Annotated in this window: 55 protein-coding genes and 3 tRNA genes (2 of these 58 cut by a window edge); 31 read left to right on the top strand and 27 right to left on the bottom strand. The window is 67.6% G+C overall.

The window, feature by feature from the left end; genetic code table 11:
- The 5 genes from ACT3UE_RS05025 to ACT3UE_RS05005 all read left to right on the top strand — a co-directional run.
- Nucleotides 1-642: the 3' portion of a PspC domain-containing protein gene (locus ACT3UE_RS05025; RefSeq protein ID WP_444553311.1), read on the top strand. It extends 633 nt beyond the left edge of the window; only the last 642 of its 1,275 coding nucleotides appear in the window; the start codon falls outside the window, past its left edge; the stop codon is at nt 640-642.
- Complete coding sequence (locus ACT3UE_RS05020) at nt 639-1,091, top strand: hypothetical protein (protein ID WP_444553312.1); 453 nt, start codon at nt 639-641, stop codon at nt 1,089-1,091. Before ACT3UE_RS05025 ends, ACT3UE_RS05020 begins: the two co-directional genes overlap by 4 nt.
- 40 nt (nt 1,092-1,131) lie before the next feature.
- The gene (locus ACT3UE_RS05015) at nt 1,132-1,380 is read left to right on the top strand and encodes a PspC domain-containing protein (RefSeq protein ID WP_444553313.1); all 249 of its coding nucleotides are present in this window, start codon (nt 1,132-1,134) and stop codon (nt 1,378-1,380) included.
- A 171-nt stretch (nt 1,381-1,551) separates the two neighbouring features.
- Nucleotides 1,552-2,580 carry a 6-phosphofructokinase gene (locus ACT3UE_RS05010; protein ID WP_444553314.1) on the top strand — a complete coding sequence of 343 codons (1,029 nt, stop codon included), beginning with the start codon at nt 1,552-1,554 and terminating at the stop codon, nt 2,578-2,580.
- Nucleotides 2,581-2,623: 43 nt separating this feature from the next.
- Nucleotides 2,624-3,358: a GNAT family N-acetyltransferase gene (locus tag ACT3UE_RS05005; RefSeq protein ID WP_444553315.1), complete on the top strand. Its 735-nt coding sequence runs from the start codon at nt 2,624-2,626 to the stop codon at nt 3,356-3,358.
- Nucleotides 3,359-3,392: 34 nt separating this feature from the next.
- Here the strand turns inward: ACT3UE_RS05005 and ygfZ are convergent, their stop codons facing one another.
- The 3 genes from ygfZ to ACT3UE_RS04990 all read right to left on the bottom strand — a co-directional run bounded on the left by ygfZ (nt 3,393) and on the right by ACT3UE_RS04990 (nt 6,157).
- Nucleotides 3,393-4,466 (bottom strand): CAF17-like 4Fe-4S cluster assembly/insertion protein YgfZ, encoded by a 1,074-nt coding sequence (gene ygfZ / locus ACT3UE_RS05000; protein ID WP_444553316.1) that lies wholly within the window; start codon nt 4,464-4,466, stop codon nt 3,393-3,395.
- Nucleotide 4,467: 1 nt separating this feature from the next.
- A complete protein-coding gene (locus ACT3UE_RS04995) occupies nt 4,468-5,067 on the bottom strand; it encodes an FABP family protein (RefSeq protein ID WP_444561065.1) in 600 nt (199 codons plus the stop codon).
- A gap of 196 nt (nt 5,068-5,263) precedes the next feature.
- Nucleotides 5,264-6,157, bottom strand: a complete 894-nt coding sequence (locus tag ACT3UE_RS04990) for a permease (RefSeq protein ID WP_444553318.1) — start codon at nt 6,155-6,157, stop codon at nt 5,264-5,266.
- A 135-nt stretch (nt 6,158-6,292) separates the two neighbouring features.
- Between ACT3UE_RS04990 and mshD the strand changes: the two genes are divergently transcribed.
- The 10 genes from mshD to ACT3UE_RS04940 all read left to right on the top strand — a co-directional run bounded on the left by mshD (nt 6,293) and on the right by ACT3UE_RS04940 (nt 15,709).
- The gene (gene mshD / locus ACT3UE_RS04985) at nt 6,293-7,276 is read left to right on the top strand and encodes a mycothiol synthase (protein ID WP_444561066.1); all 984 of its coding nucleotides are present in this window, start codon (nt 6,293-6,295) and stop codon (nt 7,274-7,276) included.
- 94 nt (nt 7,277-7,370) lie between these two features.
- On the top strand, nt 7,371-9,581 hold the full coding sequence (locus ACT3UE_RS04980; protein ID WP_444553320.1) for an RNA degradosome polyphosphate kinase: 2,211 nt from the start codon (nt 7,371-7,373) through the stop codon (nt 9,579-9,581).
- On the top strand, nt 9,581-10,549 hold the full coding sequence (locus tag ACT3UE_RS04975; protein WP_444566314.1) for an NUDIX hydrolase: 969 nt from the start codon (nt 9,581-9,583) through the stop codon (nt 10,547-10,549). Before ACT3UE_RS04980 ends, ACT3UE_RS04975 begins: the two co-directional genes overlap by 1 nt.
- An 82-nt stretch (nt 10,550-10,631) precedes the next feature.
- The gene (locus ACT3UE_RS04970) at nt 10,632-10,979 is read left to right on the top strand and encodes a GNAT family N-acetyltransferase (RefSeq protein ID WP_444553322.1); all 348 of its coding nucleotides are present in this window, start codon (nt 10,632-10,634) and stop codon (nt 10,977-10,979) included.
- A 63-nt stretch (nt 10,980-11,042) separates the two neighbouring features.
- Complete coding sequence (locus ACT3UE_RS04965; RefSeq protein WP_444553323.1) at nt 11,043-11,807, top strand: DUF1648 domain-containing protein; 765 nt, start codon at nt 11,043-11,045, stop codon at nt 11,805-11,807.
- A gap of 27 nt (nt 11,808-11,834) precedes the next feature.
- Nucleotides 11,835-12,638, top strand: a complete 804-nt coding sequence (locus tag ACT3UE_RS04960; protein WP_444553324.1) for a thymidylate synthase — start codon at nt 11,835-11,837, stop codon at nt 12,636-12,638.
- The gene (locus ACT3UE_RS04955) at nt 12,635-13,216 is read left to right on the top strand and encodes a dihydrofolate reductase (protein ID WP_444553325.1); all 582 of its coding nucleotides are present in this window, start codon (nt 12,635-12,637) and stop codon (nt 13,214-13,216) included. The genes ACT3UE_RS04960 and ACT3UE_RS04955 overlap by 4 nt, the downstream gene beginning before the upstream one ends.
- Nucleotides 13,217-13,444, top strand: a complete 228-nt coding sequence (locus tag ACT3UE_RS04950) for an NF038396 family protein (RefSeq protein WP_444553326.1) — start codon at nt 13,217-13,219, stop codon at nt 13,442-13,444. It begins immediately after the preceding gene.
- 109 nt (nt 13,445-13,553) lie between these two features.
- The gene (gene asd / locus ACT3UE_RS04945; protein WP_444553327.1) at nt 13,554-14,672 is read left to right on the top strand and encodes an aspartate-semialdehyde dehydrogenase; all 1,119 of its coding nucleotides are present in this window, start codon (nt 13,554-13,556) and stop codon (nt 14,670-14,672) included.
- 155 nt (nt 14,673-14,827) lie between these two features.
- On the top strand, nt 14,828-15,709 hold the full coding sequence (locus tag ACT3UE_RS04940) for a class II glutamine amidotransferase (protein ID WP_444561068.1): 882 nt from the start codon (nt 14,828-14,830) through the stop codon (nt 15,707-15,709).
- 111 nt (nt 15,710-15,820) lie between these two features.
- On the opposite strand, the gene ACT3UE_RS04935 is transcribed toward ACT3UE_RS04940, so the two are convergent.
- Complete coding sequence (locus tag ACT3UE_RS04935; RefSeq protein WP_444553329.1) at nt 15,821-16,012, bottom strand: hypothetical protein; 192 nt, start codon at nt 16,010-16,012, stop codon at nt 15,821-15,823.
- 119 nt (nt 16,013-16,131) lie between these two features.
- Between ACT3UE_RS04935 and ACT3UE_RS04930 the strand changes: the two genes are divergently transcribed.
- Complete coding sequence (locus ACT3UE_RS04930; RefSeq protein WP_444553330.1) at nt 16,132-16,752, top strand: hypothetical protein; 621 nt, start codon at nt 16,132-16,134, stop codon at nt 16,750-16,752.
- A gap of 68 nt (nt 16,753-16,820) precedes the next feature.
- Here the strand turns inward: ACT3UE_RS04930 and ACT3UE_RS04925 are convergent, their stop codons facing one another.
- Genes ACT3UE_RS04925 through ACT3UE_RS04915 form a run of 3 tightly spaced genes read right to left on the bottom strand, consistent with a single transcriptional unit; the run spans nt 16,821 to nt 18,777 of the window.
- Nucleotides 16,821-17,882 carry a UDP-N-acetylmuramate dehydrogenase gene (locus ACT3UE_RS04925; RefSeq protein ID WP_444553331.1) on the bottom strand — a complete coding sequence of 354 codons (1,062 nt, stop codon included), beginning with the start codon at nt 17,880-17,882 and terminating at the stop codon, nt 16,821-16,823.
- Complete coding sequence (locus ACT3UE_RS04920; RefSeq protein WP_444561069.1) at nt 17,882-18,328, bottom strand: MaoC family dehydratase; 447 nt, start codon at nt 18,326-18,328, stop codon at nt 17,882-17,884. The genes ACT3UE_RS04925 and ACT3UE_RS04920 overlap by 1 nt, the downstream gene beginning before the upstream one ends.
- Nucleotides 18,325-18,777, bottom strand: coding sequence for an FAS1-like dehydratase domain-containing protein (locus ACT3UE_RS04915; protein ID WP_444553333.1), 453 nt, complete (start codon nt 18,775-18,777; stop codon nt 18,325-18,327). Before ACT3UE_RS04915 ends, ACT3UE_RS04920 begins: the two co-directional genes overlap by 4 nt.
- A 163-nt stretch (nt 18,778-18,940) precedes the next feature.
- On the opposite strand from ACT3UE_RS04915, the gene ACT3UE_RS04910 reads away from it, so the two are divergent.
- Both ACT3UE_RS04910 and ACT3UE_RS04905 read left to right on the top strand, forming a co-directional pair.
- On the top strand, nt 18,941-19,267 hold the full coding sequence (locus ACT3UE_RS04910) for an ArsR/SmtB family transcription factor (RefSeq protein ID WP_444566313.1): 327 nt from the start codon (nt 18,941-18,943) through the stop codon (nt 19,265-19,267).
- Nucleotides 19,264-20,928 (top strand): SulP family inorganic anion transporter, encoded by a 1,665-nt coding sequence (locus ACT3UE_RS04905; protein WP_444561071.1) that lies wholly within the window; start codon nt 19,264-19,266, stop codon nt 20,926-20,928. The genes ACT3UE_RS04910 and ACT3UE_RS04905 overlap by 4 nt, the downstream gene beginning before the upstream one ends.
- A 7-nt stretch (nt 20,929-20,935) precedes the next feature.
- Here ACT3UE_RS04905 and ACT3UE_RS04900 read toward each other — a convergent pair whose 3' ends face one another.
- The 5 genes from ACT3UE_RS04900 to ACT3UE_RS04880 all read right to left on the bottom strand — a co-directional run bounded on the left by ACT3UE_RS04900 (nt 20,936) and on the right by ACT3UE_RS04880 (nt 24,513).
- Nucleotides 20,936-21,193, bottom strand: coding sequence for a hypothetical protein (locus tag ACT3UE_RS04900; protein WP_444561072.1), 258 nt, complete (start codon nt 21,191-21,193; stop codon nt 20,936-20,938).
- Nucleotides 21,194-21,212: 19 nt separating this feature from the next.
- Nucleotides 21,213-22,175 carry a DUF2797 domain-containing protein gene (locus tag ACT3UE_RS04895; RefSeq protein WP_444553337.1) on the bottom strand — a complete coding sequence of 321 codons (963 nt, stop codon included), beginning with the start codon at nt 22,173-22,175 and terminating at the stop codon, nt 21,213-21,215.
- An 85-nt stretch (nt 22,176-22,260) separates the two neighbouring features.
- Nucleotides 22,261-22,334 (bottom strand) — tRNA-Met (locus tag ACT3UE_RS04890).
- Nucleotides 22,335-22,404: 70 nt separating this feature from the next.
- Nucleotides 22,405-22,476 (bottom strand) — tRNA-Thr (locus tag ACT3UE_RS04885).
- Nucleotides 22,477-22,650: 174 nt separating this feature from the next.
- Entirely contained in the window at nt 22,651-24,513 is a 1,863-nt protein-coding gene (locus ACT3UE_RS04880; RefSeq protein WP_444553338.1) for a DEAD/DEAH box helicase, read from the bottom strand.
- Nucleotides 24,514-24,796: 283 nt separating this feature from the next.
- Here ACT3UE_RS04880 and ACT3UE_RS04875 point away from each other — a divergent pair, with 283 nt between their 5' ends.
- The 3 genes from ACT3UE_RS04875 (at nt 24,797) to ACT3UE_RS04865 (ending at nt 27,747) form a co-directional block, all read left to right on the top strand.
- Nucleotides 24,797-25,222 (top strand): hypothetical protein, encoded by a 426-nt coding sequence (locus ACT3UE_RS04875; RefSeq protein ID WP_443384145.1) that lies wholly within the window; start codon nt 24,797-24,799, stop codon nt 25,220-25,222.
- 78 nt (nt 25,223-25,300) lie between these two features.
- On the top strand, nt 25,301-26,488 hold the full coding sequence (locus ACT3UE_RS04870) for an amidohydrolase (RefSeq protein ID WP_443384146.1): 1,188 nt from the start codon (nt 25,301-25,303) through the stop codon (nt 26,486-26,488).
- A 29-nt stretch (nt 26,489-26,517) separates the two neighbouring features.
- Nucleotides 26,518-27,747: a CaiB/BaiF CoA transferase family protein gene (locus ACT3UE_RS04865; RefSeq protein ID WP_443384147.1), complete on the top strand. Its 1,230-nt coding sequence runs from the start codon at nt 26,518-26,520 to the stop codon at nt 27,745-27,747.
- A 55-nt stretch (nt 27,748-27,802) separates the two neighbouring features.
- Here ACT3UE_RS04865 and ACT3UE_RS04860 read toward each other — a convergent pair whose 3' ends face one another.
- A complete protein-coding gene (locus tag ACT3UE_RS04860; protein WP_444561073.1) occupies nt 27,803-28,960 on the bottom strand; it encodes a cystathionine gamma-synthase in 1,158 nt (385 codons plus the stop codon).
- Nucleotides 28,961-28,992: 32 nt separating this feature from the next.
- Nucleotides 28,993-30,369 (bottom strand): cystathionine beta-synthase, encoded by a 1,377-nt coding sequence (locus ACT3UE_RS04855; protein ID WP_443384149.1) that lies wholly within the window; start codon nt 30,367-30,369, stop codon nt 28,993-28,995.
- 115 nt (nt 30,370-30,484) lie between these two features.
- On the opposite strand from ACT3UE_RS04855, the gene ACT3UE_RS04850 reads away from it, so the two are divergent.
- Complete coding sequence (locus ACT3UE_RS04850; RefSeq protein WP_444553340.1) at nt 30,485-31,513, top strand: DNA-3-methyladenine glycosylase family protein; 1,029 nt, start codon at nt 30,485-30,487, stop codon at nt 31,511-31,513.
- Nucleotides 31,514-31,528: 15 nt separating this feature from the next.
- On the opposite strand, the gene ACT3UE_RS04845 is transcribed toward ACT3UE_RS04850, so the two are convergent.
- A complete protein-coding gene (locus ACT3UE_RS04845; protein WP_444566328.1) occupies nt 31,529-33,235 on the bottom strand; it encodes an AMP-binding protein in 1,707 nt (568 codons plus the stop codon).
- Nucleotides 33,236-33,336: 101 nt separating this feature from the next.
- Nucleotides 33,337-33,705 (bottom strand): thioredoxin, encoded by a 369-nt coding sequence (gene trxA, locus ACT3UE_RS04840; RefSeq protein ID WP_443384152.1) that lies wholly within the window; start codon nt 33,703-33,705, stop codon nt 33,337-33,339.
- 150 nt (nt 33,706-33,855) lie between these two features.
- On the opposite strand from trxA, the gene ACT3UE_RS04835 reads away from it, so the two are divergent.
- Nucleotides 33,856-34,269, top strand: coding sequence for a hypothetical protein (locus ACT3UE_RS04835; protein ID WP_443384153.1), 414 nt, complete (start codon nt 33,856-33,858; stop codon nt 34,267-34,269).
- Between the two features lie 103 nt (nt 34,270-34,372).
- Here ACT3UE_RS04835 and ACT3UE_RS04830 read toward each other — a convergent pair.
- Nucleotides 34,373-34,454: transfer RNA gene (locus ACT3UE_RS04830), tRNA-Tyr, on the bottom strand.
- A gap of 180 nt (nt 34,455-34,634) precedes the next feature.
- Here ACT3UE_RS04830 and ACT3UE_RS04825 point away from each other — a divergent pair.
- A complete protein-coding gene (locus ACT3UE_RS04825; protein ID WP_443384154.1) occupies nt 34,635-35,123 on the top strand; it encodes a YajQ family cyclic di-GMP-binding protein in 489 nt (162 codons plus the stop codon).
- Between the two features lie 72 nt (nt 35,124-35,195).
- On the opposite strand, the gene efeB is transcribed toward ACT3UE_RS04825, so the two are convergent.
- The 4 genes from efeB to htpX form a co-directional block, all read right to left on the bottom strand.
- On the bottom strand, nt 35,196-36,509 hold the full coding sequence (gene efeB, locus ACT3UE_RS04820; protein WP_443382573.1) for an iron uptake transporter deferrochelatase/peroxidase subunit: 1,314 nt from the start codon (nt 36,507-36,509) through the stop codon (nt 35,196-35,198).
- Between the two features lie 2 nt (nt 36,510-36,511).
- Nucleotides 36,512-37,675: an iron uptake system protein EfeO gene (efeO, locus tag ACT3UE_RS04815; RefSeq protein ID WP_443382571.1), complete on the bottom strand. Its 1,164-nt coding sequence runs from the start codon at nt 37,673-37,675 to the stop codon at nt 36,512-36,514.
- A 47-nt stretch (nt 37,676-37,722) separates the two neighbouring features.
- On the bottom strand, nt 37,723-38,580 hold the full coding sequence (gene efeU / locus ACT3UE_RS04810) for an iron uptake transporter permease EfeU (RefSeq protein WP_443382569.1): 858 nt from the start codon (nt 38,578-38,580) through the stop codon (nt 37,723-37,725).
- Nucleotides 38,581-38,686: 106 nt separating this feature from the next.
- A complete protein-coding gene (htpX, locus tag ACT3UE_RS04805; RefSeq protein WP_444553342.1) occupies nt 38,687-39,553 on the bottom strand; it encodes a zinc metalloprotease HtpX in 867 nt (288 codons plus the stop codon).
- A 243-nt stretch (nt 39,554-39,796) separates the two neighbouring features.
- On the opposite strand from htpX, the gene ACT3UE_RS04800 reads away from it, so the two are divergent.
- Both ACT3UE_RS04800 and ACT3UE_RS04795 read left to right on the top strand, forming a co-directional pair.
- Nucleotides 39,797-40,261 (top strand): Fur family transcriptional regulator, encoded by a 465-nt coding sequence (locus tag ACT3UE_RS04800; RefSeq protein ID WP_443382563.1) that lies wholly within the window; start codon nt 39,797-39,799, stop codon nt 40,259-40,261.
- A gap of 47 nt (nt 40,262-40,308) precedes the next feature.
- Nucleotides 40,309-41,805 (top strand): catalase, encoded by a 1,497-nt coding sequence (locus ACT3UE_RS04795; protein WP_443382560.1) that lies wholly within the window; start codon nt 40,309-40,311, stop codon nt 41,803-41,805.
- Nucleotides 41,806-41,895: 90 nt separating this feature from the next.
- Here ACT3UE_RS04795 and ACT3UE_RS04790 read toward each other — a convergent pair whose 3' ends face one another.
- The 3 genes from ACT3UE_RS04790 to ACT3UE_RS04780 form a co-directional block, all read right to left on the bottom strand.
- Nucleotides 41,896-43,329 carry an FAD-dependent oxidoreductase gene (locus ACT3UE_RS04790; protein WP_443382557.1) on the bottom strand — a complete coding sequence of 478 codons (1,434 nt, stop codon included), beginning with the start codon at nt 43,327-43,329 and terminating at the stop codon, nt 41,896-41,898.
- A 197-nt stretch (nt 43,330-43,526) separates the two neighbouring features.
- Complete coding sequence (locus tag ACT3UE_RS04785; RefSeq protein ID WP_443382555.1) at nt 43,527-43,823, bottom strand: hypothetical protein; 297 nt, start codon at nt 43,821-43,823, stop codon at nt 43,527-43,529.
- A 99-nt stretch (nt 43,824-43,922) separates the two neighbouring features.
- Complete coding sequence (locus tag ACT3UE_RS04780) at nt 43,923-44,267, bottom strand: WXG100 family type VII secretion target (RefSeq protein WP_443382552.1); 345 nt, start codon at nt 44,265-44,267, stop codon at nt 43,923-43,925.
- Between the two features lie 200 nt (nt 44,268-44,467).
- On the opposite strand from ACT3UE_RS04780, the gene ACT3UE_RS04775 reads away from it, so the two are divergent.
- Genes ACT3UE_RS04775 through rarD form a run of 5 tightly spaced genes read left to right on the top strand, consistent with a single transcriptional unit; the run spans nt 44,468 to nt 52,263 of the window.
- A complete protein-coding gene (locus ACT3UE_RS04775; protein WP_443382549.1) occupies nt 44,468-44,797 on the top strand; it encodes a hypothetical protein in 330 nt (109 codons plus the stop codon).
- A 27-nt stretch (nt 44,798-44,824) separates the two neighbouring features.
- Complete coding sequence (eccD, locus tag ACT3UE_RS04770; RefSeq protein ID WP_444566312.1) at nt 44,825-46,150, top strand: type VII secretion integral membrane protein EccD; 1,326 nt, start codon at nt 44,825-44,827, stop codon at nt 46,148-46,150.
- 15 nt (nt 46,151-46,165) lie between these two features.
- Nucleotides 46,166-47,227: a nucleotide-binding protein gene (locus ACT3UE_RS04765; protein ID WP_443382543.1), complete on the top strand. Its 1,062-nt coding sequence runs from the start codon at nt 46,166-46,168 to the stop codon at nt 47,225-47,227.
- A 3-nt stretch (nt 47,228-47,230) separates the two neighbouring features.
- On the top strand, nt 47,231-51,208 hold the full coding sequence (eccCa, locus tag ACT3UE_RS04760) for a type VII secretion protein EccCa (RefSeq protein ID WP_444566311.1): 3,978 nt from the start codon (nt 47,231-47,233) through the stop codon (nt 51,206-51,208).
- Between the two features lie 47 nt (nt 51,209-51,255).
- Complete coding sequence (gene rarD / locus ACT3UE_RS04755; RefSeq protein WP_443382538.1) at nt 51,256-52,263, top strand: EamA family transporter RarD; 1,008 nt, start codon at nt 51,256-51,258, stop codon at nt 52,261-52,263.
- A 27-nt stretch (nt 52,264-52,290) separates the two neighbouring features.
- Here the strand turns inward: rarD and gabT are convergent, their stop codons facing one another.
- The 3 genes from gabT to ACT3UE_RS04740 form a co-directional block, all read right to left on the bottom strand.
- A complete protein-coding gene (gene gabT / locus ACT3UE_RS04750; protein WP_444561077.1) occupies nt 52,291-53,679 on the bottom strand; it encodes a 4-aminobutyrate--2-oxoglutarate transaminase in 1,389 nt (462 codons plus the stop codon).
- A gap of 143 nt (nt 53,680-53,822) precedes the next feature.
- Nucleotides 53,823-53,963, bottom strand: a complete 141-nt coding sequence (locus ACT3UE_RS04745; RefSeq protein ID WP_443382533.1) for a methionine/alanine import family NSS transporter small subunit — start codon at nt 53,961-53,963, stop codon at nt 53,823-53,825.
- Nucleotides 53,960-55,000, bottom strand: partial view of a sodium-dependent transporter gene (locus tag ACT3UE_RS04740; RefSeq protein WP_443382530.1) — the 3' portion only. The gene runs 561 nt beyond the window's last position; only the last 1,041 of its 1,602 coding nucleotides appear in the window; its start codon lies beyond the right edge, outside the window; its stop codon occupies nt 53,960-53,962. Before ACT3UE_RS04740 ends, ACT3UE_RS04745 begins: the two co-directional genes overlap by 4 nt.

The following is a 55,000-nucleotide window of genomic DNA, read 5'->3' as shown; positions in this document are numbered from 1 at the left end:
CGGGCCCGCCCGGCCCTTCCCGGCCACACCGTCGCGATCCTGCTGGGCGTGGCCGTGCTGGTCGCCGGGTCCGTCATCCTCACCGCGATGAACGGGATCCTGGACTACGGGGGGCGCGAGGTCACCGTGGCCCTGGCCGCCGCATTGACCGTGTTGGGCGCCGGCCTGGTTGGCGCCGCCCTGCGCTCGCTACGCGGAGGGGCGCTGACCGGATTCACGATCGCGTTGCTCGTCCCCACCCTGCTGGTCAGCGGACTCGGGGCCCAATATGCTCCGAGCGTCAACTGGCCCGGGCCGGTCGTGCAACGGTCGGGCCAGGAGTACACCTACGTCTTCAACAACGGGACCCTTGACCTGACTCCGTACGGGAACGACATGAAGGAGGACACCAAGCTGTCGGTGACCAACGTCTTCAGCAACCTGAAGATCGTCATCCCGGAGGACGTCCCGGTGAAGATCACCGCCGACTCGGCCTTCTATTCGCTCCAGGTGCCCGACGACGACGGCGTGCGCAAATACTCGGGCATCGCCAGCGGGGACACCATCAACCTCAACGCCGACGCCGATGGTCCGGTCCTGCACCTAGACATCGACGGGGCCTTCAATTCCATCGACATCACCTCCAAGGAGGTCACACCATGAGCACCCCCCACCCCGAACACCAGCCCGACCAGGGTCCGGACGAAACGCAGCCCGACCAGCCGAGCGGGCCCATCGAACCCTCCGGGGACCCGACGACGCCGATCGGCACCACCGGGCCCGCCCCCTCCACGGAGTCCCCCGCCTCGGACCCCTGGCCGACGACGGCACCCACCGAAACCGGCCCCCGCTCCCCGGGCCCGGCGGCAGCCCCCGGTGAAGAGGCTCCGCTGGTGGCCGAGGAACCCCAGGGGATGCCGTTGGGGACCTTCGTCTTCGGCCTCGTGGTCCTGGCCGTGGGACTACTGATCCTGGTTTCGGTCCTCTACGGCATCACCTTGTCCGGGAGCACGGTGGCCATCATCCTGTTCCTCGGGGCCGGACTCGTGTTGGTCGTCGGTGGTCTCGTGGCGGCACGCCGGGCCTCCCGGACGCACCCCTCCCGGTCCTGATAGCGTCACTGTCCAGCAGCACACCACGAAAGGAATCCCCATGGAATCCGTCTACAAGTCCCTGCGGGCCATCCCGTTCCGCCGCGGTCCGCAGCGTTTGGCCGGCGGCATCGCCGGGGGAATCGCCCGGGCCACCGGCTGGGATGTGACCATCGTCCGGATCGCCATCCTGCTCAGTTTCGTGCTCCCGTTCATCGGCGTGCCGCTGTATCTGGTGCTCTGGCTCCTCCTGCCCTTCCACGACGACACCCTCCCCCTGGAGCGCATCATCAAGACCGCCCGCCAGTAGTGGCACCGACGGTCCGGCCCCGGACGGGGCCGGGCCGTGTGACGTGTTCAGGTGTCGCTGTGGTGGCCGTCTCATGGGCCAGTTGCTAGCATCGACGTGTTGAGCTCAACGTCGCGCTCCGATCAAGGTCCCTCACCGGGACGAGAACCCGACGAAAGCACACACATCACCATGCGCATCGGAATCCTGACCAGCGGCGGAGACTGCCCGGGACTGAACGCCGTCATCCGCGGGGCGGTCCTGAACGGCATCAAGAGCCACAACCACGAATTCGTGGGCTTCCTCGACGGCTGGCGCGGAGTCGTCGAAGGCGATGTCGTCGATCTTCCCCGCGAACGCGTCCGCGGCATCTCCAAGCAGGGCGGCACCATCCTGGGCACCTCCCGCACCAACCCCTTCGACGGGGACCACGGTGGGCCGGAAAAGATCCAGCAGACCCTGGACCGGTTGGGCGTCGACGCCGTCATCGCCATCGGAGGCGAAGGAACACTGGCCGGGGCCAAACGGCTGACCGACGCCGGAGTGAACATCGTGGGGGTCCCCAAGACCATCGACAACGACCTCGACGCCACCGACTACACCTTCGGCTTCGATACCGCAGTCGCCATCGCCACGGAGGCCATCGACCGGCTGCGGACCACCGGTGAATCCCACCACCGTTGCATGGTGGCCGAGGTCATGGGCCGCCATGTCGGTTGGATCGCCCTGCACTGCGGCATGGCCGCCGGGGCCCACGCGATCCTCATCCCCGAGCAGCACACGACCATGGAACAGATCAACGCCTGGGTCCTCGAAGCCCGGGACCGCGGACGCGCCCCCCTGGTCGTCGTCGCCGAGGGGTTCGTCCCCGAAGGTGCGCAGGAAGCGTATTCGGATCGTGGCCATGATTCCGTCGGCCGCCCCCGGCTGGGCGGGATCGGGGACCAGCTGGCCTACCGCATCGAGGCCGATACCGGCATCGAAACCCGGGCCACCGTACTCGGACACATCCAGCGCGGCGGCGTTCCCAGCGCCTTCGACCGGGTGCTGGCCACCCGGCTGGGCATGGCCTCCGTGGACGCCGTGGAGGAAAAGGCCTGGGGCAACATGGTCGCCCTGCGCGGCACCAACATCCACCGGGTGCCGTTCCAGGCGGCGCTGAACAACCTCAAGCGTGTTCCCCAGCACCGGTACGACGAGGCCTCGCTGCTCTTCGGCTAGCTCCGACGGGCCTTGCGGGCCGGCGATCAGTAGTGTGGTGAGCATGGAACTGGAGACCGGAACGCTGGCCATCATCGCCTTGGCGTGGGCCCGACGATTGAACATGGAGGACTCCGCCCTCGCCTCGGTGGCGATGGGCGGGGACACCCCGCTGCGGATCAACCATTGCGATGAGGACACCTCGACGGTGACGTTCCTGCGCTTCGGTGCCGGATCGGTGCTCTGCGGCCCCGCCTGGCTGCTGCAGGCCGCCGCCGATACCGCCGATGAGGAACTGGCGGCCGAAGCGGTTCTGCTGGGCCTGCTGCGCGACCACGGCGACGGATCGGCCCGGGGGCTGGGCGAATCCCTGCTCTACCACGCCGACCAGCCTCCGGAGATCGTGGAATCGAGTACGACCCTGGTCTCCGATGAGGCCTCGACCGCCGTCGAACTCGAGGAATTGTGTCCCCGCGACGATCTGGCCGGGGTCCGGCTCTCCGCCCAGGACCGGGCCTTCACCCTCGTCGCCGAAGAGGGCCGGGCCGCCCTGGCGGGAGCCGGGTATTCGGTCTGGGAAGGGCTCATCGCCGATCTGAAGGTCCTCACGGCACCGGCGCTGCGGCGGCATGGACTCGGGACCTACATCGCCGCGGTGGCCGCCGACGACGCCCTCAGTGAAGGGTTCGTGGCCCAGTTTGCCGCCGATGTGAACCATAAGGGCGCCCAGCGTCTGGCCGATGCCCTGGGGCTCGTGCTCTCCGGATCCCTCACCCGGGCCAGCCTGGGCGGGGAATAAGGCACACGCCCACGGCACGGCCCGGGGGGCCGGCCTAGCGGCGCGGGCGGAGGAACCCGGTGGCCCGGCCGACGACCTGGCCGGCGTCCGGAGTCACGATCGTTTCCTGGTTCACCGGGTACTCCTCGTCACCATCCACCACGGTCAAGGCCGCCTCGGGATCGGTGTTGCGTCGCACGACGGCCAGCGCGATCGGCCCGGCTTCGTAATGCCAGGCGACGGAGGTGACCCTGCCGACGGTCTTCTCCCCCAGTTTCACTTCGCTGCCGGCGGCCGGATGGGAGTGCATGCTGCCATCCAGATGCAGGAAGACCACCCGACGCGGCGGACGGCCCAGGTTGTGGACCCGGGCGATCGTCTCCTGGCCCTTATAGCAGCCCTTGTCCATGTGGACGGAAGTGCGCAGCAGATCCAGTTCGTGGGGAATGGTCTTTTCATCGGCATCCACGGCCACCCGTGGACGCCATGCGGCCACGCGAAGCGCCTCGGCTGCCATGGTCCCCGCCAGCGGCAGTTGCCCGATGGCGGATTCCAGTTCGGCCCGCGGAACCAGGTATTCGATCCAGACCCGGCCCGTGCCAGCGTGCTCGGGGGCCGAATAGGCGTAGCCTCCGGTGCTGATGCCCGGCCACGGATCCCGCCAGGCGGTGAATCCGGCCAGTACTTCGAGCGGGGCTCCGGCGCCGACCACGGCCCAGTCGGCCGTGGCGTCGTGGACCTCGACACGCAGCGTGAAGCGCATGGCGTCGAGCCAGGAGGCCAGCGGGGCCGCGTCGGCGGCCTCCACGATCAGCCAGGTCGTCTCGCCATCGTCGATGACGCGGCAGGCATATTCGATGCGTCCCTGCACGGTCAGCAGCAGTGTTTCGCTGCTTTCCCCCGGAGCCAGGCCGAGCAACAGCTGGCTGGAGAGGGTGTTCAGCCAGGAGAGCCGGTCGACACCGCTGACGGTGACGACTCCCCGATGCGACAGGTCCACGACGGCTTCCCCGGCGTCGAGTCGGCGTTGTTCGGGCAGCGGCTCACCGTAATGGGCGGGGACACCGGCATCGATGCCGGTGCCTTCGATGGCCCCGTCGCGTCCGAGCAGTGGTGATTTCCACGTCATGTCATGCCTCCTTCGTCAAGGCGGCCGAGGCATGGGCCGCCAAGGCAGCGCCGCCGGCGGCGACATCCCAACGCCAGAAGAGCTGGCCGTTGACCAATCCATACATCCGCGTGGCCGCGGAGAAATCCCGGGAGTTGGACCCACGGACGACCATGTCCGTGGCCAGCTCGATGCGCGGACCGTTGATGTTGCCGTAGTAGAGCTCGCACACCCCTCGCGGGTGGGCGATGTTCACCACGATGTTGAATCCGCCTTCGGGGGCCCGCAACGCCTCGACGTCGTCGGCCGTGCGCAGGGCGGGGACGATGTCGCCGGGGATCAGGCCGGGTCCTCCATCGGCGTCCTCCAGGGGACGGTCCAGTCCCCAATAGCCCTGCTCGGTGGCCAGCGGGCGCAACTTATTGCCCTCTTCGTCACTGAGCCAGCTCTCGGCCCGGTAGGACAAGTAGGGAGTGGAGTCGTGGGTGAACTCCACCCGCTGCACGAAGTGGGCGTCGTCGCCCTCTCCTTCGCCCAGCCGTCCGGCACCTTCCCAGGTGCCGATGAGCCAGGAGAGCGGGACGAGTTCGGGGGTCAGGTCGGTGGGTAGCTCAATGGGCATGCAGTACGGTCCTGCTACTTCTGGCCCTTGAACAGGCGAGTGACGACCAGACCGGCGAAGCCGGCCATCCCCAGCCCGGCAACGACCAGCAGGGTGATGAAGAAGATCTCTAGTGCCATGTAATTCGATTCCATGGTTCCATCCTAACGCCGTGCCGCCGTGAAAGGGATTCGGTGTCCGGCAGGCGGGATCGGGCTCAGTGCAGGAGCATTCGTTCCACGTAGTAGACCAGCGCCCCCGAGGCGATCACGCAGGCCACACCGACGGCAATGGCGCCCCGGATCCCCAGCACCCCGGCGTCCTTGCCCGCGACCGTGCCCTGCTCCGCCGACGGGGAAGCCGCGATCCCGAGGACGTCGTCCCGGGGTCCGGCCGTGGCCCCGGGAGCGCCCGGTGCCACGGTGGAGAAGGATCCGCCCCGCAGCACCTGTGCCTCCGAGACCACCAGGACGTGGAAGCAGACGACGACCGACCCCACCACGGCCCCCACCACGACGGCCGGGATCACGGAGACATCGACGACCAGGACGCTGGCGACCCCACCCACCAGGATGGCGGCGAGCCAGCCCAGCGGGGCCGTCAGGCGTTCGGGCCAGGGGATGGCGCTGACCAGGACGGCGGCGGCGATGCTCAGTCCCGACAGCAGCATCATCGACCCGTTGCCGGCGTTGGGGGCCAGCCGGTCGGCGGCGACCCACCCGCTGCCGAACACCACGACCAGCACGCCGGCGCACCCACCCAGGGTCGATTCGAGTCGTTGCCGCTGGCCGGTCCCGCGCAGCAGTTGGGTCACGAAGACCAGGATCACTCCCAGGGCACCGAAGGCGCCCATCCACTGCAGCGGGGACGGCATCGGGGCCACGGTCGCCGCCGTCGACGCCCCGAGGCCGGCGAGCGCGATCACCGCGCTGAGGGGCCAGGGGGCGGGCAGGCCCACCAGGCGGGGGTAGCCCCAGGCAAACACCAGGACGCTGACGCAGACCACCGCCCAGATGGCCCAGCTTCCGGCTTCTGCCGGACCGACGTAACTTGCGGCGACGAGTGCGGCGACCGCCACGAGCGAGGCCGTGGCAAAGGTTTTGGTTCTCACGCCTTACATCCTGCCTCATCGGCCCGGTCGAGGGCAGCACGGGGACCCTGTCCATCGGGCGACTTCGGAGCACGACGCGCCCCGACGGGGAGTCGCGGACTGCACAAGCGGGCCCACCGGGGATAGGTTGGGTGCATGAGCGCGACCCAGAACACCGATTGGACCATCACCCTTGCCAACGGCAGGCCGGATCAGGACCTATTGCGTCGGATCACCCACCTGTCGGCGGAGGCCGAGGACAGTGACGGCAACCCGCCGCTGAGCGACCAGACCATCGTGGAACTGCGTACCGGGGAGGCCTCCGAGGGCCTCATGGTCGTCACCGCCTGGCTCTGCGACGACGACGGGGCGGTCTCCGGCGAGCTGGTCGGGGTCGCCGTGGCGGTCTCCACTGCCGACTCCGCCTCCGGGACCCTCGAACTGGTCGTCCACCCCGAATACCGCAACGACGGGATCGGCGCCGCCCTGCTGGCCGCTCTCGATGCCAGATCCCCGCTGGAGGCGATGCAGGCGTGGTCCCACGGCAACCATGCCGCGGCGTCCCGGTTGGCCCAACGCCACGGGTTCGTGCCCGTCCGCGAACTATGGCGCATGCGTTTGATGCACGATGCCGGTCTTCCCGCCGCCGAGATGCCTGCCGGATATCGGCTGCGCCGTTTCGTCCCCGGGCAGGACGAGGACGCCTGGCTGGCCGCCAATGCCGCCGCGTTCGTCGACCATGCCGAGCAGGGGTCGATGACCAAGGCCGATCTGTTGGCCCGGATGGAGGAGGACTGGTTCGATCCCGAGGGCTTCCTGATCGCCGAGGCCGGGGACGGTTCGATCGCCGGTTTCCATTGGACGAAGGTCCACCCACCGCTGAAGGACAGTGCCACCGGTGCCCATCAGAGCCTCGGGGAGGTCTACGTGGTCGGGGTGGTCCCCGCGGCCCAGGGCACGGGACTGGGCCGGGCCCTGACCATTGCCGGCATCGAGCATCTGCGCTCCCGCGGGCTGCAGGCCGTCATGCTTTATGTCGACGCCGACAACACCGCCGCCGTCGGGCTCTACAACAAGCTCGGTTTCACCCGCTGGGACGTGGACGTGATGTACGCGCACGGTACGGCGGCCGCCGGGTAAAGTAAGGCAGGCATGCACCGTCGCCCCCGCGCCGGAATCGTGGGCGCCACGGAGCATGCCCCACTGCACAGATTTGTACGTTAGGACAGACCCGATGGACAGCACCTCCGTAGCCGCAGCAAGCTTTGGCGACGGTGATGTGCCATCGGCCAGGGCCACCCAGGACCGGATCGAGCTGCCTTTGTTCGACCCGCCGCTGGGCCCGGACGGGGATTTCACCCTCGATCGTTTCCTGGACCGCGAGGTCAGCTGGCTGGACTTCAATGCCCGCGTGCTCGAGCTCGCGGAGGACCCCGATCTGTACCTGTTGGAGCGCATCAGCTTCCTGTCGATCTTCGCCTCCAACCTCGACGAGTTCTTCATGGTCCGCGTCGCCGGGCTCAAACGGCGCATCGCCACCGGTCTGGCCGTCCCCTCGGCCGCCGGGGTCAGCCCCATCGACCAGCTGGAGGAGATCCTGGTCATGGCCAAGGAACTGCAGCTGCGTCACGCCCACGTCTTCGCCGAGACGCTGCGCCCGGCCCTGGCCACCGAACAGATCGTGATCACCCGCTGGGAGCAGCTGGACCAGGCGGCGCAGGAGGAGATGCGGCGCTGGTTCGTCGCCCAGGTCTTCCCGATCCTGACGCCCCTGGCCGTGGATCCGGCCCACCCCTTCCCCTATATCTCGGGGCTGTCGCTGAACCTGGCGGTGATCGTGCGCAACCCGGTCAGCAGCAAGGAGCTCTTCGCCCGGTTGAAGGTCCCGGACATGCTCCCGCGGCTGATCTCGGTGGATGGGCCCCGCGCCGGGAACACCGCAGGGCGGCTGGCCCGGTTCATCCCGCTGGAGGATGTGATCGCCCAACACCTGGAGTACCTGTTCCCGGGGATGGAGGTCGTCGAGCACCACACGTTCCGGGTGACCCGCAACGAGGACCTCGAGGTCGAGGAGGACGACGCCGAAAACCTGCTCCAGGCCCTGGAGAAGGAACTGCTGCGCCGTCGGTTCGGCCCGCCGGTCCGCCTGGAGGTCGCCAGCGACATCAACCCCACGATCCGGGACCTGCTCGTCCGTGAGCTCGGGGTCGAGGAGGACGAGGTCTTCGCGGTGCCGGCCCCCTTGGACCTGCGCGGGCTCTCGGTCATCGCCAACATCGATCGGGCCGATCTGCACTATCCCAAGCAGCTGGCCCACACCAGCCGGGACCTGAACCCCTCGGAGACCTCCAAGGCGGCCAATGTGTTCGCCGCGATGCGCCGTCGGGACATCCTGCTGCACCACCCCTACGATTCGTTCTCGACCTCGGTGCAGGCCTTCCTGGAGCAGGCGGCCGCCGACCCGAAGGTCCAGGCGATCAAGCAGACCCTGTACCGCACCTCGGGCGACTCCCCCATCGTCGATGCCCTGATCGATGCCGCCGAGGCGGGCAAGCAGGTGCTGGCCCTGGTGGAGATCAAGGCCAGGTTCGACGAGCAGGCCAATATCTCCTGGGCCCGCAAGCTCGAGGAGGCCGGCGTCCATGTGGTCTACGGGATCGTGGGGCTGAAGACCCATTCCAAGCTCTCCCTGGTCATCCGCCGTGAGGGGGACCGGCTGCGTCGGTACTGCCATATCGGCACCGGCAACTACCACCCGCGCACGGCCAGGTACTACGAGGACCTGGGCTTGCTGACCACCGACGAGCAGGTCGGGGAGGACCTGTCCCGGCTGTTCAACCAGCTCTCCGGCTATGCACCGCGTTCGACGTTCAAACGCCTGCTGGTGGCTCCGCGCTCGCTGCGCTCCGGACTGATCGACCGCATCGACCAGGAGATCCACCACCGCGAGGCAGGACGCGAAGCCCGGGTGGTCATCAAGGTCAACTCCATGGTCGACGAGGCCATCATCGATGCCCTGTACCGGGCCAGCCAGGCCCAGGTGAAGGTCGATGTCATCGTCCGCGGGATCTGTTCGCTGCGCCCGGGGGTACCCGGGTTGAGCGAGAACATCAGGGTCCGGTCGATCCTGGGCCGTTTCCTGGAGCATTCCCGGGTCTTCGCCTTCCACAACGACGCGGACCCCGTGATCTACATCGGCTCGGCCGATATGATGCACCGCAACCTGGACCGCAGGGTCGAGGCCCTGGTCAGGATCTCCAATAAGGAGGACGTGGCCGAACTGCAGCGCATCCTGGACCGCTACCTCGACGAGGGCACGGCCAGCTGGCATCTGGACTCGGACGGCGATTGGACCCGCCATCACCTCGGCCCGGACGGGGAGCCCCTCTCCGACGTGCAGTCGTGGCTGTTGGAATCCCGCCAGCGGTGGGCGGCCCGCCGCTGATGTCACTGGTACTGCACTCTTCCGATGACCCACTGGTCACCGGCGGTACCGTCAAGGTGCTCGCGGGTGGGGCGATTCCCTGGCGGATCTCCGACGGCGAGCTGGAGGTCCTGCTGATCCATCGCGGGAAATATGATGACTGGTCCTGGCCCAAGGGCAAGCTCGACGACGGCGAAACCCTCCCGCAGTGCGCCGTGCGGGAGGTCCGGGAGGAAGTGGGGCTGGACATCACCCTGGGCATCCCGTTACCGGCCATCCGCTATCCGGTGAAGGCCGGACCGAAGGTCGTGTATTACTGGGCGGCCCGGGTCTCCGGCGAGCGCATCGAACCCGATGGCCACGAAGTTGATGCGGCCCGGTGGGTCTCCCCCTCCGAGGCCCGGCGTCAGTTGACGAACCCTTCGGATATCGACCCGCTCGACACCCTCGAGGGCGCCTACATCAACGGGCGTCTGGCCACGGTGCCGTTCATCGTGGTCCGCCACGCCAAGGCGAAGCCCCGGTCGAGCTGGACCAAGGAGGAGGGCAAACGTCCGCTGGCCGCCACCGGTAAGCGCCAGGCGCTGGAGGTGGATGCGCTCCTGTCGGCCTGGCGTCCCGAACGGGTGGCCAGCAGCCCGTGGACGCGCTGCATCCAGACGGTCTCCCCGTATCTGAAGCGCCACGACCTGGGTGTGAAGCTGGTTCCGGCCTTGACCGAGCATGAGGCCAAGCGCCGCCCGTCCACCGCACGCAAGGCGGTGTTGAAGCTGTTGAACAAGGGCGTGCCCCAGGCCGTGTGCACCCACCGGCCGGTCCTGCCCCTGGTGTTCGACGCGATGGCCGAGCGGCTCCCCGGGCCCTTGGCCCGTTTCCTACCGGCGACGGACCCCTACCTGCGCCCCGGCGCCATGGTCGTGCTGCATCTGCCGGTGACGAAGCTGCGCAAACCGGTGTCGGTGGAGGTCTTCGAGACCTTTGACGACTGAGACCACGCCGTCGGGCAGGTAGTGCCCGGGCGGTGCGCCGAGTAGGGTCGGAGCACAGCTATCCGTCGTTCCAGGAGGTAATGTGACCGCCGACCACGAGCCACAGGCAGTACCGGGCTGGCGTCCGGAAAAGATCGTCCACGAGGGTCTGCGACTGGAGCATGACGACGACCGTGGCCGGTATGCGCTCTGGCAGCACGACGAATTCATCGGCTTCCTCGGGTACAGCACCGATCCGCAGAGCGGGATCGTGACCCTGCAGCACACCATCATCGATGAAGCCCATGGACGCCATGGCTATGCCCGGGCCCTGGTCACCCTGGTGCTTGACGAATTGCGTGCCGAACAGCGCCGGATCCTCGTCGAATGCAGCTACATCCAGGACTATCTGGACCGCTACCCCGAATATCAGGACCTGGTCGTCGAATAGGCCGGGACACGACGTCGGGAAGCGTGGCCGGTCGGCAGCCCGGGAACCACTAGCATCGAGGCCATGACGATGACGATCACCGAGAACGTCCTGGCCCGCGGTCGAGGCCCGATCTGGCTGACCTACCTGGTGGGGCTGGCGATCCTGGTCGGGACCCAGCTGTACGGCTTGGGTCTGTATGCGGGGCTGCCCGAGACGATCCCGACCCATTGGGGGCCCTCCGGCGCCCCGGATGCCTTTGCGGATAAATCCCCCGGCACCGTCTTCGGCATGTTGTGGGTCGGCGCGGGCATGATCGTCCTGCTGGCGTTCATCGCCGCTGTGGTTCCGGCGATGTCCCCGGCCCGCAGAAAGCGCTCCGAATACGGCCTGGTCCGCCGCGAGGGGATGATTCGCGGAACCATCGGCGCCCTGGGGTCGACCTCGATCGCCCTGGCTGCCGTGTTCGCGGGCCTGGCGCTCGAAGGCTGGCTCAGGCCGGAGCACGTGGGAGGTTGGTTCGCCGTCTTCCTGGCGCCGATCCTGCTGGTTCCCATCGGTTGGGCCATGTGGCGGGGTTCGCGCTGGGGCCGGCGCCGCGTCGTCGAACTGGGCCTGCACCCCGATGAGGACGAAGCCGCCGAGGAACGCCGGTGGGTCGCCGGCGGGCTGTTCTACAACGACCCGGCCGATCCGCAGATCCTAGTTCCCAAACGGGAGGGGACGGGGATGGGGTTGACCATCAACATCGGCAACCCGAAGGGCAAATGGGCCATCGTCATCCTTCTGCTCCTGATCGTCGGTCTGCCCATCGCCATGTCGCTGGGCATCGCAGCAGGGACCGGCTAGGCACCGGAGGGCCGGTAGACTTTGGCCATGGCTATTCCCACCCCCTACGAGGATCTGCTCCGTGATGTGCTGGACAACGGCACCCCGTCCCCGGATCGGACCGGAACCGGCACCCGCAGTGTCTTCGGACGGCAATTGCGTTTCGACCTGGACGCCGGGTTCCCGCTGATCACCACCAAGCGCGTGCACTTCAAATCGGTGGCCGCCGAGCTGCTGTGGTTCCTGCGCGGGGAATCCAACGTCTCCTGGCTGCAGGAGCAGGGGGTGCGGATCTGGAACGAATGGGCCGATGAGAACGGCGATCTCGGGCCGGTGTACGGGGTGCAGTGGCGGTCCTGGCCCACCCCTGGTGGTGGACATATCGACCAGATCACCCAGGTGGTCGACGCCTTGAAGACCAATCCGCATTCACGGCGCCATCTCGTTTCGGCCTGGAACGTGGCCGAACTGGAGAACATGGCCCTACCGCCGTGCCATGTCTTCTTCCAGTTCCATGTCTCCGACGGCAAGCTCTCCTGCCAGCTCTACCAGCGCAGCGCGGACACGTTCCTCGGGGTCCCCTTCAACATCGCCTCCTACGCCCTGCTCACCCATATGGTCGCCCAGCAGGTCGGCCTCGGGGTCGGGGAGTTCATCTGGACCGGCGGGGACGTGCATATCTACGACAACCACCTCGACCAGGTCAACGAACAGCTCGGGCGGGAGCCCTACCCCGCTCCCCGGCTGCGCCTGACCCGCACCCCGGAATCCATCCTGGACTACCGGCTCGAGGACTTCGAGATCCTCGATTACCAACACCACCCGACCATCAAGGCCCCGGTGGCCGTATGAGCCGCCACTCCGCCGACGCGGTGACGCACGCGGCCCCGACGGACCAGACCGGGGCGGGCCCGCGCATCGGCATGATCTGGGCCCAGACGGTGGACGGGGTCATCGGCCAGGGGGGCACCATGCCCTGGCACCTGCCCGAGGACATGAAGCATTTCAAGCACACCACCCTGGGCCATCCGGTCATCATGGGTCGGCGGACCTGGGCCTCGATCCCCGCGAAGTTCCGCCCCTTCGCGGGCCGGACCACCATCGTGCTGACCTCCGAAGACCGGACGGCCGCCGAGGCCACCGAGGCCGGCGCCACGGTGGCCGGGTCCCCGCAGGAGGCCTTGGACGCGGCGGCCACCGCCGAGGGCTCGGCGGAGATCTGGATCTGCGGTGGAGGCGAGGTCTACACCGCCTACGAGCCGCTGGCGGACACGGCAGTGGTCACCGTCATCAACATCGAGGCCGAAGGCGACACCCGGGCCCCCCGGCTGTCGCCGGCCTGGACGCTGACCTTGTCCGAACCCGCCCAGGGGTGGCTGACCGCCGCCAACGGGACCGAATACCGCCACGAACTCTGGGAGCGCCGCTAGGTGAAGGAAGCCTTCAAGGAACTGACGACCAAGCCGGAACCGCTTTTCGCGATCGGTTTCATGCTCTTCCCCCTGCTGGCGCTCATCTGCGCCGCACTGGGGCTCTGGATGATCATCACCGGCCAGGTCATCGGCGGGATCATCGTGCTGTTCACGATCACCCAGGCCTTCGCCCTCGGCGCGTTCTGGGCCATCAACCGCCGGGCCCGGCTACTCTCCGACCAATAGGTCCCCGGCCCGCCGGAAGGCTCTGGATCCGGCCCCGAAGCCCGGCATGGGCGGCCGGGCGAAGTAACCCGACTGGGGTTCGACCCCCTGCCCGCCGTACGATGGTTGAATGACTTCTACCGTTGGATTCATTGGATACCGAGGCATGGTTGGCTCCGTGCTCATGCAACGCATGCTCGACGAAGGGGACTTCGAGGGCATCGACCCCGTCTTCTTCTCGACCTCAAACCCGGGTGGCCCGGCCCCCTCGTTCGCCGTGGGTGCGGGCGTCCTGCAGGATGCGTACGACGTCGACCAGCTCGCCAAGCTGCCGATCATCGTCACCGCCCAGGGCGGTGACTACACCCAGCGCGTGCACCCCGAACTACGGGCCCGCGGCTGGAAGGGCCTGTGGATCGACGCCGCGTCGACGCTGCGCATGAACGACGATTCGATCGTCGTGCTGGACCCGGTCAACCGCAACGTCATCGACGCCGGCCTGGCCGGAGGCACCCTGGACTTCGTCGGCGGCAACTGCACCGTCTCGTGCATGCTCATGGGCCTGGGCGGACTGTTCCGCAACGGGCTGGTCGAATGGGGCACGGCCATGACCTACCAGGCGGCCTCCGGAGGCGGGGCCCGCCACATGCGTGAACTGCTCACCCAGTTCGGGGGGATCCAGTCCGCCGTGGACACCGAGCTGGCCGATCCCTCCTCCGCCATCCTGGACATCGACCGCAAGGTCCTCGAGGCCCAGCGCGCGAACCTGGACGCCTCCGAGTTCGGGGTCCCGCTGGCCGGCTCGCTCATCCCGTGGATCGACGCCGATCTGGGCAACGGCCAGTCCAAGGAGGAGTGGAAGGCCGGAGCCGAGACGAATAAGATCCTCGGGACCACCGCGGACAACCACATCATGCTCGACGGCCTCTGCGTCCGCGTCGGCGCCATGCGCTCGCATTCGCAGGCACTGACCCTGAAGCTGACCGAGGACCTGCCGCTGGCGGAGATCGAACGCCTCCTCGACGAGGACAACGAGTGGGCCACGGTGGTCCCCAACTCCAAGGAGGCCACCATGGAGCAGCTGACTCCGGTCTCCGCCTCGGGAACGCTGGACATCCCGGTCGGCCGGCTGCGCAAGATGGAGATGGGCCCGAAGTACCTCTCGGCCTTCACCGTGGGTGACCAGCTGCTCTGGGGCGCGGCAGAACCGCTGCGCCGCATGCTGGCCATCGCCCTGGGTCGCCTCTAGTCCCCGGACCTTCCACGACGACGGCTGCCCCCAGGGCAGCCGTCGTCGCTGTTTAAGCACCCCGCCACCCCGCCTGTTGCCTGGACGGAGGTCCGGGTCCAGACTGGCCTGACCAACCAGTTGCGGAGGTGGCCATGTGCCGCTGGATTGCCTACATGGGTTCGCCCATCACCCTCGATACCGTCCTGACCAGGCCCAACCACTCACTGCTGGACCAGAGCCTGCTTGCCCGGGATCTCCAGCTGCCTTCGCTGGAGATCTCCTCCCAGTTCCGCGACCATGCCTTCCCCACCAACGGGGACGGGTTCGGGCTGGCCTGGTCGGGCGTCAACGGCACGCTGGGGCAGTATCGGGAGATCACACCCGCCTGGGACAGCCGGAATCTCCGCCATCTGGCGGCGCAGATCTCCTCGGGGTGCTTCCTGGCCCATGTGCGGGCCGCCCCCGGGGGGACCATCGCGCAGGACAACTGCCATCCCTTCGTCCATGCCGGGTGGATGTTCCAGCACAACGGGGACATCAACGGGTTCAGCGCGGTCAAACGTGAACTGACCTTCGACGTGGACCCGGAGCTCTACCCCTTCATCCGGGGCAACAGCGATACCGAGGTCTGCTTCTTCCTCGCCCTGACCTACGGGCTGGCCACGGACCCCGTGCAGGCGCTGACCCGGATGATCCTGCGGGTCGAACAGGCCCGGAGGGACCGGGGCCTGGCCGAACCGTTCCGCGCCACCATCGCCACCTCGGACGGGGAACGGCTCTACGTCCTGCGCTGGGTCAGCCCCGACGCCACGACCGTCCGGGCCCCCTCGCTCTACCACTCCTTCGGGCCGATGACCCTGCATGTCGGCGTCGGCTTCGGCGCGGGTACCGGAGAACTGGAGATGCTGCCCGACGATGCCCAGTTGGTGGCCTCCGAACCGCTGGAACTGCATTGGAGCAAACGGCATTGGGTTGAAATACCTGCGGCCACGGTGGGCGTCTTCGCCCCTGGCCGGTCCCCGGTCTTCAGCCCGCTGGAACCCACCGGCCGGTAGCGCGGGCGGGCCCGTGGCCTCCGGGGCCGGGCACATCAATGGCGGGGGCACCACCGGGTCGCCCCGGGGTGCCCCCGCCATTCAAGGTCACGCCCACCTGCTCGCGTCGACTCAGGTGTCGCGGCGGGCGCGCCCCTCGTCCTCATGCGCCGTGTCATAGAGGCGTTGCAGCGAGGCCATCCGTTCGTCCGTGATCTCCCCGGCGGCATGGGCCTTCTTGCCCTGGTCGAGCAAACGCTTGGCTTCCTTCATGTTGCCTTCGGCCAGATCCATCGCGTGTTCCAGGCTTGTCTCGTGTTCCATGCCTCAATAATGCGTCAGATCAGCCCTAAAAGTCCACGATGACTTGCACGGGGAGGAAACCTTAATTTCCTCGTGCCCGAACCCCACCCGTGTCGTGCGCCGGGGATCCGATCGGCACCGTGCCATCGGAAATGCTCGAACTCTTTGAAGTCGTCGCGTTGGCAGCTGCCGTGTACGCGGTCGTAGCCACCGCACGCGAAGTAGTCGATCCGGCCGCCGTAGTTCGGGGCCGGTCCCCTAGACTGGACGCCGATTCACCACCGCAGAAAGGACCCGCCATCCTCAAGGGCCAGACCGCCGCCCCACTCCTCGTCGCAGCCATCGCACTCGCCGGATGCAACGCCGCCGCCCCCTCCACCGAGACCGGCACGCCGGAACGGCTCTGGGCGCAGCCCAGCTTCACCCCGCCGGACGAGCCCTACATGGAACAGGCCGTAGCCGAGGCCGCCTTGAACCGTTGGCTCAGCAACGAAGGCGCACACAGCCTCGAAGGCTTCGCCGCTCCATACAACATGATTGAGCGTGTGGAAGGCCCCGAGCGGGGAACCATCGTCCTCTACGTGGACAACCATCTCGCGGCCAGGGCCGACCCCGAGGGAGATCTGCACTTGATCGCGGCCGAAATGCTGGACAACGTCGGAGTGGACTTCCCCGAAATCGGCAGAATCATCGCGGCCACCCAAGACGGCAAGCACAGCGCGACCGTCTACGGCGACCAGTCCGACGTGATCATCAGCTAAGCAACCCGCCTCCTGGACCGGGCACCGATCCACTTTCCGGGCCACCGTAAGACCTTCGAGCAGCGAGTTCAGAGTTCGACGCCGATGAGCAGGGACTCGTTGTGCAGGGTGACCCCGAAACGTTCGGTGACCCCGTCGCGGACGGCCCGGGCGATGGCCAGCAGGTCCCCGGCGGTCGCCTCGCCACGGTTGGTGATGGCCAGGGTGTGCTTGGTCGACAGCGAGGCCCTCCCCCCGGTGAGTTCGGCGCCGGGGGTGCCGGGCAGCCCGAATCCCTTGGCGAAGCCGGCGCGGTCGATCAGCCAGGCTGCCGAGAGCTTGGTTCCCCCCTCGGCGGCGAAACGCGGGGCGTCCTCGGGTAGGGACGCGGCGGTGTCGGCATCCACGATCGGGTTGGTGAAGAAGGACCCGGAGCTGTAGGTGTCGCGGTCCGCCGGGTCCAGCACCATGCCCTTGCCCGCCCGCAGGCCCAGGACGGTCTCGCGGACGGCGGCCGCCTTCGCGCGTTCGCCGGTCTGCACGCCCAGGGTGCGGGCGAGTTCGGCGTAGGCGATGGGTGCCCCCCATTCGGAGGTTTCCAGGGCGAAGGTGACGTCGAGGACCACGTAGCGCGGGGACCCGTCCACCGTGGTGGCCTTGAGCAGCGAATTGCGGTATCCAAACTCCAGCTCGGCGGTGCCGAAGACCACCAGGGCCGCCTCCTGCCGGTCCCAGGCCCGGACGGTTTCCAACGTCCTGGACACGTCCGTCCCGTAGGCCCCCACATTCTGCACCGGGGTGGCCCCCGCGGAGCCGGGGATCCCCGAGAGGGCTTCCAGGCCCACCAGGCCGGCCTCGAGGGTGCGGTGGACGACGTCGTCCCACGGATGTCCCGCCTGGACCGTGATGCGGGCCCCTCCGGGGCCGGTGGTGATGTCCACGCCCCGGGTCGCTACGCGCAGCACGGTGCCGGGGTACCCGTCGTCGGAGATGACCAGATTGGAGCCGCCACCGACCAGCAGGAGCCGGTGGCCGGCGTCGTCCGCCGCCCGTACCGCGGCGATGAGCTCCTGTTCGGTATGCGCCTCGAGGTAGGTCCCGGCCGGTCCCCCGACCGCGTTCGTGGTCAGGCAGGACAGCAGCTGGGCCATCAGAACCCGACCAACGCCTGGGCCTTGACCAGGACCTTTTCGCCCCCGGCGATGACCGTCAGGTCCACCCGGGCGGTGCGTGCCTCGGGATCCAGTGCCCCGATGACCCCGGTGACCTCCAGGGCGGTGCCGTCGGCCTCGGAGGGGTTGGTGCCCGCGGGATCCTCCACGACGACCGGCTTCGTGAAGCGGCTCTGGTAGTCGATGACCGCCCCGGGATCGCCGATCCAGTCCGCGACGAGCGTGACGGCGGCACCCATGGTGAACATGCCGTGGGCGATGACCCCGGGGAGCCCGACGTCGGTGGCGAAGCGTTCGTTCCAGTGGATCGGGTTGAAGTCACCACTGGCCCCGGCGTAGCGCACCAGGTCGGCCCGGTTGACGTGCACCGTGGTGCTGCCGATCTGCTGGCCCTTTTCCAGGGTGGCGAAGTCGATGGGGCTCATGCTGCTTCCTCTCCGCGAACGAGGATCGACGAAATGGTGGTGGCGACGGACTCCCCGTCCACCGTGCTGATTTCCGCGCGCGTGGTGATCATGGCACCGGTCCCCATGCCGCGGACCTTGTCCACATGCAGTTCGGCCACCAGCTCATCCCCGGCGAGGATCGGGCGGTGCAGGGTGAAGCGCTGGTCGGCATGGACCACGCGGGAGAAGTCGATGCCCGCCTCCGGATCGGCGATCAGCTGGGCATCGGCCCGCTGGGCCACGATGATCGCGAAGGTCGGCGGGGCCACGAGCTCGGCATGACCGAGCGAGGCGGCGGCCTCGAGGTCGAAGTGGGCCCGGTGGGTGGCGTGGGTGGCCGTCGCGAATTCGCGGATCTTCTCCCGGGAGACCACGTAGGTCCCGCCCGCCGGATAGCTGCGCCCCTGAAGGGCTGGATTGATGCTCATGGTGTCCTCGCTGTCAGGCACGTCGGTGGCTGGAACTGCTCGGTCTCCAGCCTATGACACCGGGAGCCGGCGGGCCGGCCGCGGCCCCCGGGCCCGGCCCGTGTTCCCACCCACGTCCGGTATGATGAATCCATCATGTCGGTATCCTGTGGTGAAAGGCAGAATGTTCCTGGACGACGAGCAACGACCGCTGTATGAAATCAAGGCCAACCTCTTCAAGGCCCTCGCCCACCCGGCCCGTATCCGCGCCCTGGAGATCCTCAGTGCCGCCGAGGGGGGCACGGCCACGGTGGCCGAGCTGCTGCATGGCATGGACATCGAGCCCAGCCACCTGTCCCAACACCTCAGGGTGCTCCGCCGCCACCAAGTGGTGACCTCCGAACGCCGGGCCAGCCACGTCCACTACACCCTCGCCCACCCCGGGATATCGGAACTGCTCGACATCGCCCGGGTCTTCCTGGGCGACCGGATGAACGCGGGCCGGTCATGAGGCCGGGACAGCGCATCCGCTCGTTCCTGCCCACGGTCGACGACTACGTCGAACTGCCCGGCTCCTGGCGGGTCGACCTCCTGGCCGGGGTGACGGTGGGCATCGTGGCCCTTCCCCTGGCCCTGGCCTTCGGAGTCACCTCGGGGGTCGGGGCAGCGGCCGGGCTGGTCACCGCCGTCGTCGCCGGATTCGTGGCAGCGGTCCTGGGTGGCTCCCATGTGCAGGTCTCCGGTCCTACGGGGGCCATGGTGGTGATCCTGGCCCCGATCGTCGCCGCCCATGGGGCCGGCTCGATCGCCCTGCTCTCGATCATGGCCGGAGTGATCGTGTTGGCTGCCGGCTTCCTGGGGATGGGCCGCGCCGTCGCCTACATCCCGTGGCCCGTGGTGGAGGGGTTCACCCTGGGCATCGGTACCATCATCTTCCTCCAACAGGTGCCGCTGGCCACCGGAACCACGGCCCCGCCGGGACTGAACACCGCGGTGGCCGCCTGGCTGGCCGCCTCCGGATCCGTGTGGCCGACCGCGGCCATCACCGGCTCGATCGTGCTGCTGGTCGCGGCCCTGATGGTGTTCGGCCCGCGGATCCACCCCGGGCTGCCCGCCAGCCTGGCCGCCGTCGTGCTGATCACCGTCGCTGCCGAATGGCTGCAGCTGGACATTCCCCGCATCGGCGAACTGCCCTCGGCGTTGAGTGCCCCCTCGATCCCCGGATTCTCCTGGCCCCTGATCACCGACCTGGCCGGCCCCGCCTTGGCCGTCGCGGCCCTGGCCGCCATTGAATCACTCCTCTCGGCGCGGGTCGCCGCCGGCCTGGTGGGCCCCAGCGGCTCCGCCACAGGCCCGTACCAGCCCGATCGCGAGCTCTTCGGACAGGGATTGGCATCGATCGCCGCGGGGCTCTTCGGGGGCATGCCGGCCACCGGGGCGATTGCCCGGACCGCGGTGAACGTCCGCAGCGGGGCCCGCACCCGGCTGGCCTCCATGGTCCATGCCCTGCTGCTGCTGGTGGTCGTCTATGCCGGCTCGCAGCTGGTGGGGCGCATCCCGTTGGCCGTGCTGGCCGGGATCCTCATGGTGACCGCCACCCGCATGGTCTCCCGCCACACCATGACCTCGATCCTGCGTTCCAGCCGGGCGGACGCCGCGCTGTTCGTGATCACCGCGGTCATCACCGTGGCCTTCGACCTGATCGAGGCCATCCAGATCGGTGTGCTCGTGGCCGCCTTCTTCGCCCTGCGCACCGTGGCCAGGTCCTCGGGCGTCGCCCGGGAACCGCTGGAGGGTCCCGCCGTGGGCGGGGACGAACGCATCGCCATCTTCCGGCTGGACGGGGCCATGTTCTTCGGGGCCGCGGAGAAGATCCTGCAGGACCTGCAATCGGTCACGGGGGTCGAGGTGGTGATCCTGCGGCTGTCCCGGCTGCGAATGCTCGATGCCACCGGGGCCCACGCCCTGGTGGAGATCATCGGGGCCCTGGAACGACGCAGGATCACCGTGCTCATCAAGGGCATCAAACCCGAACACCTCCAGCTGGCCGATACCGTCGGGGTCATCGGCGCCCTGCGGCACTACCGCCACTCCTTCGATGAGCTCGAACCGGCAATCGAGCATGCCCGCAAGCATGTCCGGGAGAACCGGGAGGCCGACGAGGCCAGCTGACCGGGCCCTAGCGTCCCGGGTTCTGTTTCGGCGTGGGCGGATGCTGCTGCCGATAGACCTTCACGTCGCGGCTGCGCACCACCAGCCCCGTCACATGGGTCAGCAGGCCCAGCAGGATGATGGCGACCGCCGTATACATCAGCGGCCGGTTGGTGGTGTTGGCGCCGAACAACGCCAGGATGATGCCCAGCCCGGAGATGGACATGGAGGCGATCACCAGGAGCTTGTACAGGCCCGACGCCGATTCCCAGGGTGTGCTGATCATGTCCTCCAGTGTATCGGGCTCAGAACAAGGAGTCCTGCGCCGCGGGGATGGCGGTGGTGTATTCGCCCGGGGTGACCCGGCGGCCCTTGAGCACGGCGGCGTCGGCGGCGTAGAGCCGGTCCGAGCCCTCCAGCCGCACCCCCAGGCTCTGGCCCAGGACGGAGTCCACGACGAATCCGTGGGTGCTGGCGCTGAGCCACCCGGGGTAGGGGTAGAGCTCCCCCGCGTCCCAGGCCGACAGCATCGCGGCGGCCGGACGGGGCGGCACGAAGGCCTCGTCGGCGGGCTCGATGCCCAACTCCCGCGCCTGTCGATCCTCGGCGATCAGGGCCAGTACGCGCTCCACCTCGCTGCGGTGCATCCGGGCCAGCGAGACGGCGTCGTACACCCCGGCCGCCGAGGGCCCGCCCTGGCCCGGTTCGCATAATCCCGCGGTCTTGGCGGAGGCCCGCACGGCCTGCCCCAGCCCCAGCCGTCCGGTCACCAGGTCCTCGAGCACACGCACCTGGCGTCCGTCGGCGACCAGTGCCACATAGGTGCCGGCCACGGCCCCCTGCTGGGCGAGCCGGCGCCATTTGTTCCCCTCCCCCGCGGTTCCGACCTTGGAGGCCCCGTGGGCGAAGGTGGCGACGTAGAGCCACTGCGGGCGGGCCAGGTACTCGCGCAGGCCCGGCGGGGCGATCCCCGACCGGTGGAAGTCGTGCATGTACCGGGCCTGGTCCAGGGCCAGGCAGGGCCCGCATTGGGTGCCGCGTTCGGCCCGGGAGGCCCGGGGACACTCGACGTGTTCCCAGCCCCCGACCGCGTGGACCAGGACATGGCCCAGGCACCAGCGTCCCGGAGCCACCGCGAAGGAGCAGCGGGTTCCCGGCTCCAACACCAGGTCCGCCGATTCCCCATGACGGGTGCGCAGGTCCCACCGCGGGGTGGAGCCGTCGGCCGGCCATTCGATGCCGCCACTGAGCAGGGCCGGTGATTCCATCCCTCCAGCATAGAGGGGCGCCGGACAGGTGGGGGTGGGCGTTAACGACGAAATCCGCCCCGCGAACGGGACGGATTCCTGTGGGTAGCGGTGCCGGGACTCGATCCCGGGACCTCACGATTATGAGTCGTGCGCTCTAACCAGCTGAGCTACACCGCCACGAATGTGAAATGCCCGCGCCGCGTCGGTTCCTCTTTCGAGTCGACACGGACGCGGGCTTTCCATTCAGAGCCCCCCACGGGATTCGAACCCGTGACCTCAGTCTTACCAAGACTGCGCTCTACCCCTGAGCTAGGGGGGCAACGGAGAAAAACATTACCAGCATTTGCCGCCCGGATGAAATCGAGACGGCCGTCGTGACACAGCCCACAGGGCTGCGGTCCCGAACGCCGGAGGCCGGGCGTTCCCCGGGGGGACGCCCGGCCTCCGGACAGGGTGGTTCCGGCGCTCCCGACCCGCGGGACGCCGGGCGCTGCTAGCTGCGGCCGCGGCCGCCTTCGAAGCTGCGCTGCGAGCTGCGCGGCTTGCGGGATCCGCCGTATCCGCCACGGCCGCCCTCGTCCTTGCGGTGGCCTCCACCGCCACGGTTTCCGTCGAAGCCACCACGGTCCTTGCGGTAGCCGCCGCCTTCGCGGTCACGGCGCGGGGCCCGGCCGGTATCGAGCTCCAGGCGGATCAGTTCGCCGCCGATCCGGGTGCGGGACAGCGAGTTCCACTGGTCCTTGGACAGTTCGGCGGGCAGTTCGACCAGGGTGTGGTCGGCGCGGATGTCGATCCCGCCGATCTGCCCGGAATTGAAGCCACCCTCATTGGCCAGGGCGCCGACGATGGAGCCCGGCATCACGCGCTGACGGCGTCCGACGGCGATGCGGTAGGTGGCGTTGCCCTCGGTGAGGGCGCGCGTCGGGCCACGGGAACCGAAGCCGTCCTTGGCGCCCTTGGACATGCGCGCCTGCTTGGCCGGCGGGGTCGGCAGTTCCTCCATGAGCAGCGGGCGTCCCCCCTGGGCCATATGGGCCAGGGCGGCGGCGACCTCCACGGCCGAGACGTCGTGCTCGGCCTCGAACTTCTCCACGAGGTTGCGGAAGACCCCCAGCTCCTGGGAGGCCAGGGTCTCGGAGATCTGTCCGGCGAAGCGCTCCAGGCGCTTGTCGTTGACGATGTCGATGCTGGGCAGGGTCATGGCCTCGACCGGCTGGCGCGTGGCCCGCTCGATGGAGCGCAGCATGTGCTTCTCGCGCGGGGTCATGAACAGGATCGCGTCACCCTGGCGGCCGGCACGGCCGGTGCGGCCGATCCGGTGCACGTACGATTCGGTGTCGTGCGGGATGTCGTAGTTGAAGACGTGGCTGATGCGCTCGACATCGAGGCCGCGGGCCGCGACATCGGTGGCGACCAGGATGTCGATCTTGCCGCTGCGCAGGTTCTCGACCGTGCGCTCACGCTGCTGCTGCGGGATGTCGCCGTTGATGGCGGCCGTGGTGAACCCGCGGGCCTTGAGCTTATCGGCCAGGTCCTCGGTGGCCATCTTGGTGCGCACGAAGGCGATGACGCCCTCATGGGCCTCGGATTCCAGGATCCGGGTCATCGCGTCGAGCTTATGCGCGCCCATGACCTGGACGTAGCGCTGACGGGTGTTCTTGCCGGTGGTCGTGGAGGACTTCACCGACACCTCCTGCGGGTTGCGCAGGTACTGCTTGGAGATCCGGCGGATGGAGCCGGGCATCGTGGCCGAGAACAGGGCCACCTGCTTCTCCTCGGGGGTGGCCTCGAGGATCTTGTCGACCTCTTCGGCGAAGCCCATGCGCAACATCTCGTCGGCTTCGTCCAGGACGACGTACTGCAGATGCGACAGGTCCAGGGACCCCTTGTTGATGTGGTCGATCACGCGGCCCGGGGTGCCCACGACGACCTGCGCCCCGCGGCGCATCGCCGAGAGCTGCGGGCCGTAGGGGGATCCGCCGTAGACGGGCAGCACGGTGAAGTCACCCATGTGCTTGGCGTAGGAGGTGAAGGCCTCGGCGACCTGCAACGCGAGTTCGCGGGTCGGGGCCAGGACCAGCACCTGCGTCTTGCGGGCGGTACCGTTCTGGTCGGCCAGTTCGGCCATCCTCGACAGGGCGGGGATCGCGAAGGCCGCGGTCTTGCCGGTGCCGGTCTGGGCCAACCCGACGACGTCGCGGCCGTCCAGGAGCATCGGGATGGTGGCGGCCTGGATCGGGGTCGGGGTCTCGTAGCCGAGGTCCTCGACGGCGGCCAGGACGCGGCCATCGATCCCGAGGTCGGAGAACTTCACCGGGGTCTCTTCGGAGGCGGATTCGGGCGTGTTGGTGGACATGTCTGAAGACACGGGGCATTACCTCATTCATAGGGGCGGATAACCCGGGGCTCGGTTCGAGACGGGATCCGCGGCACATTCGGACTCAAACACCAGTCCGGCCGCTCCCCTATGAAGGAACTGCCCGCTGTTTTGCGGACTCACACACGATGAGCTCCTGCCTCAAGAATTGGGCAGGATGCGAGGGAAGCCGGATATCGGTGAGATCCCAGTCTACAGCAGGGACCGGCGTGAGGACGGGCCGGACGCTGTGCGGTTGGGCACACCCAGTAGGCTGGCAGGCGTGGAGAAACTACCCCTGACCCTGCGCCTGGCCGTCGGCTGGTGGACCGTGCTGGCTGCCGCTCTGCTGGGGCTGGGCATCGCCTCGTGGGGGAACTCCAAACTGTTGGAGGACCGGGGCCCCTCGGGCCTCGTGGCCCTGGGGGTGCTGCTGGCCCTGCTGGGGCTGGGCGTCGGCTACGGTGCCTGGCGCCTGGCCCGCGGGAAACTGGCCGGGCGGGCCTGGTTGACCACCGTCGGACTCATCGGCGGGGTGCCGTTGATCCTGCGCGGCCCGCGACTGGGGGTCATCGGGGCGACCCTGCTCATCGGCGTCGTCCTGCTCTGGCTGCCGCCGAGCTTGGCCTATTTCAAGGAGCAGTCCCGGGCGGCCCGGGCCGAGCGCAAGGCCCAGCGCCGCGCCCTGCGCACCCGTCCCCCGAAGTAGCAGGCCCTACCGTGTCGCAGCTCACGGCGGGGCGATAGGCTCGGGGCATCCCGTCTCCGCTCCGAAAGGGCTTCACCCATGAGTCTGCTGGCCATCATCAACGCACACGTCGTCCCCATCGAGGCCGAACCCTACGACGGGGCCGTCGTCGTCCGTGACGGCAGGATCGAGGCCAGCGGCCCCGATATCGTCGTTCCCTCCGATGCGGAGATCGTCGACGCGGACGGCCAATGGCTGCTGCCGGGCTTCATCGACGCCCACGTCCACCTGGGTATGCACCCCGAGGGCGAAGGCGACGCCAGCGCCGATGTCAACGAGATGACCGACCCGATCATGGCGGCGGTCCGCGCCATCGACGCGGTGGACCCCTTCGACCCCGGCTTCGACGATGCGCTGGCCGGGGGCATCACCACGGTCAACGTCAACCCCGGCTCGGGGAACCCGGTGGGCGGTCTGGCGGTGGCCATCCACACCCATGGCCGCTACATCGACGAGATGGTGCTGCGCTCCCCCAGCGGGCTGAAATCAGCCCTGGGTGAGAACCCCAAACGGGTCTACGGGGAGAAGAAACAGACCCCTTCCACCCGGCTGGGGACGGCCATGGTGATCCGCAAGGCCTTCATCGAGGCGCAGAACTACATGGCCAAGGCCGACCCCGAAGCCATCGACCCGCGGCTGGAGGCCCTGGCGATGGTGCTGCGCCGGGAGATCCCGTGGCGTCAGCACTGCCACCGCACCGACGATGTGGCCACCGCCATCCGTCTGGCCGAGGAATTCGGGTACGACCTGGTCATCGACCACGGCACCGAGGCCCACCTCATCGCCGATCTGCTGGCCGAACGGAACATCCCGGTGCTGATCGGCCCGTTGTTCACCACCAAATCCAAGGTCGAACTCCGCGGACGCTCCCTGGCGAACCCGGGCAAACTGCACGACGCCGGGGTGGAGATCTCCGTGATCACCGACCACCCGGTGGTGCCCATCAACTTCCTGGTCCACCAGTGCACCCTGGCAGTGAAGGAGGGGCTGGACCCGGTGACGGCGTTGCGCTCGATCACCATCAACCCGGCCCGCGTGCTCGGCCTGGCCGACCGCCTGGGGTCCATCGAGGCGGGCAAGGACGCGGATCTGGTGTTGTGGTCCGGGGATCCGCTGGATGTGATGCAACGGGCGCAGCAGGTGTTCATCGGAGGCCGGAAGGTCATGGAGTTCGACGCCGGGACCCGTCTTCCCGTCGTCGCCGACCGGGCCCCGTCCCTGCGCTAGGTCCCCTCCCCGTCCCGAAAGGAGACTTCATGTCCCCCACGAACGCTTCGTCCCCCTCCACCGCCGGCGGACCGCTGGCCGGATACACCGTCCTGGACCTGACCCGGGCACTGGCCGGACCCCACGCCGGCATGATGCTCGGTGACCTCGGGGCCCGGGTCATCAAGATCGAGACCCCCGGCACCGGGGACGACACCCGGAGCTGGGGCCCGCCCTTCGTCGGACCCGAGGACGACCCCCAGGCCACCTACTTCCTGTCCTGCAACCGCAATAAGGAATCGCTGTCCCTGGACCTGAAATCCGCGGAGGGCCGGGAGACGTTGACCGCGCTAATCCGCCGGTCCGATGCCCTGCTGGAGAACTTCAGATCGGGGGTGCTCACCCGCTTGGGGTTCTCCATGGAGGCGTTGCAGGAGCTCAATCCCCGGTTGGTCATCCTCTCGATCACCGGTTTCGGCCACGACGGGCCGGAGGCCCGGCGCAGCGGCTACGACCAGATCGTCCAGGGCGAGGCGGGGCTGATGTCGTTGACCGGGTCGGGCCCCGATGACCCCCAACGGGTCGGGGTGCCGATCACCGATCTGCTCTCGGGCATGTATGGCGCCTACGGGGTGCTCGCGGCACTGCTGGAACGGGAGAAGACCGGACGCGGCCAGGTGGTGCGGACCTCGCTCCTGGCGTCGGCCATCGGGGTGCACGCCTTCCAGGGCACCCGGGCGACCGTCGCCGGGGAGGTCCCGAGAGCCCAGGGCAACCACCACCCCTCGATCGCCCCCTACGGGCTGTTTGCCTGCCGCGGCGGCAACGTCCAGATCAGCGTCGGCAGCAACAAGCTCTGGAAGGCGCTGACCGGGGCCTTCGGCCTCGACGGCGACGACCCCGATTTCGCCACGAACGCCGAGAGGGTCCACCACCGCGAGAAGCTCATCACCGTGATCGAGGATGCCTTCAGCGCCTATGCCCCGGCCGACCTGCTGGAGAAGCTGAACGAGGCAGGGGTCCCCGCCGGGAAGGTCAGGACCCTGGACGAGGTCTACGCCTGGGACCAGGTCGAATCCCAGGGCCTGCTGGTCGACGTCGACCATCCGGTGCTCGGGACGATCCAGTTGCCCGGCCCGCCGCTGCGCTTCTTCGACGCGGCCACCGCCGAGGAGACGACCCGCACCACCCATACGTCCCCTCCCCTGCTCAATGCCGACGCGGAGTCCATCCGCTCCTGGCTCGAGGAGGAGAACCCTGCCTCGTCGACCGGGGACTAGGAAGCAGTGGCCCCGGCCGCCTGTCCCGGCGGGGCAGGCGGCCGGGCCGGTCGGCCTATAACCGGCTGAAGGCCCGGTCGAGATCGGCGATCAGGTCCTCGACGTCCTCGATCCCGCAGGACAGGCGCAGCAGGTTCACCGGAACCTCCAGCTCGGTGCCCTTGACCGAGGCGTGGGTCATCTCCGACGGGTAGTTCATCAACGATTCGATGCCGCCCAGCGATTCGGCCAGGGTGAAGACCCGGGTGGACTCGGCGATCTTCCGGGCCGCGGCCTCGCCGCCGGTGAACTGCACCGAGACCATCCCCCCGAAGCCACTCATCTGGCGCGCCGCCAACTCGTGGCCCGGATGCTCCGCCAGACCCGGATAGAGGACCTTTTCCACCTCGGGTCGGCCCTGCAGCCATTCGGCGACGACCTGGGCGTTGTGGCAATGCCGATCCATCCGCACGCCCAGGGTCTTCAGCCCACGGGTGGTCAGGAACGCATCCAGCGGACCGTTGACCGCGCCGGCCGCGAACTGCAGGAAGCCGATCTTCTCCGCCAGCCCGGCCTCCTTGACGATGACCGCCCCACCCCCGACGTCGGAGTGGCCCCCGATGTATTTGGTGGTCGAGTGGACCACCACGTCCGCACCCAGGTCCAACGGCTGCTGCAGGTAGGGCGATGCAAAGGTGTTGTCCACCACCAGCAGGGCCCCGGCGTCGTGCGTGGCCCGGGCGACGGCGGCGATGTCGGTGATCTTCATCATCGGGTTCGAGGGCGTTTCCAACCACACCAGTGCCGTCCGATGCGCGGCGATCGCGGTGGCCAGTGCCTGCGGGTCCGCCATGTCCACGGCGGTGTTGCCGATGCCCCAGTCCCCGAAGATGCCCGAGATCAGCCGGTAGGTGCCGCCATAGGCGTCGTTGCCCAACACGATGTGGTCCCCGGGGCGGGTGAGCGCACGGATCAGCGAATCCTCGGCGGCCAGACCGGAGGCGAACGTCAAGGCATGGGTTCCGTTTTCCACGGCCGCCAGCTGTTCCTGCAGCGCATCGCGGGTCGGGTTGGTGCCGCGGCCGTATTCGTAGCCGTCACGCAACCCGCCGATGCCGTCCTGGGCATAGGTGGTGGAGAAATGCACGGGGGGCACGACGGCGCCGGTGCGCGGTTCGAAGGCCTGTCCCGCGTGGATGGCACGGGTATTGAAGCCGCTCGTCGGGCTGCTCATGGGGGTTCTACCTTTCGCTGGGATGGGCTGGGTCAGTGGTTCAGGTGGTTCAGCAGGTCCTGCCGGGTCAGCACCCCCGCGGGGGCCCCATGGTGGGTGACCAGCAGGGCGTTGGCCTCCTGGAGTCGGGTTCGGGCCGCTCCGATCGTCTCTCCGGCCCCGATCAGGGGCATGGGGGCGCCCATATGCCCGGCGACGGCCTCGGTCAGGGCCGCTTCGCCGGAGAAGAGCAGTGCGGTGAGTTCACGTTCGTCGACGCTGCCGACGACCTCGCCCAGGCGCACGGGGGGCTCGGCGGTGAGCACGGGCAGCACCGAGACCCCGTATTCGTTCATGATGTCGATGACGTCGCGCACCGACTCCCCCGGGTGGGTATGGATCAGCTCCGGCAGGGCGCCGGTCTTGCCGGCCAGCACCTGCGCCACGGTCCCCTCCTCGCCGTCGGTGATGAATCCATAGGACTTCATCCAGGAGTCGTTGAAGATCTTCGCCAGGTAGCCGCGTCCGCCGTCGGGCAGGATGGCCACCACGACGGCGTCCTCGTCCAGGTCCTTCGCCGCTTCCAGGGCCGCCACCACCGCCATGCCGGAGGAGCCCCCGACCAGCAGGCCCTCCTCCCGGGCCAACCGGCGGGTCATCGCGAACGAATCCGCGTCGTCCACGGCGATGACCTCGTCGGGAATCGAGGGGTCGTAGTTGCCCGGCCACATGTCCTCCCCGACGCCTTCGACGAAATAGGGCCGTCCGGTGCCCCCGGAATAGACGGAGCCGTCGGGGTCGGCGGCGATGACCTTGACCTGTCCGGTGGCCCGATCCGCCGACACCTCCTTGAGGTAGCGACCGGTACCGGTGATGGTGCCCCCGGTACCGGCGCCGATGACCACATGGGTCAGCTTCCCGTCGGTGTCCTTCCAGATCTCGGGGCCGGTGGAGGCGTAATGGCTGGCGGGGGCGGCGGGGTTGGAGAACTGGTCGGGTTTATAGGCCCCGGGGATCTCCCGGACCAGCCGGTCGGAGACCCCGTAATAGGATTCGGGTGATTCCGGTGCCACCGCGGTCGGGGTCACCACGACCTCGGCGCCGTAGGCGCGCAGCACATCGAGCTTTTCGGCACCGACCTTGTCGGGGGCCACGGAGATCGTCTGGTAGCCCTTGGCCTGGGCCACCAGGGCCAGTCCGACGCCGGTGTTCCCCGACGTCGGTTCGACCACCGTCCCCCCGGGGGCCAGTTCCCCGGATTCCTCCGCGTCCTCGATCATCTTCAACGCGATCCGGTCCTTGATGGAGCCCCCCGGGTTCAGGTACTCCACCTTCACCAGGATGGTGGCCCGGAGGCCGTCGGTGACCTTGGACAGTTTCACCAACGGGGTGTTGCCGATCAGTTCCAGAACGGATTCCGCGTATTTCATAGGCCGACTCTACCGCCGGGCCCACGGGGCCCCCGGGTCCGGCGCAACCCGGAGTCATGGAGTGCGCCCGGGCCTTCGGCTGGGTCCTGGGGCGTCCGGGTGGGATCATCGGGGGATGACCTCCACCCCTGCTGCGGGCCTCCCGACGTCGGCAGCCCTGCTGCGTCCCACCGGCCCGGTGGACGCCCCGGATGCCCACCGGCGGTGGTCCGCCCCGGCCGGATATGACCTGGCAACGACGCTCGGAGTCCTCCAGCGTGGCACCCACGATCCGTGCACCCGTGTGGGACCGGGTCTGGCCTGGCTGTGCTTCGAGACCGGCCAGGGCCCCGCCACCTTGCTGGTGATGCGGGACCGTGGAAGCCCCCTGGAATCCGGTGGCCACGGCCCCGGACCGGAATTCTCCGTGCGGGCCTGGGGGCCCGGGGCCCAGCAGGCCGTGCTCTGCGCTCCGGCACTGCTGGGCGCAGCCGATGACTGGTCGGGCTTCGACGCCGGGGCCCGGCATGAGCTTCCACACTGGATCGCCGAGGCACGACGGCGGAACCCTGGCTTGCGCCTGCCCTCGACCGGCCGGGTCTTCGATGCCCTGGTGCCGGTCATCCTGGAACAGAAGGTCACCACCATCGAAGCACGCCACGCCTGGCGGTATCTGGTCTCGCGTTTCGGCGAACCGGCTCCCGGTCCGGCGCCCGAGGGCCTGGCCATCGCCCCCGGAGCCCACCGGCTGCGCCTGATCGGCGGCTGGGACTGGCATCGGGCCCGGGTGGATGACTCACGCCGTCGCACCGTTCTGCGGGCCGCCGAAGCGGCCGCCGGAATCAACCGGCTCGGTGCCGTGGAGCTCGCCCGCAACCCGGGCTCCACGCTGCAGTCGGTTCCCGGAATCGGCCCGTGGACCACCGCCGAGACCCTGCAGCGCAGCCATGGGCACCCCGATGCGGTATCCGTCGGCGATTTCCATCTGGCCGCCTACATCGGCCATGCCCTGGCCGGGAAGTCCACCGACGACGCCGGGATGCTCCGGTTGCTGGCCCCCTTCGCCGGGCATCGCCAACGCGTGGTCCGGCTGATCGGGCTGTCCGGATTCCGCAAACCGTCCTTCGGGCCCCGGCTGGCCCCGATGGACCACCGGGGCCGCTGAGCCGGGTCGGCGCGGCTAGTCCCCGGCCACCATCCGGATCGCTTCCTGGCGCATCTCCACCTTGCGGATCTTCCCCGAGATCGTCATCGGGAAGCTGCTGCGGATCTGCACGTAGCGGGGGATCTTATAGTGGGCGATCTGACCGGTGCAGTATTCGCGGACCGTTTCCAGGGTCATCTCCTGCGCCCCTTCATGCAGGATGATGCAGGCCATGATCTCCTCCCCGTACTTCTGGTCGGGCACCCCGATCACCTGGACGTCCTGGACATCCGGATGGCGGTAGAGGAACTCCTCGATCTCCCGGGGCGAGACGTTCTCGCCGCCGCGGATGATCAGATCCTTGATGCGCCCTTCGACGCGGACGTAGCCGTCCTGGTCCATCGAGGCCAGGTCCCCGGTGTGCATCCACCCGTCCGGATCGATGGCTGCGGCGGTCTTCTCCGGTTCGTTCCAGTAGCCCTTCATGACCGCGTAGCCGCGGGTGCACAACTCACCGGTCGATCCCCGGGGAACCACGTCCCCCGACACCGGGTCGACGATCTTGGATTCGAGCTGCGGCATGGTCCGGCCCACGGTTTGCGTGCGGCGTTCGAGGGAATCATCGGTGCGGGTCATCGTGGAGACCGGGGAGGTTTCGGTCATGCCGTAGCAGATGGCCACTTCGGCCATGTTCATCTCGGAGATCACCCGTTCCATGACCTCCTCCGGGCAGGTCGCCCCGGCCATCACCCCGGTGCGCAGGGTGCCCAGGTCGTAGTCGGCGAAGTCGGGAAGGGCGAGTTCGGCGATGAACATCGTCGGTACCCCATACAGGCTGGTGCCTCCGTGGTCCTGCACGGCCTGCAGGGTTTCATCCGGTTTGAAGGCCCGGCCCGGCAGGACGGTGGCCGCCCCGTGGGAGAGGGCCCCCAGGTTGCCGATGACCATCCCGAAGCAGTGGAAGAACGGGACCGGAAGCACCACCCGGTCGTTCTCGGTGTAGCCGAGCAGCTCGGCGATATGGAAGCCGTTGTTCAGGATGTTGTGGTGGCTCAGGGTCGCACCCTTGGGGAATCCCGTGGTCCCCGAGGTGTACTGCAGGTTGATCGCCTCATGGGGGTCCAGCGATTCCAGGATCGTTTCCAGGTGCGCCTGCGGTGTTTGGCCGGCCATTTCCAGCAAGGAATCCCAGGTGAATTCCCGTCCGGGGTTCCGGGCGGCATCCGCCGCGGGGTCTCCGCCGCGCGGTTCCATGCCCTCGGGGCGCGGCAGGTGGATCAGTTCCTGCAGGGGGTTGTCCTGTCCGGCCACGGTCCGGGCCATCGAGGTGTAGTCACTGCTCTGGTCCGACGGGGCGACGGCCAGGGCCCGCATGCCGCATTGGCCCACGACGAAGGAGAGTTCCTCCAGCCGGTAGGCCGGGTTCACGTTCACCAGGATGATCCCGGCCTTGGCGGTCGCGTATTGCAGCAACGTCCATTCGGCGCAGTTCGGACTCCAGATACCCAACCGGTCGCCGACGCCGATGCCCGCGGAGATCAGGGCCCGGGCGAGCTGGTCGGTGGCCCGGTCCATCTGGGCATAGGTCCAGCTGCGTCCGGTCGAGGCTTCCAGGACCGCCGGATGATCCGGGAACCGGGCCGCCACGGATCTGAAGTTCTCCCCGATACTCTGTTCCAGGACCGCGGGGGTGTTCCCCCCGTGGGTGTAGGAATCGGCGCTGGCTGGGTTGTCGGTATCCATCATCGACGGCACCTTTCAGGGGTTGCGGTCCAAACATCTGTGATCCACAACATATCAGCCCCGAACGGTGGCCCGACGCCCCGCGGAGGGCCGTCGCGGTGCTACTGGCCGGGGGTCTGCTCGGCGAGCTGGGCATGGACTTCCTGCATGTCGATGCCCTTGACCGCCTCGATCAGGTCATCGAACTGGGAGGACCCGATGGCCCCGGGCTGGGAGAACACCAGCACCCGGTCCCGGAAGGCCATCAGCGTGGGGATCGAGGTGATTCCCGCTGCCGCGGCCAGCCCCTGCTCGGCTTCGGTATCCACCTTGGCGAAGGTGATGCCCTCGTGCTTTTCCGAAGCCGCCGCGAAGATCGGGGCGAACTGCTTGCAGGGCCCGCACCAGGAAGCCCAGAAATCAACGAAGACAATATCGTTGTCCTGGATGGTCTGCTGGAACTGGTCTTCGGTGATGTCGATGGTAGCCATGCCTCCACGGTAGCCTTCCCCCCTGCCGCATGTCTGCCCCGGCGCCGTTCCGTGGTGGGTTTTCCACAGCCCGGGGTCCCCCCTGTTCCGGGCCGTTGCCGCTCCCTAGGCTTGCCCCACTATGGAACCGGCGCCAAGGAAGGAACGCATATGCCACGGTGCACGCTGCTGTTCGTGATCGAAGGTGAACTCCTGCGGGAGTCCATCCGGGCCAGCTGCGAACTGGCCGACGAGTACCAACGCCTCATGCCCCAGGTGATGGAGGTGTCCAAGTCCGAGATCTTTGCCGTCGGTGAAGCCCCGAGGATCCAGCGGCGCATGCGCCTTCCGCGCCCGTTGGACGACTGCTCCTCGGCGGCCACCAGCGCCGGCCCGATCCACGCCCTCTGGTCCCCCGCCGGATGGCGGACCCCCGGCGATTGTCCTCCCGCGCCCCCGGATTCCAATGGGGCGACCGCTTGGCAATGGGCCCATTATGCGACCGTGATGAACGCCAGCCGGGAGGCCCACCTGATCCTGTGGGACCTCTATCTCAGGCACGTCGGCAACGAGCTGGCCGCCTGACGCCGTCCGGTCGGGCCACCGGAGGGAAGACCCGGCCCCGGACATGAGAAGACCCCGGACTCATGAGTCCGGGGTCTTCAGCGGTCCTGGCCGGGACCGTGGGTGGCAGATACTGGATTCGAACCAGTGAAAGCGATGCTAGCTGATTTACAGTCAGCCCCCTTTGGCCACTCGGGAAATCTGCCCGAAGTTCCGTAACGGAACGAGAAGAAACTTTACCGAAGTTCCTGCCAAGAATCGAATCGGGCCCCAAACCGGGCCCCGCCGGCCGGGCGGGCCCGCCCCCGGGGCCCGACAGGGTGCCCCGGATGGCCCCTGCCGATAGGCTGGAGGCCAATGCAGGGAAACCAACTTGAGGAGGACTTGTGGCCAGTGAATCCACATTCGATGTCGTGAGCAAGGTCGACAGCCAGGAAGTCTCGAACGCAATGAACCAGGCCCAGAAGGAAATCTCGCAGCGCTACGACTTCAAGGGCGTCGGAGCCGAGCTGGACTACAGCGGCGAGAACATCCTGCTGAAGGCCAGCTCGGAGGAACGCGTCAAGGCAGTGCTGGATGTCTTCCAGTCCAAGCTGGTCAAGCGCAAGATCTCGCTGAAGTCCCTGGATGCCGGGGAGCCCTACGCCTCGGGCAAGGAATACCGGATCGATGCCTCCATCAAGGAGGGGATCGCCCAGGACATCGCCAAGAAGATCAATAAGCAGATCCGCGACGAGGCCCCCAAGGGAGTGAAATCCACCATCCAGGGGGATGAACTGCGTGTCTCCTCGAAGTCCCGCGACGACCTGCAGGCCACCATGGAACTGCTGCGTAAATTCGAGGAAGTCGACCTGCAGTTCGTGAATTTCCGCTAGATCGTCACCTCATGGATCCCCGCGGGGCCGTAGTCCGCCACGGACTGCGGCCCCGCGGCGTTTCCGCAGCCCCTAGGTCTCGAACAGTCCCTGGCCGAGGTAGCCATCCGGCTCGGTGACCCCCGGGGGCACCGCGAAGAGCCCCGAGCCCGTATGTTTCAGGTACTCCACGAGCAGATCGTTCTTGGCCATCGCCATCTGCATCGGCACATAGTGGGTGCGCGGATCAACCACGTAGGCAATGAAGAACAATCCGGCGTCGAGCCGTCCCAACCCATCGGAACCGTCGGTGTAGTTGAATCCACGACGCAACATGCGCACCCCGGCGTTCCGGCTCGGATGGGCCAGTGCGACATGCGAATCCCCCGCAATCAGCGGTCCCGCGGAGCCCTTGAGCTCGAAGTCGGGTTCGTCGAATTCCCCGCCACCTGACAGGGGCGCCCCTTCGCGTTTGGTCCGTCCGATGTCCAGTTCCTGTTCACGCAGCGAGGTGCGGTCCCAGGTTTCGATGTGCATCCGGATGCGGCGGGCCACCATGTAGGTGCCCTCGTTCATCCACGCTTCCCCGCCCGTGGCCCCGGAGACCCACACATGCTCGGCGACGGCCTGGGTCTCCTGCGATTTGACGTTCGCGGTCCCGTCCTTGAAACCAAAGAGGTTTCTCGCCGTGACCTGGTCGGTCGAGGTGGAGGACGTGCGCCCGAACCCGATCTGGCTCCACCGCACCCGGGCCCGTCCGAAGGCGATGCGCACCAGGTTGCGGACGGCATGCACCGCAATCTGCGGATCATCGGCGCAGGCCTGGACCACCAGGTCACCATCGCTGCGTTTCTCCTCCAGGGCGTCCCCGGGAAAGTGCGGCAGCTCGATCAGCGCCTCGGGGAGCCGCTCGGACAGGCCGAACCGGCCCTTCCCGTCCTTGGTGAAGAGCGTGCGCCCAAAGCCGATGGTCACCGTCAGATGGCTCGCCGGCAGATCCAACGCCTCCCCGGTGTCTTCCGGCGGGGCATCATAGGCGCCGCCGGTGGCCCCCTCGGGGCCGCCGACCGGCTGCCCTCCGGTCATCGATTCGATGGCGGCAGTCCAATCCTTCAAAAGCGAGATCAGTTCCTCCCGCTCGGTGGTCGTGACATCGAAGGCTGCGGTATGCATCCGGTCCTGTGCTTCGGTCTCGATCCCGGCCTGGTGATCTCCCCGGAAGGGCACGATGTCCTGGTCCGCCTCCGGCGCGGAAACACGCTCCACGGCGGAAGCCCCGGTGGCACCGGCGGCCACACCGACCACCCCGCCGATGCCCGCGGCAGTGAACAGGGTCCGGCGTCGCAGCCCGGGCCGCCGCTCCTGCGGCTCCGGCACCGTTTCTCCCTCGGGCTGTTGTTCCTCCACGACTACTTCACCACCGCGGCGGTCAGCCGGGAGAGCGGTTCGGCCAGGGCGTCGACGGCCGAGGCGAGTTCCTGTTTCTGGGACTCGGTCAGTTCATCGAAGTACACGAATCCGTCACCTCGCTGGTACTGGTCCAGGAGCTTCTGCAGCGCAGTGAAGTTCTTATCGAGGCTGGCGTCGAGCTTCGCGTCGTCGCGATCGAGCAACGGCTTCAGGTCCTCGTAGGCGATGCGGGCCCCATCGACGTTGGCCTGGAAGTCCCACAGATCCGTATGGGACCAGATCTCCTCTTCGCCGGTGACCTTCCCGGTGGCGACCTCGTCCAGGAGTTCCTTGGCCCCGTTGGCCAACGCGTCCGCGGTGAACTCCGTGTCCAGCGTGCGCTCCTTCAGTTCCTGGGTGTCGTCCACCATCTGGTCGGCGATCTCCTGGCGCTGGGCGGAGCTCATGGCCTGGTAGTCGTCCTTCGGCGGCCAGAGGTCCTTCTCCGCACGGTGCCAGCCGGTCCAGTCCTGGCCCGGCTCCAGATCAGCTTCCCGGGCGTCGAGGATCGGGTCCAGGTCCCCGAATGATTCGGCCACCGGTTCGATCCGCTCCCAATGCATACGCGTCGAGGCGTAGAGCTTCCTGGCCTGATCCGTCTCACCGTCGGCAAAGGCCCGGGCGAATTTCTTGGTGCCCGCCAGCAACTGGTCGGTCTGGTCCTTGACGTAGGCGCCGTACTGCGTCGTGGCCGTGTCCTGCAGGGCGGCCCGGTCGGCGCTGATCTCCTGGCCCTCGGGGACCGGTCCCACGGCGAAGTCCGCCCGGATCCCGTCGCCGACCATGCCCGGCTTGCACGCGGTGGCATATTTTCCTTCGGGGGCCACGACCACCAGATCCCGGCTCAGGCCCGGGCCGATGTTCTCCACCTCCCCGACGATGCGCAGGCCGTCGTCGGCTAGCAGGTAGAACTCGGTGACCTGGGACCCCTCGTTCTTCACCGAGAACTTGAGTGTCCCGCCCGGCACGGTATCGGTGCTGACCTCGCAGGTGTCATCGGTGCTGGTCACCGCGATGCTGCCGTCCCCGCCATCGGCGGTCGCATTGTTGTCGGTGCACCCGGCCAGGGCCAGCGCGGCCAGCGCCAGGGCGGCGACGGTGGGTAATGTGCGGTTCGGGGTCATGGGGTTCCTTGGTGGGTCGGGCGGAATCGCGGGGACGGCGGGGGGATTCAGGCGTTCGAGTCGACGACGGTGCCGGCAGAGGCCCCGGTCCGTGCCTCCGGGGTGCCGCGGCGCAGGCCGCGGAAGTAGAGGTAGAACACCGGGATGATGTAGCCGGTCCAGGCGATGGCCTCGAGCCAGGTGGTGGCCGGGGAGAAATTGAAGACCCCCTTGAGCACGGTGCCGTACCAGCTCGAGGGCGGGATGACGTGGGACACGTCGAAGGCCAGCCGATGCAGCCCCGGTAGGATGCCGGCTTCTTGTAGGTCGTGGATGCCATAGGCCAGGACCCCGGCAGCAACGATGATCAGTGCCGCCCCGGTCCAGCTGAAGAACTTGGCGAAGTTGATCTTGACGGCACCGCGGTGGATCAGGGCGCCCAGGACGACGGCGACGGCGAGTCCGAGCCCGGCGCCGGCGATAGGCTCCCAGGTCTCCCCCGTGGCGCGGGCCGCGGCCCAGATGAACAGGGCGGTTTCCAGGCCCTCCCGACCGACGGCCAGGGCAGCCACCAGGACCAGCATCCAGGCCTTCCCGTCGGCGGCACCATCGACCTTATGGCGCAGGTCGGTGGCCATGGACCGCGAGGTCCGGGCCATCCAGAAGATCATCCACGTCACGAATCCGACGGCGACCAGGGACAGGGTTCCTCCGATGGCCTCTTGCGCTTCGAAGGTCAGGCCGCGCGGGCCGAAGGTCAGCAGTGCCCCGAAGGCCAGTGACACGGCGACCGCGACACCGACGCCGGCCATGACCCGCGGCACCAGATGGGTCCGTCCGGTCTTGCCCAGGTAGGCCAATAGGAGCACCACGATCAGGACGGCTTCAAGCCCTTCCCGCAGGCCGATCAGGAAATTCGCGATCATCGTGGAGCTTCCGGGTGGACGTCAAGGTGTCTAGGTAAGCCTTACCTATGCTCATGACGATACGCAAGCCTGACCCAATGACCAAATGGGTGGTGCGCGGCCGCTTCTACTCCAGCGGCCGGCCCGCCATCTTCTCCAGCCGGGAGATGCGGTCCGCCATCGGCGGGTGGGTGGCGAAGAGCTTCTTCGCTCCGCCGAGGAAGGGGTTGGCGATCATCAGGTGGGAGGTGTTGACCAGGCGCTGATCCTCGGGCAAGGGCGCCCGCTGAACGCCGGTTTCGAGTTTGCGCAAGGCCGAAGCCAGGGCCAACGGGTCATTGGTCAGCGTCGCGCCGTCCTCGTCGGCGTCGTATTCACGGGTCCGGCTGATCGCCATCTGGATCAGCGCGGCCGCCAGCGGCGCCAGCAATGCGGTGGCGATCATGGCCAGCGGGTTGGCGTTGCGGCGGTCTCCGCCACCGAAGAAGAGCATGAACTGGGCCACCGAGGTCACCACGCCGGCGACGGCGGCGGCCACGGAGGAGGTGAGGATGTCCCGGTTGTAGACGTGCATGAGTTCATGGCCCAGCACTCCTCGCAGTTCACGCTCGTCGAGCAGGTTCAGGATGCCCTCCGTGCAGCACACGGCGGCGTTGCGCGGGTTCCGTCCCGTCGCGAAGGCGTTGGGGGCCGCGGTCGGGGAAACGAACAGCCGCGGCATCGGTTGACCGGCGCTGATGGAGAGCTGGTTGACGATCCGGTACATCGCCGGTTGTTCCTGTTCGGTGACCGGGTAGGCCCGCATCGAGCGGATGGCGATCTTATCGCTGTTCCAGTACCCGTAGGCGGTGGTCCCCACACCGATCAGGGCGAAGATCCAGATGAACGAGGACCTGCCCGTTCCGGAGGCGATCAGCGATCCGATGACCAACAGCAGGCCGAACAGGCCGCCGAGCAGGGCGGCCGTCTTGAGGCCGTTGTAATGATTGCGCACCGGGTGTGGCTCCTTGCTACTGCCTCTGCCCCTCGACCTGACGGGCGGGATATCTGCTTAACGTCCGCCTCCTGCCCGGGGTTCCGGATGAGCCGCGGATCACGGCGCCGGAGGAACGGACGGGATGGGGCTCCTCGACCCACCATTCTATGGCACGGCCCGGGGCGCCCCCATCCGGACCGGTGGCAGCCGACTTAGTCTGCCCTATCTTGACTTCATCAAAATAGGGAGTTGAATAGGGGTATGGATCACACGGAGCGGCTACACGAATTGGGACTGCGCGTGACACGCCAGCGCCTGGCCGTGCTGCGCTTCCTGGAAACGACTCCGCACTCCTCGGCCGATACGGTGGCCTCCGGAGTGCGTGACGAGTTGCCCGAGGTGTCCATGCAGTCCGTCTACAACGTGCTGAACGACCTCACGGCGCTGGGGATGCTGCGGCGGTTCACTCCGCCCGGTTCCGCGGCCCTGCACGAGACGCGCGTGGACGACAACCACCACCACGCGGTGTGCATGACCTGTGGACGGATCGAGGATGTCGAGTGCGCGGTGGGCCATGCCCCCTGTCTTTCCCCCTCCGATACGCATGGCATGAACATCCAGATCGCTGACGTGGTCTATCAGGGGGTATGCGCTTCCTGCAGGGAATCGGCGCATGCCACCGAGGGTGGCGCTTCCGGGGCCCAGCCCCGGGAGAGCGTTGCCTGAGACCGCCCAGTCATCGACCAGCAAACCATCACCTGAAGGAGAACCTCTTGTCTGAGAACTTCACCACCACACAAAGCGGTGCCCCCGTCCCCAGTGACGCACACTCGCTGACCACCGGCGCCAACGGCGTCACGGCCCTGCACGATCGTTACCTGGTCGAAAAGCTGGCCTCGTTCAACCGCGAACGCGTCCCGGAGCGCAACCCGCACGCCAAGGGCGGCGGAGCCTTCGGCGAACTGACCATCACCGAGGACGTCTCGAAGTACACCCGGGCCGCGGTCTTCCAGCCGGGCGCCAAGTCCGAGACGCTGGCACGCTTCTCCTCCGTCGCCGGCGAGCAGGGCTCCCCCGACACCTGGCGTGACGTGCGTGGTTTCGCCCTGCGTTTCTACACCACCGAAGGCAACTACGACATCGTCGGCAACAACACCCCGGTGTTCTTCATCCGCGATGGCATCAAGTTCCCTGACTTCATCCACTCGCAGAAGCGCCTGAACGGCTCTGCCCTGCGTGATGCCGACATGCAGTGGGATTTCTGGACCCTTTCCCCCGAGTCCGCTCACCAGGTCACCTACGTCATGGGCGATCGTGGCCTGCCGACCTCCTGGCGCGAGATGAACGGCTACGGTTCACACACCTACCAGTGGATCAATGCCGAGGGCGAGCGCTTCTGGGTCCAGTACCACTTCCAGTCCCGCCAGGGCGTCCACAACATGAACAACGACGAGGCGGAAAAGCTCGCCGGCTCCGACGCCGACTTCTACCGTCGCGACCTGTACGAGAACATCGAGGCCGGCAACTTCCCGACCTGGGACGTGTTCGTGCAGATCATGCCGTATGAGGATGCCAAGACCTACCGTTTCAACCCCTTCGACATCACCAAGGTGTGGCCGCACGCCGACTACCCGCTGGTGAAGGTCGGACACTTCACGTTGAACCGCAACCCGCAGAACTTCTTCGCCGAGATCGAGCAGGCCGCCTTCTCACCGTCGAACATGGTTCCGGGCACCGACATCAGCCCCGATAAGATGCTGATGTCCCGCGTGTTCTCCTACCCGGATGCCCAGCGCAACCGCATCGGCACGAACTACAACCAGTTGCCGGTGAACCAGCCGCGCGCTGCCCATGTGAACACGTACATGCACGAAGGCAACATGCAGTACCACTTCAACGACGCCACCACGCGCCCCTACACGCCGAACTCCTACGGTGGAGCGGCAGCCGAGCCGGAGCGTGCCGGCGAAGGCAGCTGGGAAACCGACGGGACGCTCGTCCGCGCCGCACAGACCCTGCGCAGCGAGGACAGCGACTTCGGCCAGGCCGGAACGCTGTACCGCGACGTCTTCAGCGCCGAGTCCAAGGAGCGCTTCCACGACAACCTGCTTGGACAGGTTGCCGGCATCACCCGTGATGACATCCGCGAGCGCTTCTTCCAGTACTGGACGAACGTGGACGAGAACCTCGGTCAGATCCTGCGCGACGGCCATGCTGCGGGCAACCAGGGCACGACCGATGGCGCGTCGGAGCAGTCCGGCAAGGCCTAGGCAGCCCGTCCCCGGCACCCGCCGGTGACCGACAGAAAAGCCCGGGATCCCTTCGAGGGGATCCCGGGCTTTTCCGGTGGCGGCTCCGAACTACGGCTGCTGGGAGATCCGCACCATCTCCTCGCGCTCGACGACCTTGACCCGCTCACGGGATACCGGTCCACGGCTGGTTTCCACGGCACCTGCCGCCTCCCCCAGGGAATGCTCGTGCGCATCCAGGGCGACCCAGCCCTCCCACGTCGTGAAGGCGACTTCGCGTTGCTTGAGCAGGTCGATGATCGCCTGTTCATCGGGATGCACCGCAGCCGGCAGCTCCAGCCGGTCCTCCAGCAGGTTGCCGATGGTCTCGAGGGCATCGCCCTTGGTGCTACCGATCAGGCCCACCGGACCGCGCTTGATCCACCCGGTGGCATAGAGCCCGGGAATCTTCTGCCCGTCATCGTGCAGGACGCGTCCGCCCTCGTTGGGGATCACGCCACGGTTCGGGTCGAAACCGATCTCGGCCAGCTCGGAGCCGAAGTAGCCGATCGCCCGGTAGACGGCCTGGACACCGTAGTCCACCAGCTCCCCGGTCCCGCGCACGTTGCCGGTCCCGTCCAGTTCCTGACGTTCGAACCGGATGGCCTCCACGGACCCGTTGGACCCGGTGATCTCCACCGGGGCGTGCAGGAAGTGCAGATGCAACCGCCGCGAGGCCGGGGTCCGAGTCCCGGCGTCCTCGGCCTCCTCCCGGTCCTCCTGCTCGACCAACCAGTTGGTGAGTGTATTGACCATCGTCTTGGCCTGGTTGTTCGTCTTGATCGCCTCATCGGAGGCATCGTCGAACTCGAAATCCTCCGGGTAGAGGACGATGTCCACATCCCTCGAATGTGAGAGTTCGCGCAACTCCAACGGGGTGAACTTCACCTGGGCGGGGCCCCGCCGGCCGAAGATATGCACGTCGGTCACCGGTGAGGCGGCCAGGCCCGCATGGACGTTGTCCGGGATCTCGGTGACCAGCAGGTCCTCGGGATGCTTGGAGAGCATCCGGGCGACGTCCAGGGCGACGTTGCCGTTGCCGATGACCGCGATCTGCTGCGCGTCCAGGGGCCAGGTCCGCGGCACATCGGGGTGCCCGTCGTACCAGGACACGAAGTCCGCGGCCCCGTAGGCGCCCTCGAGGTCCATGCCCGGGATGTTCAGGTCGGCGTCCTTGATCGCCCCGGTGGCGAAGATGACTGCGTCGTACATGTCACGGATGTCGGCCAGGGTGATGTCCTGGCCGTAGTTGACGTTCCCCAGGAAGCGGATGTCCCCGCGGTCCAGGACCTTATGCAGGGCCTTCACGATGCCCTTGATCCGCGGGTGGTCCGGGGCGACGCCGTAGCGGATCAGCCCGTAGGGGGTCGGATACCGGTCGAAGAGGTCGATGCTGACCTCGAACTCGCGTTCGGCCTTGGTCAGGATGTCCGCGGCATAGACGCCCGCAGGACCGGCGCCGATGATGGCGACTCGCAGCGGACGATCAGCAGCTGGGTTGGACACTGTTTTTCCTTTCGGCGGTACTCCTGGGATGCGTCATTCCGGAGAATAATTAACACACGGCCACCTAGTCTAATTGCCAGAGCGCCGGCCCGCGCATTTGTGTGGGAGCGCACACACCAAGGGGGCGGGTGGCCGGCCGGCCACCCGCCCCCTTGGGACGTCGATCGCAGCGTGGTGCACCGCGATCCATCAGCGGATCAGCTCCAGATGCCCTGGACCTTCCCGCTGGCGTCCTTGGCCGTCACGGAGTTCTCGCCCAACAGCTTGCGCGCCCTGTGCACGAGCTGGAGGGTTTCGTTGGCGGCATCGATCCAGTCCTTTTCGACGCTGGAATAGGCATCTCCCGAGTTGTTGTCCTCCCAGTTGTCCTTGACGAACTTCGTCTGGGATTCGCGGTCGCCGATGATGCTTTCGATGCGTCCGGCAATGCGGATGATGTCGCCTTCGGTACGCGAGGCGGCGTCACTGTCAAACTGAATGAGGCCTTCTTGCATGTTCGATTCCTTTGCTGCGGGTCCGTGTCGGACCGGTATGTCGGGTTGGTGGGGCGCTGGTGCGCGTGGACAGCCCCCGGAGGCGCTGCGCGGTAGTGGCTATTTGGAGAAGCTGAAGCCCGAGGTCTTGGCTCCCGCAGCCTGTCCTTCGGCTTGCTTGCCTTCGGCATCGAAGGCGTCATCCATCTGGACGTAGTGCTTGGCGCTCTCGGCCTGACCCTGCGAAATACCCGACAGTGCCTTGATCAGGTCCTGCTGGACCCGCTGGGACTCGACCATGAAGTTCTGGTAGGAGACCGCCCCCTGGCCCTTGAAAGTGGTCTTCAAGTCCTCGACGCCGTCGACGAGCTCCTCGACCAGTCGCACCAGCTCATCGCCGGAGCCGCTGGACTCTTCAGCCGCCTTGTTCATGGCGTTGACGTCCATTTTTCCCTTGAAACTCATATCCCGCTTCCCTTCATCGATGCGTGGCGGTGGCCTCGCTGACCGTGCTTTGCTTGCTACCAGCTAACGGCAAGGCAACAAACAGGGTCAAGCGTCCTGCATGGGGAGAACTACCCATGCCCCCGGTTTCCTGCCATTTTTCGTCCATCGACCTGACATGATGGACTCACACCACCACATTGTTAGACCGAAAGGGCTCCATGGCGACTGAATTCGACAACCAGCTCATCGAGTCGGTCGCCGTCCGTCGCAACCGGGTCACCGATGCCCTGCTCTATGGCGAGAACCCGACCGAGCGCCGTTGGAAGGCCACGACGAAGCAGTTCCTCTTCAGCCTCGTCGCCGCGGCCTTGATCACCGCCATCTGCATCGGGATCTCCTTCGTCTCCAACATGCTTGCCACCCGAGCCGAGGAAAAGAAGCAACGGCAGGATCAAATGCAGAGTTCCGCCGCCGCCTTCATCGGGCCGACCCAGTCGGCCTGGTCTTCGTCCAACCCGAGCCCGAGCCCCGGAAGGATGGGGAACTAGCCCGTCATGGCCCAGCCCTACACACGCGTGACCCTTGTGGGGGAACGCCGCAACGCCGACCTCCTGCTGCCCGCCACCGAATCGGTGGGAACACTGATGCCGCAGATCCTGGACCTGCTGGGCGACAACCCGGGCGACGCCGTCGCGACCAAGGTCCTTCTGACCGCCAGCGGGGAACCCATCCCAGCCCGGGAGACCTTGACCCAGGCGCAGGTCTTCGACGGGGCACGGCTGACCCTGCTCAGCAACAGCGAAGCCCCGCCCCCTGCCGTCGTCTATGACATCTCCGATACCGTCGTCGAGCAGTCCCGTGAAGTACGCGGTTCCTGGGACCGGACCCATCTGGTCACCGCGTCGGGGATCTTCGCCGCATTCGGGCTTTGGCTGGCGCTGGACATCCTGTTGGGAAGGTATCTGCCCGATGCCCGCTGGTGGGTCCTGCTCGCCGTGGGGGCCGGGCTGCTGGCACTGGGCGCCTCGGTCTCCGCTGCGTCCCGCCCGGTGGCCTCCGCCCTGATGGGCGCCGGATGGGGGGCGGGCATGATCGGTCTGCTGCACTGGACCGCGGCTCCCTCGTTGCGATTGCTGCTGGCCGCGGCAGGCACCGCCGTATTCGTCGCCTGCCTGGCCACGGTGCTCAAACATCCCCGGGCCGTCCTGCTGGGTGCCGGTGTCCTCGGGACGTTGGCCGGCATCTGGGCCGTGGCCCTACCCCTGGCCCGGTGGACAGCGGCCAGCACCGATACCGACCTCCTCGTCGGGGTCGGTGCCATCGCGGCGATCTGTTCGGTGCTCATCATGGGCCTGCTGCCGGCCCTGGCCCTGTCCCTGTCGGGTTTGTCCACCCTCGACGACCAGCGGGCCAACGGCACCTCGATCTGGCGCCGTGATGCCATCACCGCCATCCGTTCGGCCCACGCCGGCCTCACCCTGGCCACCGTGGCCGCAGCCCTCTCCGCGGCCGCCGGGATGTGGCTGGTTGCCACGGGCGATCGGCATCCGGTCTGGACGCTTCCCCTGCTCCTTGCTCTCGCGTTGGCAACCCTGCTGCGCTCGCGGGCCTTCCCCCTGGCCCTGGAGCGCTATTCGCTCTATGCCGCCACCGCCATCGGGGTCCTGGCCGGTGCCGGGGCCCTGACCCGGCTGAACGAAGACACCGTATGGATTGTCGGGCTGTCGATCCTGGTGCTGGCCGTGGTGATCGGCCTGGGGTTGGCCGTGGACCTTCCGGACCATATCGAGGCACGGATCCGACAGATCTGTGAACGCCTCGAAACCCTGGCCATCCTCGCCACGATCCCCTTGCTCATCGGCTACTTCGGCGTCTACGCCCAAATGCTGGACACGTTCTAGCACGGAGGACCTTCCATGACCGCACCTCAGACTCCCGGCCACCCCGCGGGCGAGCAACCACTCGACCCGTGGGGACAGCCGATCACCGATCCCTGGGCCCCCGCACCGGGCCGCCGGCGCGCCGGTTCCGTCCCGGCTCCCGGCCCTTCCGCCCCGCCTGCCCAGTCCTCCCCCGGCACCCTGGGGGCCCCGCTGGAGAACGACCGACGCCGGCTCTCCGGCGTCCGCGCCACCGGGGGGTCCTTCCCGCGGGCCCTGCAGATGTTGTTCGGCGGCAAGCACCGGGCCACGCAGGTCAGCCAGTTTGCTGCCGGCGTGCAGGCGCCGGTCACCACCGGTCGACGGATCGCCGTGGTCTCGACACGCGGCGGTGCCGGAAAGACGACTGCCTCCGCACTGCTCGCCCGCACCTTTTCCGCCCTTCGGCCCGACAGTGTCTGCGTCCTGGACCTCGACCCGGGCCACGGAAGCCTCGCCCTGCGGCTGGGACTCGATCAGGCTCCCTCGCTGGACTCCATCGTTCCCGAACTCACGAACGGCGCCCAACCCGGGGCCGCGCATCTGGCAGGGTTGCTGGCCCCGGCCGCCGAAGGCCTCTATGCAACGGGTCCTCGGTCGGGGTCGGCACAGCGAACCGGCGCCCCGTTGCTCCGCGAAGCCGCCTCCACGGTCTCGAGGTATTTCCCGATCACCCTGCTCGACTGCCCCACCGGTCTGCAGGCCCCCGAGACCCAGGCGGCGCTGGCCGATTGCCATGGGGCCCTCTTCATGGTCCCGGCGACCCTATCCGGCCTCGATGACGCGCTGGCGGCCTTGTCCAGATGGCGGGCGAACCCGCTGTTGTCCGGCTTGCCCCTGACGGTGCTCGTGATGCAGCAGGACCGTTCATCGGCCCTGCAGGCCCTCGATCAGGCGGGCCGGCTCTCCCGCCTCGGATTCGATGCCCATGCCATCGGCTACGATCGCCATCTGGCCGCAGGGGCCCTCATCACCTTGCCGTTGATGCTTCCTGCCCATCGGGAGGCTGCCACCGCACTGGCTGCCCGTAGCCTCGAACTGGCCAACGGGGTCCGGTAGCCGATGGCCCAGCGAATCATCCACCGCCCAGCGCGGACCTCGGCACCACTGCGCATCTTCCGCCCCTTCCTTCTCGACGGTCCCCCACCAGTCGAAGGCGAGGCCCCGGGGCTGAACCTGATGTCCATCGTGCCCATGCTCGGTGGCGCCGTCTCCATGACCGCCATGATGATGTTCCGCAATTCCCCGTTCGCGGCCATCGGCGCCATGATGATGATCGTGACCGTGGTGATCGCCATCTTCATGATGTTCTCCAACCGGGGCAAGGCCGTGAGGACGCGCACCCAGCTGCGCGAGAACTACATGCGCTATCTGGAACGCTCCCGGGTGAACATGCGCTCCGACGAGATCGAGGCACTCGGCGTGGCCCGGCAAAGCGCCCCACCGCCCGAGGCCCTCTTCGACATCGTCCGCACCCCCATGAGGCTCTGGGAACGCCGGCGCGGAAACGAGGACTTCCTGCACGTCAGGATCGGTTCCGGGTCCCGCCCCTGCCGGGACATCACGGTCAACGACGTCTCCGGCGCCACCCAGCAGACCGATTCCTTCATGGCCGCTGAAGCCGAAATCCTCAGGCGCCGTTTCTCCACCAGCCCCGACATGCCGGTGACGGTTCCGCTCGATTCGGTGGGGAACGTCAGCATCATCGGCGACCGCGACTTCGTCACCGCCACCACCCGGAACCTCCTGGTTTCCGCCAGCGCGTTCCATTCGCCCGAGGATCTGGGTCTGGGCATCAGCACGCCCGAGGATTTGCGGGACGACTGGCAGTGGGCGACCTGGTTGCCGCATCTGGCGGACCAGGGCCGCAGTTCGGGTGTGGAACTGGAGCGTCGGATCGGCCCCGACCTGGCGTCGTTGGCCGACATCATGGATACCGATCTGCAACGGCGGGCCAAGATCGCCGTGGAAGCCAAGAAGGTCAATAGCCGGGCCGGCCAGGCCTTGGCACGGCTCGTCGTGGTCTCGGATACCCATGGATCCCGGGCCCAGGAGCTGCCCTTGGCCGACCGGTTCCTCACCCCCGGGGATCTCGGCCTCACGGTCCTGCACCTGGTGCACGACCGGAGCGAGGAACCCAGCGACATCACCATCCGGATCACCCAGACCAGTGAGGGGTTCCAGGTCCAGGACTACCGGGCGGATCCGGTGCATCCCGACGTCTCCTCCGGATCCCTGGACCCCCTCTCCGTCGCGACGGCTGATGCGCTGGCCCATGAACTGGCTCCCCTGCGGCTCTCGGCCGACTCGCTGGAGCATGGGGGGACTGGCCAAGGCGCCGAGAGTTTCCTCGGCATGCTCGGGCTCAGCTCGAACCTGGACCGGGCCGATATAGAGCGGACCTGGAAACCGCGTGGCGACGCCGAATTCCTGCGGATCCCGTTGGGGCCCGACGACGCCGGCCGTCCCACGGTCCTGGATCTGAAGGAGTCCGCGCAATTCGGCATGGGTCCGCATGGGTTGTGTGTCGGGGCCACCGGTTCGGGCAAATCGGAGATGCTGCGTTCACTGGTCTTCGGACTCCTGGCCACCCACTCCCCGGACGTGCTGGCCATGGTCCTCGTGGACTTCAAGGGCGGGGCTACCTTCGCCCCCTTCGAGGGGGCGCCGCAGGTCACAGGCATCATCACGAACCTCTCCGATGACCTCTCACTGATCGAACGCGTCTATGCCAGCCTCAACGGCGAGATCCTGCGCCGCCAGGAGGTCCTCAAGGCCGCCGGGAACATCGCCAACATCACCGATTACCAGGTCCACCGCAACGAACGTCTGGCCCGCGGGGAGGACATGGCCCCCTTGCCGCATCTGGTGGTCATCATCGACGAGTTCGGTGAACTGCTGACCGCACGCCCCGATTTCATCGACCTGTTCCTGTCCATCGGACGCATCGGCCGCTCCATCGGCGTCCACTTGTTACTGAGCAGCCAGCGCGTCGAATCCGGAAAGCTCAAGGGCCTGGAAACCTATCTTTCCTACCGGTTGGGCCTGCGCACGCTCTCGGAATCCGAATCGCGGACCGTGCTGGACAGCCCCGATGCCTTCCACCTGCCCCCGGTGCCCGGCTACGGCTTCCTCAAGGTCGACACCACGGTCTATACGCGGTTCAAGGCCGGCTACGTGTCCGGCCCCGTGGAGGACGTCCGGCAGGACGAGGCGGATGAACTGGCCCCTGCCGAGGTCGCCGAGGTGCTCAGGGTCCCCCGCTATGCCGGGGAGGAGCCCGACGGGGACGAAGGCACCGCCAGGAAGAAGGACGTGGCCGCCAAGCGCACCACCGGGCCGACCGTGATGTCCACGCTGATGGATACGCTGCGCTCCTTCCCGCGTTCGGTCCAGGAGATCTGGTTGCCTCCGCTGCCGGCCGCCATCCCCCTGGATGCCGCAGCCGGCGGCGTCCATCCGGGGGAACATGGCCTCCAGCTGGGGGCGGGAGGCGGTTTGCGGGTGCCGATCGGTCTGCTCGACGACCCGGCCAAGCAGTGGCAGGGCCTCTGGCAGATCGATTTCGGTTCGGGCGGTGGGAACCTGATGATCACCGGAGGCCCGCAGTCAGGTCGCAGCACCTTGTTGCGCACCGTGGTGGCTTCGATGGCCCTGACCCATTCCCCCCATGAAGTCGGCATCTACTGCATCGACCTGCTCGGTTCCGCTTTGCTGCCGCTGGGAGGGTTGCCCCATGTCGGGGGAACTGCGATCCGTACCAACCGGGAGGTCGTCCGCCGCACGGTGGAGGAGCTGGTGGGCATGCTCATGGTCCGTGAGCGGGTCTTCGAACACCACCAGATCGATTCCCTGACCACGATGCGCCGGATGCACGCCGACGGGCGGCTGCCCGAACTGCCCAGCGCCGATATCTTCCTGGTCATCGACGGTTACGGGCAGATCGCCGACGACTTCGAGGAGATCCAGGAAAACGTCTTCGCGCTGATCATGCGCGGTGGGGGCTACGGCATCCATGTGGTGACCACCTTGAACCGCAATGCGGAACTGCGCATGGCCCAGCAGGGCTTCTTCGGCAACAAGATCGAAACCGCCCTCGCCGAACCCTCGGACTCGCAGATCGATCGGAAGGTGGCCCCCGGGATCAATCCGGAGGCCCCCGGACGGGCCTTGTCGGACCGCAAGCTGATCGGCCATGTGGCGCTGCCTCGGATCGACGGGGTCCACGATCCCGAGGACCTCTCCGACGGGCTGAAGGACCTGGTGGCCCAGGTGGCCGAACACACCACTGAAACCGCCATGAAGGTCCGGGTGTTGCCTCCCAGCGTCGCGTGGGACCAGGCGCCCGCAGCCTCGGGCCGGGGCCGGTTCCCGCTCGGGCTGCGCGAGGTCGACCTCGGAGACCACGTCCTGGATCTGCAATCCAAGGACCGCCACCTGATCCTGCTCGGCGACGAGGAATCTGGTAAATCCAACATCCTGCGCAACGTTATCGCCACCCTGGTCGCCCAGCACGCCCCGGATGACTTGCTGTTCGGCGTCTACGACCCCCGCAAGGGGCTCGACGACGTCGTGCCCGACGACTATCTGGGTGGTTACGCCGGCAGCGCCATCGTGGGCGAGCAGCTCTCCGGGGCCCTGGCGGCCGAACTGGAGCTGCGCAGCACCGGAGGCGACGAGGAGAACAAGCCCAGCAAGGCGAAGCTGGTGGTCATCGCCGACGATTACGACGTGTTGACGGCCAGTGGTTCCTCCCCGCTGTCACGCCTGACCCGATACCTGCCCATGGCTGATGAACTGGATCTGCATGTGATCCTGACCCGCAAGGTGCGCAGTGCCAGCCGCGGAATGTATGAATCGTTCTTCTCCACCCTGCGCGACGCCGGAACGGCCGCCCTGATCATGAGCGGGGACCGGTCGGAGGGTGGACTGATCAACAACATCCGGGCCCGGCCGCTTCCCCCGGGACGCGGCCAGCTGGTCCAGACCGGTCGACCGGTGCAGACCATCCAGACCTATTTGAACTCCGACACGGAATAGCCCCCGGAATGCGGAATAGGCCGGGCACGCCCCGGGTTGCCAGAGGTATGTCCCACCAGAGCGCCTCCGAAGCACCCGTACGTCCGGGAACGGCGGGCGCCGCACCCCGGCCGAGCCGCGCCGGATTGGGGCAGGGTCTCGGTGCCTACGGGCTATGGGGCCTGATGCCGCTGTACTTCATGACGATCGCGATCGCTTCACCGACCGAGATCGTGGCCAGTCGGATCGTGTTCAGCCTGGTCTTCTGCCTGCTGCTCATCACCATCACCCGCAGCTGGGATGACCTGGGCGTGCTCTTGCACGATCGCCCTGCCCTGCGACGGCTCTCCCTCGCCGCGGTCCTGATCACCGTGAACTGGGTGACCTACGCCTTTGCCGTGCTCAACGGGCACGCCGTGGAGGCCTCCCTGGGCTACTTCATCAATCCGCTGGTTTCCGCTGGCCTGGGAGTTCTCTTCCTGAAGGAACGATTGACCCGGCTGCAATGGACGGCCCTGGGATTCGGGCTCGCCGCGGTACTCGTGCTGACCTTCGCCTACGGTTCGGTGCCGGTGATCGCCTTGACCCTGGCCTTCTCCTTCGGCCTCTACGGCTTCGTGAAGAACCGGGTGGGACGCACCGCCACCGCCGTGACCAGCCTGACCTTCGAGACGGCATTCTTGACGGTTCCCGCACTGGTCTTCCTGGGGTGGCTGATCTCCCGGGGCGAGGCGACGGTACTGAGCAGCGGTCCCGGACACTTCTGGCTCATGGCCGCCAGCGGCATCGTCACGGCGGTACCCCTGCTGCTCTTCGGCGCCGCGGCCCGGCGACTGCCGTTGAGCACCCTGGGGACCCTGCAGTTCCTGAACCCGGTGATGCAGTTCATCATTGCGGTGGCCATCTTCGGGGAGGCCATGCCGGCCGAACGACTGGCCGGCTTCGCCCTCGTCTGGGTGGCCATCATCCTGGTGGCGGTCGACATGCTGCGCCGGCCCGGTCCTCCCCGGATGGCTCGCCGCGCGGCAACTGCCACCGCGCTTAAGCACGACGGCGCCGGACCAGCCAAGGACTGATCCGGCGCCGGCCGTCACCCCGGCCCGTCAGGCGTGCTGGCGGATGGCTGCCTCCAGCACGTCGAAGGCGTCGGCCAACAACTCATCTGAAATCACCAGCGGCGGCAACAGGCGCACCACGTTCCCGTAGGTGCCACAGGTCAGGATGATGACACCGGCGGCCAGGCAGTCGGCGGCGATCTTCCGCGTCAGTTCGGCATCCGGTGCCGTCCCGCCGGCCTGGACGAATTCAATGGCCAGCATGGCTCCACGACCCCGCAGGTCCCCGATGGCCGGCAGCTGCTGCTGCAACGGACGCAGGCGGGTGTAGAAGGCCTCCTCGATGGCGCGGGCGCGACCGTTCAGATCCGCCTCGGCCATGTAGACCACGGCGGCCAGCCCCGCGGCGACGGCCACCGGGTTGCCACCATAGGTTCCGCCCAACCCGCCGGGATGCACGGCATCAAGCAGTTCGGACCGGCCGGTGACCGCCGAAAGCGGCAGGCCCCCGGCGATGCCCTTGGCCAGGGTGACGAGGTCGGGGACCACGGATTCGTGGTCGACGGCGAACCAGTCACCGGTACGGCAGAAGCCCGTCTGGACCTCATCGGCGATGAAGACGATGCCCTGCTCCTTCGCCCATTCGGCGATGCGCGGCAGGAATCCGTCGGCGGGGACGATGAACCCGCCTTCGCCCTGGATCGGCTCGATGATGATCGCGGCGATCTGGTCGCCGCCGATCTGCTTCTCCATCGACAGGATGGTTCGTTCGGCGGCTTCCTTGCCGGAGATGTTTGGATTCTCCTCACGGAACGGGTAGCTCATCGGCATCCGGTAGATCTCCGAAGCCAAGGGCCCGAATCCCCGCTTATAGGGGGCCGCCTTCGCGGTCAGGCCCATGGTGAGGTTGGTGCGGCCGTGATAGGCGTGGTCGAAGGCCACGACGGCGGTCCGGCCGGTGGCGACCCGGGCGATCTTCACGGCGTTCTCCACCGCTTCGGCACCCGAATTGAAGAACACGCTCTTCTTGGCGTGTTCGCCGGGAGTCAGTGCGGCCAGCCTCTCGGCCAGTTCCACATACCCCTCATAGGGGGTGACCATGAAACAGGTGTGGTTGAAACGTGCCGTCTGCTCGCTGACCGCGGCGGAGACCTTCGCATTGGAGGCACCGACGGTTGTCACCGCAATGCCGGAACCCAGATCGATGAACGAGTTTCCGTCGACGTCCACGATGACCCCGCCATCGGCATCGGCGGCATAGACCGGCACGGACGAGGCGACGCCGGCGGCCACGGTCGCCGCACGACGTTCGGCCAGGGCCAGGGAGGCCGGACCGGGGAACGCCCCGGTGATGTTGCGCTTTTGTTCGAGCCGGTATTCGATCTCCACGGCGGCTTCCTTCCATTCGATGCTGCGTCCGGGGTCAGACGTCGGCACCGAGCCTACGGTCAGGCCTACGGCCGAAGCTAGGGTGCTTGGCACAGGCCTGCCGGCGATGCGTTATGCATCCGCACAGCACACGGACGGCGGCGTTTCCCGTCCCCGGAAGGGACGGGAAACGCCGCCGTTGAAGGAAGGCGCTAGTGTTCGGGCGCGGCGGCCTCGGTCAGGTCGTCCTCCGGTTCCTCGGGGTGGCGGGAGAGGTTGATCAGCGCAAGCGCCAAACCGCCCCAGACCGTCACGATGGCAATGATGAGCATGGTGATCGCAATGGGTGTCATCGCAGGGTCTCCTCCTTCTTCGCGGCCGCGTATTCGTCCTCGTCGGCCTTGACTACGTCGTATTCCGGGTCGTTGTTCGCCTTGGATTTCCTGCTCCAGGGAACGAGCGTCAGCAAGAGGGCGATGACGATCAGCGAACCGGCCATCCCCCAACCGAAGACCCCGTTGAACCAGGCAGGGTAGCCGCTGTACTGTTCGGTGGCCTTCTCCTGCAGCTCGGAGATCAGGATGTAGCCGAGGACGATGGGCGTCAGCCCTCCGAGCAGCACCCGCCACAGCCCGCCCATCTTGAGGCTGGAGGTGCGGTTGAGGTGTTCGTGCAGGGCGGGCAGCTTGGTGACACCCACGGTGACCACGATGACCGCGGCCAGGGCGACGGCCATGATGCCGAAGCTGTTCACGAACGCGTCGGTGGTATCGAGCAGCTGCAGGCCCGTGGTGGTGGGGAAGAGCACGAGCGAGATCAAGGCGATCGGCACGGTCACCACCAGCGTCGAAGCCACACGCCCCCAGGCCAGCTTGTCCTGGACGGCCGCGACGATCACTTCCAGGATCGAGATCAACGAGGTGATGCCGGCAAAGACCAGCGCCCCGAAGAACAACACCCCCAGCACCGCACCGAACGGCGCTTGCGAGACGATCGTCGGGAAGGCCACGAACGCCAGGCCGATACCGCCGCTGACGACATCGTCGATGGCGACGTTCTGTGCCTGTGCCATGAAGCCGAGCACCGCGAAGACGCCGATGCCGGCGAGCAGTTCGAAGCCCGAGTTGGCGAAGGCCACGACCGAGCCGGATCCGGTCAGGTCGGTTTTGCGCTTGAGGTAGGAGGAATAGGTGATCATGATGCCGAAGGCGATGGAGAGGGAGAAGAAGATCTGACCGTAGGCCGCGGCCCAGACTCCGGGATCCGCCAAGGCACCCCAGTTCGGGGTGAAGAAGGCATTCAGTCCGTCCATGGCCCCGGGCAGGAAGAGTGCCTGGACGACCAGGATGACGAACATGACCACCAGCAACGGCAGGAAGATGCTGTTCGC

The organism is Arthrobacter sp. 179 (genome assembly GCF_052379645.1).
Taxonomy (GTDB): domain Bacteria; phylum Actinomycetota; class Actinomycetes; order Actinomycetales; family Micrococcaceae; genus Arthrobacter_H.
This window is presented reverse-complemented; position numbering and strand designations above follow the sequence as displayed.

Bases quoted from the DNA above. Each gene is read 5' to 3' on its own strand.
- ACT3UE_RS04785 (WP_443382555.1), bottom strand. From the start codon at position 43,823: ATGCAAGAAGGCCTCATTCAGTTTGACAGTGACGCCGCCTCGCGTACC.
- ACT3UE_RS04780 (WP_443382552.1), bottom strand. From the start codon at position 44,267: ATGAGTTTCAAGGGAAAAATGGACGTCAACGCCATGAACAAGGCGGCT.
- ACT3UE_RS04845 (WP_444566328.1), bottom strand. From the start codon at position 33,235: ATGGATACCGACAACCCAGCCAGCGCCGATTCCTACACCCACGGGGGG.
- ACT3UE_RS04955 (WP_444553325.1), top strand. From the start codon at position 12,635: ATGAGCCGCCACTCCGCCGACGCGGTGACGCACGCGGCCCCGACGGAC.
- ACT3UE_RS04980 (WP_444553320.1), top strand. From the start codon at position 7,371: ATGGACAGCACCTCCGTAGCCGCAGCAAGCTTTGGCGACGGTGATGTG.
- ACT3UE_RS04855 (WP_443384149.1), bottom strand. From the start codon at position 30,369: ATGAAATACGCGGAATCCGTTCTGGAACTGATCGGCAACACCCCGTTG.
- ACT3UE_RS04775 (WP_443382549.1), top strand. From the start codon at position 44,468: ATGGCGACTGAATTCGACAACCAGCTCATCGAGTCGGTCGCCGTCCGT.
- ygfZ (WP_444553316.1), bottom strand. From the start codon at position 4,466: ATGACGTGGAAATCACCACTGCTCGGACGCGACGGGGCCATCGAAGGC.
- ACT3UE_RS04965 (WP_444553323.1), top strand. From the start codon at position 11,043: ATGACGATGACGATCACCGAGAACGTCCTGGCCCGCGGTCGAGGCCCG.
- ACT3UE_RS04860 (WP_444561073.1), bottom strand. From the start codon at position 28,960: ATGAGCAGCCCGACGAGCGGCTTCAATACCCGTGCCATCCACGCGGGA.
- ACT3UE_RS04995 (WP_444561065.1), bottom strand. From the start codon at position 5,067: ATGCCCATTGAGCTACCCACCGACCTGACCCCCGAACTCGTCCCGCTC.
- ACT3UE_RS05015 (WP_444553313.1), top strand. From the start codon at position 1,132: ATGGAATCCGTCTACAAGTCCCTGCGGGCCATCCCGTTCCGCCGCGGT.
- eccCa (WP_444566311.1), top strand. From the start codon at position 47,231: ATGGCCCAGCGAATCATCCACCGCCCAGCGCGGACCTCGGCACCACTG.
- ACT3UE_RS05005 (WP_444553315.1), top strand. From the start codon at position 2,624: ATGGAACTGGAGACCGGAACGCTGGCCATCATCGCCTTGGCGTGGGCC.
- efeO (WP_443382571.1), bottom strand. From the start codon at position 37,675: ATGACCCCGAACCGCACATTACCCACCGTCGCCGCCCTGGCGCTGGCC.
- trxA (WP_443384152.1), bottom strand. From the start codon at position 33,705: ATGGCTACCATCGACATCACCGAAGACCAGTTCCAGCAGACCATCCAG.
- ACT3UE_RS04765 (WP_443382543.1), top strand. From the start codon at position 46,166: ATGACCGCACCTCAGACTCCCGGCCACCCCGCGGGCGAGCAACCACTC.
- ACT3UE_RS04940 (WP_444561068.1), top strand. From the start codon at position 14,828: ATGGGTTCGCCCATCACCCTCGATACCGTCCTGACCAGGCCCAACCAC.
- ACT3UE_RS04915 (WP_444553333.1), bottom strand. From the start codon at position 18,777: ATGAGCATCAATCCAGCCCTTCAGGGGCGCAGCTATCCGGCGGGCGGG.
- ACT3UE_RS04975 (WP_444566314.1), top strand. From the start codon at position 9,581: ATGTCACTGGTACTGCACTCTTCCGATGACCCACTGGTCACCGGCGGT.
- ACT3UE_RS04895 (WP_444553337.1), bottom strand. From the start codon at position 22,175: ATGGAATCACCGGCCCTGCTCAGTGGCGGCATCGAATGGCCGGCCGAC.
- ACT3UE_RS04960 (WP_444553324.1), top strand. From the start codon at position 11,835: ATGGCTATTCCCACCCCCTACGAGGATCTGCTCCGTGATGTGCTGGAC.
- ACT3UE_RS04905 (WP_444561071.1), top strand. From the start codon at position 19,264: ATGAGGCCGGGACAGCGCATCCGCTCGTTCCTGCCCACGGTCGACGAC.
- ACT3UE_RS04745 (WP_443382533.1), bottom strand. From the start codon at position 53,963: ATGACACCCATTGCGATCACCATGCTCATCATTGCCATCGTGACGGTC.
- ACT3UE_RS05020 (WP_444553312.1), top strand. From the start codon at position 639: ATGAGCACCCCCCACCCCGAACACCAGCCCGACCAGGGTCCGGACGAA.
- ACT3UE_RS04920 (WP_444561069.1), bottom strand. From the start codon at position 18,328: ATGAGCCCCATCGACTTCGCCACCCTGGAAAAGGGCCAGCAGATCGGC.
- ACT3UE_RS04925 (WP_444553331.1), bottom strand. From the start codon at position 17,882: ATGGCCCAGCTGCTGTCCTGCCTGACCACGAACGCGGTCGGGGGACCG.
- ACT3UE_RS04850 (WP_444553340.1), top strand. From the start codon at position 30,485: ATGACCTCCACCCCTGCTGCGGGCCTCCCGACGTCGGCAGCCCTGCTG.
- ACT3UE_RS04800 (WP_443382563.1), top strand. From the start codon at position 39,797: ATGGATCACACGGAGCGGCTACACGAATTGGGACTGCGCGTGACACGC.
- ACT3UE_RS04900 (WP_444561072.1), bottom strand. From the start codon at position 21,193: ATGATCAGCACACCCTGGGAATCGGCGTCGGGCCTGTACAAGCTCCTG.
- asd (WP_444553327.1), top strand. From the start codon at position 13,554: ATGACTTCTACCGTTGGATTCATTGGATACCGAGGCATGGTTGGCTCC.
- ACT3UE_RS04910 (WP_444566313.1), top strand. From the start codon at position 18,941: ATGTTCCTGGACGACGAGCAACGACCGCTGTATGAAATCAAGGCCAAC.
- ACT3UE_RS05010 (WP_444553314.1), top strand. From the start codon at position 1,552: ATGCGCATCGGAATCCTGACCAGCGGCGGAGACTGCCCGGGACTGAAC.
- ACT3UE_RS04835 (WP_443384153.1), top strand. From the start codon at position 33,856: ATGCCACGGTGCACGCTGCTGTTCGTGATCGAAGGTGAACTCCTGCGG.
- rarD (WP_443382538.1), top strand. From the start codon at position 51,256: ATGTCCCACCAGAGCGCCTCCGAAGCACCCGTACGTCCGGGAACGGCG.
- mshD (WP_444561066.1), top strand. From the start codon at position 6,293: ATGAGCGCGACCCAGAACACCGATTGGACCATCACCCTTGCCAACGGC.
- ACT3UE_RS04870 (WP_443384146.1), top strand. From the start codon at position 25,301: ATGAGTCTGCTGGCCATCATCAACGCACACGTCGTCCCCATCGAGGCC.
- efeU (WP_443382569.1), bottom strand. From the start codon at position 38,580: ATGATCGCGAATTTCCTGATCGGCCTGCGGGAAGGGCTTGAAGCCGTC.
- ACT3UE_RS04880 (WP_444553338.1), bottom strand. From the start codon at position 24,513: ATGTCCACCAACACGCCCGAATCCGCCTCCGAAGAGACCCCGGTGAAG.
- ACT3UE_RS04865 (WP_443384147.1), top strand. From the start codon at position 26,518: ATGTCCCCCACGAACGCTTCGTCCCCCTCCACCGCCGGCGGACCGCTG.
- ACT3UE_RS04935 (WP_444553329.1), bottom strand. From the start codon at position 16,012: ATGGAACACGAGACAAGCCTGGAACACGCGATGGATCTGGCCGAAGGC.